We start from the raw sequence: 53,444 nt of genomic DNA on the forward strand, positions 1-53,444 counted from the left end.
TTATTAATTGGGGTATTATTTGAACCTATCGTTTGAATTATAGGGTAAATCCCCTTTATATATTCCCCAAAACAAAACTACAAGCTGTTGATTTTATTAGAGTGTAAACACTCAAAAACTAACAGGTAATGGAAGGTAAAATGACAGGTAATACATTGAATTTAAAAGGAATCAAGAGCGTTCTTTTTGTCTGTATGGGCAATATTTGCCGCTCACCCAGTGCGGAAGCTGTATTTAGACATAAAATGCAGGCGCAAGGTTTGACTTTGAAAGTAGACTCCGCTGGTACTTTAGGTGCTCATGCTAAAGAAAAACCTGATCACCGTGCACAAAAAGCGGGTATTGCACGAGGTTATTCTTTTGATGGTATTAAAGCTCGAAAGGTAACGGTGCAAGATTTTACTGACTTTGACCTTATTCTCGCGATGGATCATGACAATGTTGAAGAGCTAAAAAAAGTAGCGCCCATTGCCACACAAGACAAAATTCATTTAATGTTAGATTTTGCTACCGGACATGAAGAAGAGCAGGTGCCTGATCCTTATTATGGCGGCGCTAAAGGCTTCGATTATGTGCTGGATTTAGTTGAAGCAGCAAGTGATGGTTTATTAGAAAAAATATAAAATAGCGCATTTAGCGGCAATTTTTCTAATCTATAATAACAATGTTGGTATACAAACAAAAAAACCTTAGCCGAAACTAAGGTTTTTTTATTTGAATAGTTATACCTTAATTAGGTATTTGCAGCTAGGCGAAACGCGTTTTTACTGAATCCGCCAATATAGCTAAAATATCTTCACTTACCGTTAAATTAACACAAGCATCGGTAATGCTTTTTCCATACATTAATGGTGTGCCAGCTTTAACCGCTTGATTACCTTCTTCTAAAAAGCTCTCAATCATTACACCAAAAAGACTATTTTCACCTTGGCTGATTTGCTCTGCCAAAGAGCTAGCAACGTCAATTTGCTTATTGTGGTCTTTATAACTATTACCATGACTACAATCAACCATAATGCTTTGTGGTAATGAGGCTTTCTCAAGTCTCTGGCAAGTATCTTTAATGTCTTCAGCATGATAATTAGGCACTTTGCCACCGCGTAAAATGACATGCGCAAATGGGTTACCGTGGGTTTGGTAAATACACATTTGGCCACTTTTATCGGGCGAATATAATACATGCGGCACGCTTGACGCTTGAATTGCATCTAACGCTATTTTAACGTTACCGTCTGTGCCGTTCTTAAAACCTACAGGACAAGACAAAGCTGAGGCTAGTTCACGGTGCACTTGGCTTTCAGTGGTACGTGCGCCAATGGCGCCCCAGCTGATCAAATCTGAAATATATTGACCAGTAACCATATCTAAAAATTCAGTACCGGCTGGTAAACCAAGCTCATTAATTTCGACTAATAAATTACGTGCCAGTTTCAAACCTTTTGCCACGTGAAATGACTTGTCTAAATCGGGATCGCTAATTAAGCCCTTCCAGCCAACTGTTGTACGTGGCTTTTCAAAATACACACGCATAACAATGAGTAATTCATTTTTATACTTATCGCGTAATACCGTCAGCTTTTTCGCATAATCAATGGCAGCGGTGGTGTCGTGAATTGAACAAGGCCCGATAATTACCAGTAAACGCTTGTCTTCACCACTAATTACCGCTTCAATTTCTTTACGGCTTTGCATAATAAAGTCTGCTGTTGCAGCACTTAACGGGATTTGCTCAGCAAGTTGTGCAGGAGAGGCTAAGTTTTCGATTAGCGTAGTGCGTAATTCATCAGTTTTTATGGTCATGAAATTCTAATATTTGGCTTATTTAAATTTGTTTTTGTTTGGTTTTAGTTATGCATCTTTATCAGCGAATAATTCGCTACGCATAAACTAATTTATGCGCGCTAACATAGCTAAATTAGCCGCTAATGTGAACTGTTATTACTCATAACAGGCGATAAAGTCGTGAACATTTGATATTAAGAGGGTCTTAGTTATGACAAATTAATATTTATAACGCTGTAAACCTGTTTCTGCTAATATTTTAGCGGTAATCTCCTCTACTGAAAATTTGGTGGTATTAATGAAAGGTATTTTCTCGTTTTTATAAAGTTTTTCTACTTCTCTTACTTCCATACGACATTGCCTAGCCGATGAATATTTACTGTTAGCCATTCTACCATTTCTAATATCAATTAAGCGTTGTGCATCTATGGTTAAACCAAACAGTTTTTTGTGAAAAGGTTTCAAAAACCCAGGAATTTTAAGTTCTTCCATATCATCATCGGTAAAAGGGTAGTTGGCGGCTTTAATGCCATATTGTAGGGCTAAATAAAGTGAGCTTGGTGTTTTTCCTGAACGAGAAACACCAACTAAGATAACATCGGCTTCTTCATAGTTAGTAACATTCGAGCCATCATCATTGGTTAACGCGTAGTTAACAGCTTCAATGCGGTAATCATAAGTATTTTCATGGATGCTATGGGTTCTATGAGTTTTAGGTTTTGCTTTAATTGCTAATTCTTTTTCAAGTGGCGCAACAAAGGGTTCTAAAAAGTTATAAAGCACCGCATCACAGCTTTCAATAATGTCTCTAACATCATTATTAACAAAGGTATGAAATACTAATGCAGGCTCACCACTGCGACTGGTTGCTTTATCAATTTTTTCTTTAGCAGCAAAGGCTTTCTCGGTTGTTTCAATAAATGAGAGGGTATGGTGCTCAAACTCAGTGGGAAAAAGGGATAATAATGCATGACCAAAAACTTCTGAAGTGATGGCTGTGCCATCGGAAATATAAAAAGCTGAACGCATAATTTGATCTTCTTATTTTAATAGTATGTTGAAAATGACTTTAATCGTTAATTGAATACTTATTTATCAGTAGTGAATTTATCGTGAAAGTTAGTATGAAAACTTTTAAGTTATATTTTATTATCTCTTTAATTTACTATAAGTGGCAGTGTAGAATGGAACTATAACAAGTCTATTAAGTTAATTCCCACTCAGCAAGAGTTAAAATGATTAAAGGTAAGGCATTGATTAAAGATAATGGTTATCCCTTATCAAAATCAATAACGCGACATTTAAGCTTGTTAAACTTGCCCTTTGGCAGCGCTTTAATAACTTTAGTGCAGTTATTAGAGTACTGACACAGCCCTGAGTTGTTAATCAATTTAATAGAATTGGTATTTAGCTACAAATAAATAGATAAACAAATAATCAAATTTATTTTTTAATTGGAGAAGTGACGTGCAAGAAAATGTTCTTTGGTATCAGAGCTTAGGCATGAATGATGTAGACCGCGTAGGCGGTAAAAATGCATCACTTGGTGAAATGATTTCTAACTTGGCTAATGTTGGCGTGCAAGTACCTACTGGGTTTGCCACTACGTCATTTGCGTTTAATGAATTTTTAGAGCAAAGCGGTATTAATGAAAAAATTTACAACCTCCTCGATGATTTAGATGTAGACGATATTAGTGCGCTAGGCAAGTGTGGTGCTATTATTCGCCAATGGATTATTGATACGCCATTTCTTCCTCAAATGCAGACTGATATTGAAGCTGCTTATGCACAACTTGCCGGTGACTTCTCTGATGATGCCTCTTTTGCGGTACGTTCTTCGGCAACCGCTGAAGATATGCCAGATGCTTCTTTTGCCGGTCAACAAGAAACTTTTTTAAATGTTCGTGGTTTTGATTCCGTCATGGTTGCTATTAAGCATGTATTTGCATCATTATTTAATGACCGTGCTATCTCATATCGTGTACACCAAGGTTATGACCATCGTGGTGTTGCCTTATCTGCAGGTATTCAGCAAATGGTGCGCAGTGATATTTCAGCCTCTGGCGTTATGTTCTCTATCGATACCGAGTCTGGTTTTGACCAAGTTGTTTTCATCACGTCAAGCTTTGGCTTAGGTGAAATGGTGGTACAGGGCGCGGTTAACCCGGATGAATTTTATGTTCATAAACCAACGCTGGCTAAAGGAAAACCTGCAGTAGTACGTCGTAATATTGGTAGCAAAGCTATTAAGATGGTGTACTCAGATAGCCAAGAACATTCAAAACAAGTTGAAATTGTTGATATCGACCCAGCGGACTCTAACCGCTTTTCGTTAACGGATAGCGAAGTTGAAGAGCTAGCTAAACAAGCGGTAATCATTGAAAAGCATTACGGCCACCCAATGGATATTGAATGGGCCAAAGATGGTTTAGATGGCAAACTGTACATTGTACAAGCACGCCCTGAAACGGTTAAGAGTCGTGAAAATGCAAATATAATGGAACAGTTCCAATTGCAAACAGATGACACAGTAGAGGTTGTTTGTGAAGGACGCTCAATTGGTCATAAAATTGGCAGTGGTGAAGTGAAAGTATTATCGTCACTGGCTGAAATGGATAAAATCCTACCAGGTGATGTTTTAGTTACCGATATGACAGACCCAGATTGGGAGCCTATCATGAAACGCGCCTCAGCGATTGTTACAAATCGTGGTGGCAGAACATGTCATGCCGCTATTATTGCCCGCGAAATGGGTATTCCAGCGGTTGTCGGTTGTGGTAATGCCACTGAGCTAATTAAAACCGGCGATCAGGTTACCGTATCTTGTGCTGAAGGTGATACCGGTTTTATTTACCGCGGCAAGCTAGATTATCAGGTGAAGACTTCTGAAATTAATGATATGCCAGAGTTACCGCTTAAAATCATGATGAATGTTGGTAATCCAGACCGAGCTTTTGCTTTTGCTCGCCTACCACATGCAGGTATTGGTTTGGCGCGTTTAGAATTCATCATCAATAAAATGATTGGTATTCATCCAAAAGCGTTACTTAATTTTGATAAGCAGTCTGCTGAGTTACAAGATGAAATTAATGACATTATTGTTGGTTACGAAAGTCCGGTTGAGTTTTATGTTGCTAAATTAACCGAAGGGATTTCAACGTTAGCGGCGGCATACTCACCTGAAAAAGTAATTGTTCGTATGTCTGATTTCAAATCAAACGAATACGCTAACCTTGTTGGTGGTGAAAATTATGAGCCGCACGAAGAAAACCCTATGATTGGTTATCGCGGTGCAGCACGTTATATCTCTAAAGATTTCAGAGATTGTTTTGCCCTTGAGTGTGAAGCAATAAAACGTGTTCGTAACGACATGGATTTAACCAATGTTGAAGTGATGATCCCATTTGTTCGCACTTTGGAAGAAGCGGCTGCGGTTATTGACATTCTCGCTGAGCACGGCTTAAAACGTGGCGAAAATGGTTTACGCGTTATTATGATGTGTGAATTGCCTTCAAATGCATTACTTGCCGATCAATTCCTTGATTATTTTGATGGTTTCTCTATTGGTTCAAACGATTTAACTCAGTTAACGCTTGGTCTAGATAGAGACTCAGGTTTAATCGCGCATTTATTTGATGAACGTGACCCAGCGATAAAAATCTTATTAGCGATGGCAATAAAAGCCTGTAAAAAGCGTGGTAAATATGTCGGTATTTGTGGTCAAGGACCTTCAGATCATGAAGATTTTGCGGCTTGGTTAGTCGAGCAGGGCATTGATAGTGTCTCGTTAAACCCTGATACCGTATTGCCAACATGGTTATATCTTGCTGAGCAATTAGCTAAAAAATCTTAAGTAATCGTGTGATTAATATTCTCACGTAAACTTGAGCATTGTGCTTATCGAAAACATCTTTGTTCCTTATGGAACTTAGGTGTTTTTTTATATCTGCTGTTTAGTCGCTGACAATGCGGATTTTTTGCTAATTCAGATTAGTTTATCAACCACGTGGACTTTCAAAAGCAGTTAACTAAATTAGGCATATCAAAAATATCTTGATGAGGTATTCGACAACTGATTGACTCAGAGTTATAAGCTAAATAGCGAACAGAAAACCATAAAGAGAGGCAGCCATAACACTATAAATTGTTAAATCGTGATGGCTAAGTTCATCTTAACGAGATTTATAAGGTCATATAACACAAAAGAATAAATCATTATAATGCTAATTCACTCCTCCCAACCATTGAGGTATACTCATCTAACTGAATAGCAGAGATATCAAAACTGCTTCTACGATAATCTAATCGAGATCTGACATGACAGGCAATTCTGAACAACTTTCTTTAATCCAAGGTTTAAAAACAATCGTGGGTGCCAAATACCTACTCACTGACACAGTAAAAAAACAAGCTTACACTAAAGGATTCCGATTTGGCTCAGGTGAAGCTATTGCTGTTGTAAGACCAGAGAATTTGGTAGAAATTTGGCATGTACTTAAAGTCTGTGTTGAGGCTGGCGTCGCAGTTATTATGCAAGCAGCAAATACTGGTTTAACAGGTGGGTCAACGCCGAATGGTAACGATTATGACCGTGACATTGTTATTATTAGTACCATGCGTATAGATAACATTCATTTAATTGATAATGCGAAACAAATTATTGGTTTAGCAGGCAGTACCTTATTTGGCTTAGAAGATGTTCTACGACCATATGGCCGTGAACCGCACTCAGTTATAGGCTCTTCTTGTATCGGGGCCTCTATTGTTGGTGGTATTTGTAATAACTCAGGAGGTGCTCTAGTACAAAGAGGCCCGGCTTATACCGAGCTTTCAATTTACGCGCAAATAGATACCCAAGGTCATTTATCACTGGTTAATAATTTAGGTATTGATTTAGGTGATACACCAGAAGAAATTTTGACTAATTTGCAGCAGAAAAACTTTACCGAAAAAGATGTTGGATTCCCGTCAAAACGTGCATCAGATAACGAATATCATGAACGTGTTAGAGATATTGATGAAGATACACCATCACGTTACAACAATGATGGTCGTCGCCTGTATGAATCATCAGGTTGTGCCGGCAAGTTAGCAGTATTTGCCGTACGCATGGATACTTTTGCCATCCCTGAAAAACAGCAAGTTTTTTATGTTGGCACGAATGATCCTGCCGTATTAGCAAAAATGCGAAGGGATATATTATCGACATTTAAATCGTTACCGGTATCAGGCGAGTATTTACATCGTGATTGTTATGATGCTTCAAAAAAATACGGTAAAGATTCATTTTTAGTGATTGATAAGTTGGGCTCAAAATACATGCCTAAAATGTTTGCCATTAAACGTACAGTGGATCGTTATGCCGATAAAATAAAGTTTTTACCGAGCAAGTTCTCTGATCGTATGATGCAATATATGAGCGCTTTGTGGCCAAATCATCTTCCTAAACGTATGGATGATTACCGAGATAAATACCAGCATCATTGGATCATTGAAATGAGCAATGAAGGCGTAGATGAGGCTAAAAGTTACTTTGATAACTTTTTTGCTTCAAATGAGGGCAGTTATTTCGAATGTACCAAAGAAGAAGGTGAAAAAGCTATTTTACATCGATTTGTTGCTGGTGGTGCCATTGGTCGTCAACAGTTAATGAACAGCAAAGAGCTTGGCGCTATCATGACTATCGATGTTGCTTTTCCTCGTAACGAAAAAGATTGGTTTGAAACCTTAGCCCCTGAGCTTGATGAGTTAATTGCCGTAAAACTGTATTATGGACATTTATTTTGCCATGTAATGCATCAGAACTATATTCTAAAAAAAGGTGTTGATGCCAAAGAGGTTAAAGATAAAATCTTGGCGACCTTTGATGCTCGTGGCGCAGAGTATCCAGCAGAACATAATGTTGGACATGAGTATTTTGCTAAAACTGATTTAAAAGCGTTTTATAAAGAGCTCGATCCGACCAATACCTTTAACCCTGGTATTGGTAAAACATCTAAATGTAAACATTGGCACTAAGTTAATCATTTTCATGATGTAACAGCTAGCGTTAGGGAAATACTCATAAAAGGAAAGCGGATGAAAAAGTCGATATTTACTGCAATTATATTTATTTCTGCTCTGGTTAGTGCGCCAATCACTCACAGTTTAGAGCTTTTTAATGATGGCGAAAGTGCATTGGATTTTAAAGGAAACTTGTCAGTATATTATATTAAAAGTGGAGAAACGGCTGAAATCAATGATGGTTTCTCTCGTTATACTTTTGATATGACTCATCAGCTGAAAAATAACTGGCAAGCACTTGGGTTATTAGAGTGGGGTGTACAAATTTCACGTACAGGCGATCAGGTCTTTGTCACTAATAATGGCTTAACCAGTACAGGGCCAACTACTGATACCACATGGTTAAGACTTGGTTATGTCGGTTTTGAACATGAAACTTATGGTCGTTTTACCTTAGGAAAGCAGTGGGGCGTTAGTTATGACGTTGGCGGCGTTACTGATTGGTTTGAAATTTTTGGTGCTGAAGGTCAGGGTACTTATAACTTTGGTACAGACGGTGGCTTCTCCGGCACTGGTCGTGCGGAGCAAGCAATACAATATAAAGTCAATTATCAAGATTTTAGTTTTGGCGCTCAGTACTTAGTTTCTGATGATGTAGTACGAACTGGAGATACGCCAGGGGAGGAAGATGGCTTTGGCGTAAAATTTAATGATTCTTACGGTTTATCGGTAATCTATAAAGCACCTTATGAAATTGGTTTAGGTTTAGCCTATAACAAAGCCAAAATAAGTTTAATTTCTGATATTGATAAAGAATTAAAAGATTACAGCCAATCAGCTAAAGCTGATGATGAACTTATCACTGCGCATATTACCTATAGACCCTATGGCAGTCTTGGATTACATGTAGCAGCAGTATTTACTGATATGACAAACCATGAAATAAATGATGTTGGTCAGGTCATGAATAAAGCCAGCGGTATCGAGCTATTTAGTGCTTATCGTTTTGATAATGACATATCACTTATCTTGGGCTACAACTCTTTAAAAGATGACTCTAATGGACTCATTGGTAGTGACGGAACCTTCCATCAGAAGTATTTTATATTAAGTGCTAAATACCATTGGGATGAAGACTTCTACTTTTATATCGAAAGTAAAATTGATGACTCAACCCTAGTCGAGCAAGACAGCAACTTAGCTGAGAATGCCACGGGTATTGGCATGATGTTTGTTTTCTAAATGCTTGTCTACTAACTTTGGAACATCTCTTCTAAAAGATAGTGAATTTGTCTGACCGGCGCTTAATTATGTTAATGAAAACCTCTATCGGTATTGGGTTATGCCTACTACTGCTAGGGGGTTATTTACATAACTATAGTGATTATATGGCTTCACTGGGTGTCACCGGTATTATCATTAGCGCCACGTGTTTAGCCTTTGGTATGTTTTTTTCTTTACCCACTAAAATGTATTTAACCTTTGTCTTAATGAAGCGAGAAGCTGAAAAAAAGGCTCATAAGGCTGAGGAAAACAAGACTAATCGCTAAACAACTCATCATTACTACCCATATTAGCTTATACCCAAGCTACTTCAATATGCTCGTTTCAGGGTTGCCGAGTGATTCATAATCAAAGCGCGTATTTTATTAATGGTAATTCCCTACTCAACAATGAATATGATTTTTTCATTCGTCCCTGCAGGGCAGGTTAGGAACGTTTTATCCATCGCTATTGATTTTGACAAGGACGCTAGATGGATGTAGCTTCTTCTCGTGAGTAACCATTATCTTCAATCAATGCCTTGCCTCTAAGCCTTTACACTCTCGCTGAGTGAGACAAAACTTAATCAAAATGGTATTTCATTCAAAAGTTTGCTTTATCATTTTTACGCCTTTAGAGCATAAACATACTATTTATCACATTTTTTCATCAATAATCCGCTATTTCTCCTACCTAACCACTAGTTTTCGTGTAAAATCAGTCCCATTTTTACTATTTCACTTAGTCTAATAATAAATGACTTACTCATCGGCGCTTGTTTTCATCGGCCACGTCGAGTTAATTCGTTTATTAACCCCCTATTAGAGGAAATCATGAGCTTAGACACCACCACTATAGATGCTATTGTTGCACAGGCAGACGTTGCCATTGCAGAAGCATCAGATTCAACTGCACTTGATCAAGTGCGCGTTAACTTTTTAGGGAAGAAAGGTTTATTTACCGAGCAAATGAAAGGCTTGGGTAAATTACCAAAAGAAGAAAAGCCTAAAATGGGACAAGTAATTAATATTGCTAAGCAGGCAGTACAGAAATTACTGAACGACCGTGGTGAGCTATTACGAGCAGAAGAAATTAAACAGAAGCTGGCAGCAGAGTCTATTGATGTGACTTTACCAGGTCGTGGCACACAGATAGGTGGGTTACACCCAGTAACTCGTACTATTGCCCGTATTGAAAGTTTTTTTGGTGATTTAGGTTTTGAAGTTAAAGCCGGTCCAGAAGTTGAAGATGATTATCACAACTTTGATGCGTTAAATATCCCTGAGCATCACCCAGCACGTCAAGACCATGATACGTTCTATTTCAATCCGAAATTAGTATTACGTACACAAACATCTGGCGTGCAAATTCGTACTATGGAAGTTGAAAAGCCGCCACTACGTATTATCTCACCAGGTAAAGTATATCGTAACGATTATGATCAAACACATACACCAATGTTTCATCAGGTTGAAGGTTTGATGGTCGATAAAGACGTAAGCTTTACTCACTTGAAAGGCATTTTGCATGACTTCTTGCATCATTTCTTTGAAGAAGAAGTAGAAATCCGTTTCCGTCCTTCTTATTTCCCATTCACAGAACCGTCTGCTGAAGTAGATATCATGGGTAAAAATGGTAAGTGGTTAGAAGTATTAGGCTGTGGCATGGTGCATCCAAATGTTTTACGTAGCGTTGGTATAGACCCAGAAGTTTACACAGGTTTTGCTTTTGGTATGGGCGTTGAGCGTCTAACTATGCTGAGATATGGCGTAAACGATTTACGTGCATTCTTTGAAAACGATCTTCGCTTCTTAAAACAGTTCAAGTAGGAAACTCATAATGAAATTTAGTGAATCTTGGTTACGTGAGTGGGTTAATCCTGCACTTTCTTCTGATGAATTAGCACATCAAATTACTATGGCCGGTCTTGAAGTAGATGGCGTAGACCCAGTCGCGGGTGAATTTAGCGGTGTTGTGATTGGTGAAGTGGTTGAATGTGGTCCTCACCCAGATGCGGATAAGTTACAAGTTACAAAAATTAGCTTAGGCGATTACAGCTCTACTACCGTTGAAAAAGGCGAGCTAGTTGATATAGTCTGTGGCGCTAAAAACTGTCGTTTAGGCTTAAAAGTTGCGGTAGCGACTGTTGGCGCAGTATTACCTGGCGATTTTAAAATCAAAAAAGCAAAATTACGTGGTGTACCTTCATTTGGTATGTTGTGTAGTGAGTCTGAAATTGGTTTAGCTGATGATTCAGCTGGTATCATGGAACTAGCAGCCGATGCACCAGTAGGCACATGTGTTCGTGAATATTTAGATTTAAACGACGTTACCATTGATGTTGATTTAACCGCTAACCGTGGTGATTGTTTAGGCATTAAAGGTTTAGCCCGTGAAGTCGGTGTGTTGAACTCTTTAGAAGTTACTGAACCAAAAATTACTGCAGCAGTACCAACGATTGATGATGCGCTTACTATCAATATTGATGCGAATGAAGCATGTCCACGTTACTTAGGTCGTGTTATCAAGGGTATTAATCCAAGTGCAACGACACCATTGTGGATGGTAGAGAAATTACGCCGCTGTGGTACACGTTCAATCGACCCTGTTGTTGATGTTACCAACTATGTATTGTTAGAGCTTGGTCATCCAATGCATGCCTTTGATTTAGCTAAATTAGATGGCGGCATTAACGCAAAAATTACCGTACGTTTCGCTAATAAAGAAGAAAAGTTAACTTTATTAGATGAAAAGGAAGTAACCCTAAAAGACGGGACTTTGGTTATTGCTGATGAGAAAAAAGCATTAGCTATGGCCGGTATTTTTGGTGGACTTGAGTCAGGTGTTACCACTAACACCACTGATATCTTTTTGGAAAGTGCCTTTTTTGCCCCTTTAGCTATTTTAGGTAAAGCTCGCCAGTACGGTTTGCATACCGATTCATCACACCGTTATGAACGTGGTATTGATCCAACGTTACAACATGATGCTATTGAGCGCGCGACCGAGCTTCTGTTAGAAATTGTTGGTGGTCAAGCAGGGCCAGTTGTGGAAGCTAAATCTGATGCTGATATCCCACAAACAAAAGAAGTAAGCTTACGTCGTGAAAAGCTTGATGGCCGTATTGGTCATCACATTGGTGACGAACAAGTTAGCGAAATTCTTACACGTCTTGGTTTTACTATCAGTATCACAGGTGAAGGCGTTGCTAAGTTATGGCAAGTAATTGTGCCAGCTTACCGTTTTGATATTAAAATCGAAGTAGATTTAATTGAAGAAGTTGCCCGCATTTTTGGCTATAACAATATTCCAAATATTGCACCAAAAGCTGCCTTGAAAATGTGTGAGAAAAAAGAAGCTAAGCTTTCTTTGATAAATTTAAAACAAGTTTTAGTAAATCGTGACTATCAAGAAGCGATTACCTACAGTTTTGTTGACCCAAAAGTTCAAGCATTATTACACCCAGATCAAGCGGTGATGACATTACCTCATCCAATATCAAGCGAAATGTCAGTAATGCGCTTAAGTTTATGGACGGGATTGTTGCAGTCGATGGTTTATAACCAAAATCGTCAGCAGGGGCGAGTACGTTTATTCGAAGCAGGTTTACGTTTTGTGCCTGATGAAAGCGCTGAAAACGGTGTTCGTCAGCAAAATATGTTAGCGGGTGTTATCAGTGGTCAACGCGTTGATGAACATTGGGACATGGAAAAAGCAGCAACCGACTTTTATGACATTAAAGGTGATGTTGAAGCGTTATTAGCATTGACTTGTGATGCTCAAGGTTATGAGTTCTCAAAAGCCGAAGTTGATGCTTTACATCCGGGTCAAACAGCACAAATTACTAAAGATGGCGTTTATGTTGGTTGTGTTGGAACCTTACACCCTGAATTAGAACGGAAATTAGGCTTAAACGGTCGCACATTAATTTTCGAACTATTATTGTCCGAAGTATTAGTTCAAAAAATCCCCGAAGCCAGCGACATATCTCGCTTTCCGGCTAATCGCCGCGACTTAGCTATAGTGGTTAAAGAAGAAGTTGATGCAAAAAAAGTGTTACAACTTATTGAAAAGGTTGGCGGAAATTATTTAATTGATCTAAACTTATTCGATGTATACCAAGGACAAGGGATTGATGACGGCTTTAAAAGTCTAGCTATCGCCTTAGTATTACAAGACACGAGTAAGACTCTTGAAGAAAAAGACATCACAGATGTTATTGATAGAGTTGTTGAAACCTTAAAAACAGAGTTAAATGCATCACTGAGGGACTAAGCCATGGCGCTTACCAAAGCAGAAGTAGCAGAACATTTATTCGAAAAAGTTGGGCTGAGCAAGCGCGACGCAAAAGACATGGTTGAAATCTTTTTTGAAGAGATTCGCGAAACCTTAGAAAGTGGCGATCAAGTCAAGCTTTCAGGTTTTGGTAATTTCGACCTGCGTCAAAAAAGCGAACGTCCTGGCCGTAATCCTAAAACCGGTGAAGATATTCCAATTTCTGCCCGTAAGGTTGTTACCTTTAGACCCGGACAGAAACTGAAGAGCCGCGTAGAAGACGGAAATAGCGACTAATATAGAATATAGAATATATATTATGTTTGCAAAGTTAAGTTGAGCAGCTTTTGTTGTTCGGCTTATCGTTTTGTCTTTCGAACGAAACTCAGCACTTGTTGAAGACAAGGTATGCCTGATAAAAAACAAAACCCGCATTTGTGAAAACAGATGCGGGTTTTTTATGTGCTAAAGAAACACGAGCTATAAAGTACTGTGGAATACTTTTCCAGAGCAATTCAATCAATGTTAAGATTAATGCGCTTATTTGCGTAAAAACTAGACGTGTTAGCTTTTTTAGCTACAGTTATATCTATTTTCTTTATTAAGGCCTTAGCTTCATTAACAGAGAGTTTAAGAGCTGTTTTGTCAGCGATACATTCATGGAAAGCTAATTTATTTAATGCCACCGTAAATGAGCAGTCATCGATGAGCGATTGTTTATCTGATAATAAAGTATATTGATAGAGGTATTGCGTGGCACCAAGATAGTTTTTCATTGCGATGGCATTTAAAAAGCTTCTACGCAATAATCTTTGTTCTTGCTTAGTGACTTTTCTATACAAGTTATATAATTGTTGGCGTTTAATAAAGCCTAAATAACTCAATGTTAGTAACAATATAATTATTAATAGCGTAATGATTGCGGCAACATTTAAGCTAAAGTCGTTGAAAAGAGACGATTGAACTTGCTGGTTGAAGCTGCCCCCTGAAACTGTCCATGTAGATGATGGAATTAATAAACGTTCGAGTGTATTTTCTTGACTATTCCACCAGTATATTACTTGTCCATCAATTTTATAACTGCCTGATTTTTCAAAAATATAAGTATAGGATTCTACCCGAGTACCTAATAAGGAGCCGCGATTTGATTTATCAAAGATTTGTGCCGGCTTGTGATAAATACTTAACCCCGATACATCCGTTAAAGCGGCTTCGCTCTTAGAAGTAGTCATTTCAGAGGCATCACTTTGACTAGCGTTATTTTCATTGGCATTTTGTTCGGTATTCAGCTCAGTATTTTTACGGGCAATGAGATTAATGGGGTGAATCATCATGGCTGGTGTATCACTGGCGGTAATGGTAATGGTTTGTGTGATTGCTTCACCGACCGCATAGTCTTTTTTCTCATCAAACTGGCCATCAATACTTAAGGTCACTTGAGAAGAAACGATAAAATTGTCAATACCTGCAAGTGCGGGTGGTAATTCAATGGTAAAACGACGTTCTTGAGTACTGATTACGCCAGTTACTACACCATCATCTTCAGTGTTTACTGAGATATCTATTTGGATTGGCGCAACATGGTAAATACCGGAGGCTGTTGGGTATAAGGTGATTTCATGGGTTTGTGTCGCCCAGCTTTTACCATTGATACGTTTACTGCCATTGATTGTGATAATGTTATTTGCTTGCATCACGACATTTTTTAAAGTGAAATGTTGGATTTTGCTACCCGTAGCAAACCACCTGTCTGTTGAAACTTCAACAGCAAGTATCACTGCTTGGCCCACTATATATTGCTGCTTTTGATTGACCTGCAAGTTAACCGTTAATTTACCTTGATTGATTAAGTCCTCAATATTTGTTGCCGCTTTTGCACTGTTTATCACTGTTAGATAACAAAGAAAGAAAATAGTTAACAATTGAGCCAATAGATTTTTATTCATCATCAGCGCCTTTACTTTCCAGTTTATTGTCATTTTGCTCACTCGCTTTATTCTTAATGGTTTGTTGCATATAAAATTTTTGTGATAAAAAGTGAGCTGGGTTTTTCTGTACTTGTCTTAGCCACATTTCATTTAAATTTGGGTCGAGCAGTAATTGTTCAGCGGTGAGCTGTTCTATTTTTTGATCTGTAGGCGCTTCTTCACGTTCAGCGCCATCGCCCGTTTGTGGCTCATCGCCTAGCTCTTTTATCGACTCTCCCTCTTCCGCCTTTTGACTAGCCGATAAGCGGTTTACTTCATCGATAATTGCTTGAACTATTTTTATATTTGTTTGCGCGGCAAGGTTTTGTGGCTCTGTAATTAATATCTGTTGATATAAATTACGGGCATTTATATATTCACGACCGTGAGCGAGGGCATTTGCTTTAGCAATTCGACTGTCGATATTATTAAATTGTCCATACAAGGTTGCTGAATTTTTATATTGTTCAGCGCCATAACTGCTATAAGCTTGCCACTGGGTGTTTTTAAAGGTGTTGCTCGCTTGTGAATAAGACCCCAAATTAAACAGTATTTGACCTTGTTGATCGGAAGTTAGCCATAAATTGGTAAATTGCTGTGGTTTCATATAGGCAAATAAGCTACTAGCCACGACTAAGCCGACAATGAAGCGTATTTTATAGCGCTTCTTAATAACTTCGTTTGCATTGTTTAGCTTGGCATTACTTAGTTTGGTAAGACTTTTCCGAGGTATTGATATAAATTTTACCATTGCAGTGTCCACCCCTTTCTAAACCAAAATAGGAAAACACCCGCTACAACAAAAACAAAAGGATAACCTGAGTCATGCCATGGTCTACTATTGTCATCAACTATCACTAGGTTATGTTTTATATAGTTATTAACACGCTTAACATCACTATTGTCATTGCTCATCAATATAAGTCTGCCATTACTGTTGTTACTTAATGCTCTGAGTTGCTCGAGTTGTAAAGGAATAACATCAGCAGTTAACGATTCATCTTCACCTTCTAGATGGGCTGACTTGCCTATACCCCAAATAATTAACTGGGCGGCCTTTGTTTCAAAATAACTTTTAAAGATATCCACCGTATTACTGGTTGCGCCATCACCAACTAGAAGTACTGTGCCGGGCACGTTAGAGCTAGCCAGTAAATTATCAACTAAGGGGATAATAGTTTCAGGTAACTTACCTGATACAGGCATAACCTTCGCATCTAGTGCATCAAGGAAATGGCGAATCATTTCTCTGTCATTGGTAATAGGCATCACCACATGAGCGCTGCCGGAAAAAGCAACCAGTGCAGTTTTACTGTCACCTCTAAGCTCAAGTAACTCAATTATTTTTTGTTTGGCGCGCAACATTCGTGATGGTTGCACATCTCCTTGCTCCATGGTTTTAGATACATCAAGCGCGATTATTAATGGGTCGTTATTTTCACTAAACGGCGAGTCTTGTTGCTGCCAAGTAGGTCCCATTAAAACGATACACAGAGGAAGGGCTAAAATTAGAGACATTTTTTGAGGTGACAGCCAGTTTTTATTATTACCGCTCACTGTCAGGTGGGACAATACTTGTGTGGACATTAACGAACGCCATTGCGCTAAACTATCATCGCGTAATGAAAAAGCGCGAATAATATAAAAAATTATCAGAAATGCCAGCAACCAATAAGGCCGCAGAAAGTGAAAGTGTTGCATGTTAGCAAAAAATAGCGTGATATCATCAATCATGGGTTACTCCATCACTGCTTTTTTGAGCTGTTTGTTGTATTAATTGCCAGCGGATGCGTAAATTGACCACAAATAATGCCAGCAGGTAAATACTGACAAATAAGGCGATAGGGTAATGATGAATACTCACCCTGGGCCTAAAAGATAACGAGTCAAACTGTTGTGGTTCTAGCTTATCAATTTCAGCATATACAGCTAATAATTCATCACTGTTCAGTGCTTGAAAACTCTTACCTTGGGTTATTTCTGCCATCTCATTTAATACATCAAGATCAACTTTCTCTTCGCCTATAGCGCTGGGATCTCCAATAGCTATGGTATAAATTTTAATGTCATGTGCCGCCGCGACTTTTGCAGCTTCTACAGGGGGAACTTTTGAAGCCGTATCATTACCATCGGTTAATACAATTAATACCCGATTTTGGGTGTTTGATTGCTCAAAAACACTAATAGCTAAACCGATGGCATCACCAAAGGCTGTACTTTGACCAGCCATACCGATATCACTTTCATTAAGCAGTGCTTGCCATGTAGTTATGTCATCAGTAAAAGGGGCTTGAAGGTAAGGTGCATCACCAAAAAGAATAAGTCCTAACCTGTCATGCTCCCGTCCTTTAACAAAATTATTAAGTACTTGTTTCACCGCAACTAAACGATTAATATGCTGTTTTTTGTCTGTGATGGTATTGCTATTGTTACCGTCACTTGTTACCTCATTTATCATTTTGGGTAAGGTAAAGTCTTCAACTGACATTGAGCCAGATAAATCTACCGCAATCATTAAATCACGGGCTGATTTTTCTTGGTTAATTGGGGCGCCAATCATTTCAGGTTTAGCAATAGCGGTGACAATACAAAGCCAAGAAAATGCGATAAGTAGTCGTTGTAGGTTATTACGGTTAAGCAATACCGCACCGCTTTGCGGCTTTTCACCTGTGACATCAACAAGGCGTGCAAAGTAGGGCACTTTAAGGGAGGATTTACGTTCTTTGTAAGCGGGAGCAAAAAGCGTTACCGCAAGGGGAAGTATAATTAAAACAAAGGCCCACGGATAAACAAATTCGATCATACTGATACTCCATCTGCACCGCTAGGGACAGCCACAGCTTTTGCTGCAATGGATATTTCATGGTACTTTATCCAACATTCAATTTGTTGGTACAACTTTTTTAATTGTTTATGAAAGAGGGCATCGTTAAGATCTACTTTGGGCATATAAGCAAGTTGGGACAATAGGTATTCACATGAACTGGTTGTAGTGTTCAGTTCAATGTTTTTATTATGGAAATGACTTTCACTGCAATATTGATCAAGCCACTTTGTCCAAGCTTCTCCCCGTAATTCAATAATCTCTTGTTTGATTTTAAGTGCTAATGCTTTTTCTTGAACACTATTACTCTCGTTTATTCGCCTATTATTGGCAAGAATAGCCGTTTTTCTCAGTAACGCCGGCAACTGTCTAATATCCTCTTCTTTGGTAAGAGAACATTGTGCAAGCCAAAAAAGCGCTTCACGGCGATAAGCATTAGCCTGATAATTCTGCCATGATTGATAACTTTTTTTGATTATGAATAATACCAATACAATAAAAAGTAACTGCCAAGCAATGGTTTCTGGCCAAAAGCTAATGCTGTCGGGCGTTTTTGTTTCAACAATATCTTTAAGTAAATAATTACCCCAAGGTTTTTCAAAACTCATCGGTTTACTCCCGTGGTAGGTCCTGTTTGAGCGCTAGATTTACTAACGGTACTGTGACCCAGAGCTTTACGTAATTGTTGCTCAACCGGGGAAATCGTATCGATTTCAATTAATGGGATACGATATTTTTTAGCCGCGTTAACATAACTTTCTAATTGCTTAGCTATCTCAGCTTGATAGTTTTGTTGGAACGCTTTGTTGTTCGAAGAAAATTGAATTTGTTGCACACCATCACTGACAATCATTTGTGACATTTTAGGTAAATTCTGCTCTAAGGGGTCAAAAATATGACAAGCAATAACTTCATTGTGCTGTCTTAATTGTTTAATGAAATCAGTACTTTTATCGTTGAAGCCATGGCCATCACCAATTAAAATGATTAAACCATTATGACTAGATACTTTATTTAATGTTGCCAACATCTTGTTAAATGATTCACTATCATTGGCGTTTGCAAGCGCGCTTTTATCAATCGATAATTCATGGTTTTTCTTCAGTACTTCACTGAGCAAATTAACAACATGTTGTTTGCCGCGTTTGGCTGGAATGACTTTCGTTTGCTGGTCATTATAAATAACAGCACCAATGCGATCACCACTATCACTTATTTGCCAGGCAATTAAGGCGGCAAGTTCAGCAGCAATAACTGATTTCATTTTATTGGTGCTTCCAAAGAACATGGTCATGCGCTGATCAATCGCTAAGAAAACGTTACGCTCCCTTTCTTCAGTGAATACCTTAATATGAGGCTTGCCGGTTCTTTGCGTGACTTTCCAATCCATCGAACGAATATCATCACCAGGGCGATAATGTCTCAGCTCTTCAAAATTGAGTCCACGACCACGCAGTTTAGAAACATTTTTGCCACTCAATGCACTATTGGCTGGTTGATTCGGGGTAAAGGAAAACCCTTTTGCCAAATACTTTAATCGACGTAACTCATTTAAGTCGACATAAATAGCAGACTTATCTGTAGAGCCTGCTTTACCTTTAGTGTCAGTATTAGAGTCGGCATTATTTTTATTTGCAGCAGTGTTGGTAGTCACGAGATACCTCCTAGGCTACCGCCACCTGTTTAAGTATTTCATCAATAACAGCGTCAGCCGTAATACCGTCAGCTAAAGCATCGTAACTAAGCACTAATCTATGGCGCAGTACAGAGTGTGCTACTGAGCGAACATCTTCTGGGTCAACAAAATCTTTACCTTTTAACCAAGCCTGCGCACGTGCACATTTATCAATGGCTATGCTTGCTCTTGGGCTTGAACCAACAGTTAACCATTGCTGCAAAGGTGAGTCTGGATAACGTTCGGGTTTTCTTGTTGCCATAACAATCGCAACAATGTAATCAATGATGGCTTGGCTACAATAGATACTATGGATTTCATCACGCGCGGTAAAAATATGCTCCGGACTGATGTTTTCGACTTCTTGTATGTGCTTTTCTTCACTGCGCACTAACTTGATAATTTCAGCTTCAGCGGCATCATTAGGATAATCAAGATTGATTTTCATAATGAATCGATCCATTTGCGCTTCAGGTAAGGGGTATGTGCCTTCTTGTTCGATGGGGTTCTGAGTCGCTAATACCATAAATAATTCAGGTAACTTGTAAGTTTTACCGGCAACGGTGATTTGTCTTTCTTCCATCGCTTCTAATAGCGCTGCTTGTACTTTTGCTGGTGATCTATTGATTTCATCGGCAAGTAACAGGTTATTAAAAATAGGCCCTTGCTGAAAGGTAAGCACCGGCTTGCCGTTAACTTCTTGGTAAACCTCGGTGCCGGTGACATCAGAAGGTAATAAGTCAGGGGTGAATTGTACACGGCCAAGATCAACAGCTAGAGAGCGCGCTAAGGTTTTAATTGACCGTGTCTTTGCTGTGCCGGGCAGACCTTCTAATAAAATATTACCATTGGTTAATAAGGCGATAAGCAAGGAGTCCACAACATGAGACTGACCAATAACCGATTGTTCAATTTGTGCTTTTAATAACTGTAACTGTGCTAGCGCGTTAGATGTTTTCTGAGTACTGTCTTCCATCAGGTGATCCTTATCTTTTATAAATTTGAGTCAGTGGTAACTTTTTCCACCACTAATTTAGTTGTCTTAACCGTTATTCAATGCCTGGGTTAGCCCTTGGATAACATTTGCCGGCACCAGTGGCGCCAGTTGCTGTAAACATTGTTTTGCTAACGGGTTTTTATGGCGTACTTGCATGTCACACAAGGCATATAAATGTTGTGGGTTATTACTCAGTTTAAAGGCCTGATATAAGGCCTTATAGGCACTTCCGGCTTGTTTTTGCTCTAGACTTAAACCGTAAACATAAAAATAATGGCTATTGTTCGGCGCAAGTTGCGTCGCTTTCGCTAGTGCTTTAGCAGCACTGGTTTTATCTTTTATGCGAATATAAGCAAGACCTAAATTGAAGGGTAGGCTGGCATCATCAGGATTGGCTTTTATGCCATTTTGTAACGTTGTAATACTCTGTTGATGCTGACCTTGCTGATAATAGACCTGACTTAAGTTCAAGTAGGTCTGTGCAAAGTTTGCTTCTATTGTTATGCCTTGCTTGAAGGCTTTAATCGCTTGTTCATATTTACCTTGATAGGCTTTAATAATACCTCGATTAGAATGTGAAAAACTGCGGTCATTATTAAAGTGCTGGCTGGTTATATATTCATTAAGCGCAGGCGTTAATTGTGCGCGTTGCTGTGCTGATAAATTTGACCACAAACTGGTGAGGGCGAAAGCGGAGCCAGTTCTTACCGATAATACTTTATCGTTTAATAGTGGAGATAATATCCGCCACTTTTCAGCGCTAGCCATACTTTGGGCACCTTCTATTGCGCCTAAGCGAATATTCTCATCAGGATTTTTTACCGCTCTGGCTATGGCAATAATAGTATTGGTATTGGATACACTGGCCATCTTGGTGAGCGCTGAAGCGCGGATAATACCAGCATAACTGATGGTTTGAGATATACGGGATAACTCAGAGGCCACACCTTGCAGCTGTTGCTCGTTTAACGCCAAATTAATAGCAGAAAAAACCGCGACAAAATCTTTTTCCTCTTTAACCGTTGATTCAGGATACCAAGCAGCAACTTTACTGCTGCTCCATTGGCTGTTTTTATCTTCATGGCAGCTTAAGCAAGTATCAGGTGTACCTAACTGTTTGGCTAAGTCAGGTGTAGGAATATGAAAACCATGGTCTCGCCTAGCATCAACTTCCATATAGGTTGTTTCTGGCATATGGCAATTAACACATTGCGCACCGGTTGAGTTTTCTTGGTGTTTATGATGTTGTGTTGAGGCGTAGTTTTCGCTTTGATGACATTGTAAACAAAGGGCTGCTACGGGCAGTTTTAACTCAGCAGTATGCGGATTATGGCAATCACTGCAAACGACGCCACTTTTGTACATCTTTGATTGTAAAAATGAGCCATAAACAAAATTTTCGTTATACACTTGTCCATCAGGGTGATAATTGCTGCTGGAAATTAAGTCCAGTAAATAACGCTCACCAAAGGCATTACCTTTGACATGGTCGTTATTACTTATTTGTGTACGCCTGCTGTGGCATTGGGCGCAGACCAATACTTGTTGGCTATGTTCAATGACTTTTGGCGTTAAGGTTTTGTTAGGGGCAGATGATTGCCATTGTTTTACTGATTTTGATAAATCTCGGTCAAAACCTTTACTCTGGTGTTCAACATTATTAACCATTTCAGTTTTATTGACTTGTTTAGCCCAGTTTAAATGGTCACTTGCGCCGCCATGACAACTCTCACAAGCGACATTGATTTCGCTAAACGTGGTGTTATAGCTATTGGTTTTTAAATCAAAATTCTTATCTACATTGGTTGAGTGACAATCTGCACACATGTAGTTCCAATTTTGGCCAGTATTGGTCCAAAAGAATTCTTGATGTTTTTGGGTCATTTCAGGGTAAAGGTTATACCAACGTTGTCCGCCTTGCGCTTTTGTACGAGAGTCCCAAGCAAAAGGGATCAGTTGTACTCGGCCATCATCAAATTCAACCATATATTGTTGTAGTGGAGTAAAGCCAAAAGTATATTTAATTTGGTAATCGTGAAACTGTCCATCTTCACCTTGGATGTTGACCCAATATTGCCGACCCTTTTTAAAGAAACTACTGACTTTAGTTGTTTTATTGTCCTTTGAAGCTAACGAGGCGTTGTTAAAGTCACCTAAAACACTGTCACTATCGGCATGTTTCATTGACATATCATGGTGTGAACCTTGCCAATCTTGGTAGGCTTTTTCATGGCAACCTATACATGCTTTTGAGCCAACAAACTCAGCGGCATCACTGTGCTCTGAGCTTATAAAATTAAAAGCAAAAACTAGCAGTAGGGAATACGTATATTTTGGTAAATTTATCATAAGGCGATAACACTCCAGGACAAGAATGTGGACATTACTCTTTACTCATTACTAATCTGAAACCAATATCAGCCATACGGACATTATTAGTGGCGCCGTCACGCATAAAGACTAAATTCTCGTCAGCTGAAAACTCATAACCGCCACCTCTAATTACTTTCAGGGCTTTGCCTTTAAGGTTGTCTTTATCACCTAAAAAAGGATTATGGCTTGTTGTTAAGCTATAAGTATTCCTACTCATATCATCAAGGCAAAACTCCCATAAGTTACCGGTCATATCATATAAACCTAATTCGTTCGGTTTTTTAAGTCCGACAGCATGGCTTTTATTGTTAGCATTTTTTGCAAACCAAGCAACGTCGTTAATGTTATTAGAGCCACTGTAGTTATAATTTTTAGATTTGTTACCACCTTTAGCGGCATAAGCCCATTGAGCTTCTGTAGGTAGGCTGAATGTTTTACCCGTAGCACTATTTAGACGTTCAATAAATAACATCATATTAAACCAACTGATGTTATTGACAGGGCACTTATCACAGGAGAAAAAGCTATTATTCCAACCCATGATTTGTTCAAAAATATCTTGAGTTAATTCATATTTACCGATGTAAAAAGCATCAAGGGTGACTTGCTTGACTGGTTGTTCTCGGTTTCTGGCCTTAGGGGAGTTAGATCCCATAGAAAAACCACCTGCTTCAACCAGGACCATGTTTTTCATTAAGTCATCAAAAATGGGGTTTGGTAATGAAAATACTCGTTGTTTTTTGCTTTTATCTATAGCTGCTGTTACCGGTGATTTTGTTAATTCTTCTATGGTTTGTGCATTACTAATGAGACTAAAAGATAATAAGCTAATAAGCACAGTTAACTGACCAATAACTCTTATTGAGAAGAGTGATTTTTTGGAAAAATGAAAATATATATACATAAAAATAGCCGTCGATTATTGCCAGTTGACTGTGAGTGTCAATGGACAAAAAATGATGAAATATTCAGTGACTTTTAATGTAATATGGCAACTTTTTGTCAAAAACATGTTTCAAATCAAAGAAAGGTTTCTTACCTTATAGCAGTCACTTAACAGCCATAAGGTAAGAAAATCAAGTCGTAAATAGAGCTTAATTAACGTCTAAATAAAGTGCAAATAAAAGAGTAAGTCAAAATGTAACTTTCACTTGAATTTGCACTCTAACTTTAACTTTAAGGGTTATCAAAAAGTAAAAGTAGAGCTATCAAAAAAGTTTATAACTTTATTTCTGATAGCTCCAATACTGTTGAGTTTTTACATTATTACTTAATTTGTTTTTCGTTTATGGTGTCAATGTTTATGGCACGAAGCTGCCAGGTTTTTGACGTTGAGGGAAGTCTTTAAAGGTTGCTTTAAATGCAGCTACTTTATACATAGATGGTGCAATGAGGAACATATGTTCGGCAAACCATCGAGCGTAATCGTTAGAGTCATGCTCCATGCGTTCTAATGGGTCCATTCTCAAATTAAATATTTTAGGAGCACGTAGAACAGTCCAAGGATTTTGCCATACATTCAACCCATGAGATTTCTGCTCACGAAAAACAAACTTATAATCGCCATCACGAATGGCAACAACTTCGCCGGTATCAGATGAATAAATAAATTGCTTTCTTGGGCCTTCTTTAGCTGTATCTAAAAAGTGCGGGAGAAAGTTAAAGCCATCAAGGTGTACCTTGTATTTAGTGCCGTCAAAGGTCCAGCCTTTTTTAAGTTTCGTTTTAACCTTGTCGTCACCAACAGCGGCTAAAATAGTTGGCATCCAATCTTGCGTAGAAATGATTTCATTTGATACTTGATTAGGTTTAATTTTTCCTGGCCATTTTACCATCATAGGTACGCGGTAGCCGCCTTCCCAGTTGGTATTTTTCTCGCCTCTAAATTGTGTGTAACCGCCATCAGGCCATAACATCAATTCAGCACCGTTATCTGTGGTATACATGACGATAGTATTATCAGCGATACCTAATGTATCTAACTTATCTAATAATTGACCGACATGGCCATCATGCTCAGTCATGCCATCAGCATATAAACCTTGTCCAGTAATACCTTCAGAGGCAGGTTTTAAACGCGTCCAAATGTGCATACGAGTGGAGTTAAACCAAACAAAGAAAGGTTTTTTAGCCGCGTGGGCTTTATCGATGAATTTTAGCGAAGCGCCTAAAAACTCTTCATCAATGGTTTCCATGCGTTTTTTAGTTACCGGACCTGTGTCAGTAATTTTACCGTCGGCAAACGAATGAATGGCACCACGAGGACCAAAACGTTTTTTAAAGGCAGGGTCTTGCGGGTAATCAGGATGTTCTGGTTCATCTTCGGCGTTTAAGTGATAAAGGTTGCCAAAAAACTCATCAAAACCATGGTTAGTCGGCAGATGTTCATCTTGGTCGCCCAAGTGATTTTTACCAAACTGTCCTGTCATGTAACCATGAGCTTTTAATAGCTTTGCTATCGTTGGATCTTTTTTATTAAGACCTTCCTTAGCGCCTGGTAATCCAACTTTTGTTAAACCGGTACGAATAGGGTGTTGTCCGGTAATAAACCCAGCACGTCCCGCAGTACAACTTTGATCGCCATAGGAGTCAGTAAATAAAATACCTTCGTTAGCTATTCGATCGATGTTGGGTGTTTTATAACCCATCATGCCACGATTATAAGCACTGATATTGAAGGTACCAATATCATCGCCCCAGATAGCGAGTATATTAGGTTTTGATGTGTCGGTTGTTGCTATTGCTGCGCTTGATGCGGCAATTAAACTTAGACCTAAAACTAGTTTCTTCAATTTATGTTGAGTAACCATGTTCTTTCCTTATCACGGTGGAGTACATATTGTTCCGTATATGCGTGGTAACAATATGAGAATTATTAGCATTAGCGATATTACATCATTCCCTTGATAAATCTATCTTTTTACATCAAAAGCTATTGTAAAAAAGCTCAACGTCAGTTGAGCTTTTTTCTGGTAAATATAAAGCACTAGTGTTTTATATTTATTAACTTATCGGTATCGATTAATAATTATCGATTTGGACTTAATTGCTGCAATTGCTTTAACGCTTTTTGCGTTCTAATACTCTTATAACCAATATCGCTGGCACTTAAACTACTGCCAACTTGGAAAGGGTAACCATCAATAGTTGACATGAACGCAGATACTTGTTGCTGAACGGGGACAAATAACCACATGTTGTCGGCATACCAGCGAACATACATTGCAGACTCTGTTGAAGCAGTTTCAAACGGGTCTGCATGTAAATTTGTAATTACTGGCCATGCAGGTGTTCTACGATATGCTGTATTAATAGCGCCTTCTTCGACGGCAAAAGATATTTTCCATTCGTTCCAACGCACAGCATTTAAATCACCAGCGGCGCTGAAGTATAATTTACTTAAACGTGGGGACTTTTTCTCTTTACCTTCAAAGAAAGGTTTGAAATTATGACCATCGGCATGAATTTTCCATTTTTTGCCATTGGCTTTATGACCTTTTTTAAGCTTGTTTACAATGTTTGGTTCACCTGCCGCGGCTAAAAGGGTTGGCAGCCAATCTTCATGCGACATCATGTTATTAAACTTACTACCTGCTTTAATGGTACCAGGCCAGCGCACTAGTTGAGGTACACGCATTCCACCTTCACGCGTGGTGCCTTTTTCCCCTGCAAAAGGTGAAGTGCCACCATCAGGCCAAGTAAATTTCTCCGCGCCGTTATCAGTTGAATAAATAACAATGGTATTATCAGCGATTTTTAAATCATCTAGTTTGTCCAATAAAATACCTACATGATCATCATGTTCAAGCATACCATCGGCTGTTAAGCCAACCCCTGATTTACCACGGTATTTCTCTTGTAAACGTGTCCAAACGTGCATGCGGGTGGAACTATGCCAGATAAAGAAAGGTTTTTTTGCTTTATGCGCTTTATCGATAAACTTTAAAGTACCGGCCAAAAATTCTTCATCAGCATGTTCCATGCGTTTACGAGTCATTGAACCGGTATTTTCTATTTTACCGTCGGCAAATGAATGAATCACGCCACGCGGACCGTATTTTTTATGAAAGGCTTTATCTTTAGGGTAGTAATAGGTCTCAGGCTCTTCTTCAGCATTTAAATGATAGAGATTACCAAAAAACTCATCAAAACCATGGTTGGTCGGTAAGTGTTTGTCTTGGTCACCTAAATGGTTTTTACCAAATTGCGCGGTCATGTAACCTTTTTCTTTTAAAAGGTCGGCTATGGTTGGTGTCCAATCAGGGATACCGTGATCTGAGCCAGGCATGCCTATGGTTAATAACCCCGTTCTAAAGGGTTCTTGTCCTAGAATAAAAGATGCCCGGCCAGCGGTACAACTTTGCTGGGCATAATGGTGGGTAAATAAAGCACCTTCATCAGCAATACGATCAATGTTTGGCGTTTGATAGCCCATCATACCTTGGTTATAAGCACTAATATTATAATAACCAATATCATCGCCCCATATGGCGAGCACATTGGGTTTTGATTTATTGGTTGTTGCAGCGGCGCTGGTAGCGATGGCGAGTAAACCAATGCCTAATACCAACTTTTTGAGCGGGTTATTCACTTTCATTGTATTTCCTTTATTTACGTAAAAATGTGAGTGGTGATGTTATTTTTATGTCTTACCTTTCAACATTTTTTTGTTGAATTAACGCTGGTATCGACAATTTTCCCTTGAAATCGACAGTAACAATATTATCACTGTTAGTCCAAATGAATTTAATGCCTGGATTTTTCTACCATCTAAGTAATAACCAATCGCTGTGACAGTATGATTAACACCGATAGGAAATTACCAGTTATCAATGGTTAAGACTATTAAGCGTTATGGGGGCAGGGGCATTATCATGGTTGCTACAACCTACTTGTGTTAATAATGTAAAAGTGCTGTAAAGCAGATCTTTGTTAATATGAAAACCCATGAGGATTGTTTACTCAATCAAGCCGACAATTGATAGTATCTCACTCTAAAAAATCGAATAGTCGACATAGCACTTAACTGAGGGCATTGAGTTGGTGTACTTTGCCGGTGATTATTGGCAACTATCCCAAGAATTACCTTCAGTGACACTTAATAAAGAAACCTAGCAGTATAGTGTTATGTGCTAGTGACTCATTATCTTAAATGCGCTGCCATTTTGTTGTTTAGGTAACTAGTTTTGTGTTTAAGTAACAGCAGTAAATACAAGATAACAGTAAATAGGCGCTGTTAACGGAATCTGCATATAACTCAGCTTTGTAGCGTGTTAGTTTATGACAGCTTTGACGTTACTCAAAGGTTGTGACTGCGAGTAGAATTTATTAATAGTATTTTTGTTATTTTTATACCGTTGAAAATGACCAAATCGTGATCTTTAAAGGATTATTAACATGATATCAGCGAAAACAAAAAGTAAAAAACACCTTGGCCTTTTATTATCCATACCAGCCTTTTTAGGAAGTAGCTATGCGTTAGCTCAAGTCGACAAACCGAAACTTATTTTGCAAATTACCATTGACCAATTGCGCGGCGATATGCCAACAGCCTATTTAGATAGGATGGGTAAGGGCGGTTTTAGGTACCTTTTAAATGAAGGCGTTGTTTATAAAGATGCTCATCATAATCATGCTAACACTGAAACTATTGTTGGTCATGCCACATTAGCTACAGGTGCATTGCCAGCGGTGCATGGCATGATCGGCAATGTTTGGTTTGACGATAAATTACAGCGACTGGTATATAACGTTGAAGACTCAAGATACCCATTATTATCAGTTGATGCCGGAGTAAATCAAAAAACAGAAATAGACCCTACTCAACGAACGGCCAAGTCTTCTGGACGTTCACCAACTAACATACAAGTTTCGACCTTTAGTGATGAGTTAATGATCGCCTCAAATGGTAAAGCCAAGGTATTTGGTGTTTCTGTTAAAGACCGTGGTGCTATTTCTATGGCAGGACATATGGGGAAAGCATTTTGGTTTTCGAAAAAGTCAGGGGAGTTTGTTACCAGCAGTTATTATTATGACAAATACCCTGATTGGGTAACAAAATGGAACCAAGCTAAACCGGCGACAAAATATGATAAAAAGGCGTGGCAGTTAAGTCAGCCACAAAAAGGTTATGTATTTGCTCGGCAAGATGAGCAAGTGTGGGAAAGCAAATTGCCAGGGTTTGGCCGTACTTTTCCTCATCAGTATGGCGATAAAAGTAATGGTTATTTCAATACCTTTTTGACCTTAAGCCCAGCAGGTGATGAACTGACGTTAGATTTTGCCAAAGCCGTAGTAAATAACGAACAACTTGGACAAGATGATGTTACTGACTATTTATCGGTAAGCTTTTCATCAACCGATTATGTAGGTCACATGTTTGGCCCGTCAAGTTTAGAAGCAGAAGATAATATGCTCAGACTTGATAGAACGATTGCAAAGTTAGTAAGCTTTATTGATAAAAAAGTTGGTTTAGATAATACCCTGATAGTGTTATCCGCTGATCATGGGGCAGCTGAGGCACCAGCATATTTATCAACACTGGGTATGAAAACGCAGGTGGTGGCGCCTAAAACGTGGGATAAAAAGCCGGGTATGCAAGCTCTTAAAAAGAAATTTGGTTTCGATAGTGCGCTAATTAAAAGTTATTTCCACCCTTATATTTATCTTGATAGAGACTTGATCGCAAGACGTAAGTTATCGTTAAAACAAGTGCAAAAAGCCGTGGCTACCGAGCTGGAAAAGTTTAATGGTGTTGCCCTTGCTGTGACCTCTAGCGATATAGAAGCAGGTAATACGCCTCAGAATTATTTACATAACTTAGTGGTAAATAATCACAGTAAAAACCGCTCTGGTGATGTTTATATTGTATTAGAAGCGCACCGATTTGTTGCTGATATGGAAGGATTAACCGTCGCGACGACACACGGTTCTCCTTGGGGGTATGATACCTTTGTACCGCTAATATTCGCCGGGTTTAATATTGATAACGATGTGGTTTATGACCGAGTCAGCACCACAGATATTGCGGTGACATTATCGGCCATACTGGGTATTAAGGCGCCATCAGGCGCACAAGGACAGATACTTGAACAGGTTTTCGATACTGATTAATGTCTATCCTGTTTTGTGCCCGATGTTTTACTGGTAGATAGCCAATACTGTATAAACACAATAAATAAGCAGTAATAATATTGCTGTTATTCTGCTTATGTTTTCTTTGGATACAAACCAAAAGGTTATGCTGAGTAGCGCCGCGGCTAAGACATTAAATAACACCGCTTGATTGAGAGAAAAGTCTAATGGTACCGGTTGAATGGTGGCGGTAATACCTAAGGTGAAGAAAACGTTAAATATATTTGAGCCGATAATATTACCTAAAATTAGCGCAGTGCTTTTGCTGCGCAGCGCCACTAAACTGGCAATTAATTCAGGCATTGAAGTACCAGGACCAACTATCAATAAACCGATTAAACGGTTAGACAATCCCAAAAGTTGCGCAATTTTCTCCGCCGAGCTAACGATTAACTCGCCACCTAACACTAAGCCGACCAAACCAGAAATAACGTAGAAAAAAGCCTTAAAAGAGGAAGAGTCGTTATCACTCTCTAGGGCTTGATGATGATGTTTATGCAAAGGTTGCTTATGGGAAGCGCCTTGTTTGACCTCCAGTAAAGTGTAATAAACATAAATACAAAAAAAGCATAAGAAAATTAGCGCATGGCTCATCATGATCTGATGATAGTTTATATGGTCTAAAAACAGCTGATTGCCACAGACCGCTATCATCAATGCAGCAATTAAATTATAGGGAGCATCTTTAATTCTGACATCGCTATTAATAACTAATCGGCCAGATAAACCGAGTAAACCTAAAGTTACGCAGGTATTAAATAAATTACTGCCTAAAATGTTAGCGATAGCTAAATCAGTATTTCCATCAAGAGCAGCTTGAATATTAACGGCAAATTCTGGCAAGGATGTGCCAAAGCCAATAATAAAAGCGCCAATAATAAATTCAGGAATTGCAAATCGTTTGGCAATGCTAATAGCGCCAGTAACGAGGATTTTTGCTGAAAAAACAGCTAATATAATAGCGACAATTAAGACACCGGCTTGCATTAACATTTCTAATCCTTAGAAAATTATTACGGATGTGTTTTATGTTAACTTAAACTTACTCGACGTTTAAGCTAAGGAACTTTTAATAGTTTGAATTTTAAGGAGGAAAGGCCTTACAAAGCAAGATATATTACACAAATATTAGGTTATATTGCCTTTATATTTTATCATAGCCTTTTCATTTCGAAGCTCTTTATTCATAAGCTTTTCATTCATAAGGTAGTCTATGCGCCCCTCTAGTTATCCCGAACAAGAAGTTAGCTCAATAAATTGGCAAGCTTTTAAACTTATTTTACCTTATCTTTTTGAGTATAAAAAACGTATAGCTTTTGCTCTGTTGTGTTTAATCTTCACTAAAGTTGCCAGTGTCTATTTACCTTTTATCCTCAAAGATATTGTCGATACCTTAGATGCTAATAGCGCCGATAAGCAAAATTCGGCATTGGTGATAGTACCTTTAGCCTTAGTCGCGGCTTATGGTTTAGTCCGCTTGTCGATAGTGGTTTTTGCAGAGGTAAGAGATACACTATTTGGTCGAGTTACAGAGCGTGCGATTCGGCGTATCGGTCTAAAGGTATTTCGTCACCTACATGCCCTTGATTTAGATTTTCATTTAAATAGACAAACGGGCGGTTTGTCTCGTGATATTGACCGTGGCACTTCCGGTATTAATTTTTTAATGCGCTTTATGGTCTTTAATATTGTTCCCACTTTGCTTGAAATAGTGATGGTGGTGACTATTTTATTTGTTAACTACGGCATATGGTTTGCGGTAATCACTTTAGCCTCGATTATCACCTACATAGCCTATTCTGTTGCAGTTACTGAACTGCGCACACGTTATGTTCGCGCGGCTAATCAAGCTGACTCATCAAGTAATACTCGTGCTATTGATAGTTTACTTAATTATGAAACGGTAAAATATTTCACTAATGAAGAGTATGAAGCACAGGCTTATGATAAGCAGTTGTCAACTTGGGAACAGGCTAAAATTAAAAACCGATTATCGCTATTTGCTTTAAACGGCGGTCAAGCATTTATTATCGCCTTAGCGATGACAGGCATGTTGGCACTTGCTGCTAGTGAAGTTGCTGAAGGTAATATGACTCTTGGCGATTTTGTACTTATCAATGCCTTTATGATGCAATTGTTTATGCCGCTTAATTTTTTAGGTTTTGTTTATCGAGAGATTAAAGGCTCACTAGCAAATATTGAAAATTTATTTGGGTTACTTGCTAAAACCCCGAAGGTACAAGATGTTCCGGATGCCGCAGAATTAAGCTTGGCAGAGCATGGTGGTAACACCGAAAACCAAGCTAATATTAGCTTTAATAATATTAAGTTCTCCTACAATAAAAAGCGGCCAATTATTAAGGGTATTTCTTTTAAAGTGAATGCCGGTGAAAAAGTAGCTGTTGTTGGACAAAGTGGCTCGGGAAAATCGACCTTAGTAAAATTATTATTTCGCTTTTATGATGTTAACTCGGGTGATATTAATATTAACGGACAAGATATTAGTCAGGTGAGTCAACATTCACTCAGATCGCATATTGGTATTGTGCCGCAAGATACGGTGCTTTTTAACGATAGCTTATTTAATAATGTTCAATATGGTTGTCCCACAGCAAGTGAAGAAGAAGTATTAAAAGCCATTGAACTCGCGCACTTATCAGAATTTATTGCCAGTTTGCCCGAGGGCTTAGAGACAGTGGTTGGTGAGCGAGGCTTGAAGCTTTCTGGTGGTGAAAAACAGCGAGTTGCCATCGCGCGTACTATTTTGAAAAACCCACAGATATTGGTTTTTGATGAAGCAACATCATCACTGGATAGCCAATCTGAGCAAGCTATATTAACGGCAATAAATGAAGTTGCTAAAAATAGGACTAGCCTTGTCATTGCCCATCGTCTGTCGACCATCATTGATAGTGATAACATTATTGTTATGAGTCATGGTGAAATAGTAGAGCAGGGTAACCATCAGCAATTACTCGCGTTGCACGGGCAATACAGTAAAATGTGGCAGTTGCAGCAATCCTAAATCAATACTAAAAATCAGGCTAAAACTAGAGTTTGAATTATGAATAAAGAAAATAAGCAAAACGCAGAGCAGAAAAAAGAAGCCAAACAAATACTCACTGAGCAAGAATCAGCAGAAGTTAGTGCCACTAAACAATGGTTAGAAGAAATCATTATAGGTTTAAATTTTTGCCCTTTTGCGAAAAAAGAATTTGTTAATAATACCATTCGTTACCATCAATCTGAACTTGAGCAAGTTAAACCAGCCCTAAAAGAGTTGATTGAACAGTGTCATTATTTACAACAGCATGACGATATTGAAACCACTTTAATCATCTTTACTGAGGGTTTTCGCAGTTTTGAACGTTATCTAGACTTAGTTGATTTTGCTAACGACTTACTTATTGATTCAGGTTTTGAGGGGGTATTTCAACTGGCAACTATGCATCCTGAATATTGTTTTGCTGACGATGACTTTGATGATGCCAGTAATTTCACCAACCGCTCACCTTACCCCATGCTGCATCTTATTCGTGAAGCGAGTATGGCAAGAGTATTAGCTGTATATAAAGAGCCTGAACAAATACCAGAAGCTAACATGGCTTTAGCAGAGAAAAAAGGCAGTAATTACTTTCAAAGTGTACTGAGTAGAATTCATAAAGCTCACCCTCAAATATAATAATTTATATTAACAATCCTTTGGCGATAACATTGTTAAGTAACTGCTGAATAGTTAACCAATCAACACGATAAATTACATTCTATTAACGGCTCTGTCTGATTAAAACTTATACACTGTTTACTTATGATTCAGCAAGTTTGAGGTTAGCATATGAGAACCAGTTATCGTGGTAAAGAATATAACTTTAATGGTTTTGAAGAGCTTTGGGCCTTTTACCGACGTATTTTAGTACAGCAATCTCATCGCTAAAAGCTTGCTAGTGGTTTGAGAGTAGCTAATTGCTTACAGAGGGAACTCGGCCTTTTACTAGGTTAATATCGCTTTATTGTATTTGTGAGTTAACATAAGGAACTTTTCATAAATCCCTTTGTTGTAATATGCCTGTTTTTGAACAATTTTTACTTATTGCTATGGTACATTTTTTTGCCGTAGCCAGCCCCGGCCCTGACTTTGCGCTAATTCTAAAGCAAAGTATTCGTTATAATCGACGTATCGCAATCTATACAAGCTTCGGCATTGCCGCAGGCATTGTTGTGCATGTAACCTATTCTTTAGTTGGTATAGGTTTATTAATTGCTAGCGATGAGCGACTATTTAACGCATTAAAATATATTGCCGCGAGTTATTTTTGTTATATTGCATGGCATTGTCTTAGAGCTAAGAAGCCAGATAATAACATACTCACATCAACAAACATGGCTACTGATCAAAATGAAACTTCAGCCAGTAGTGAAGTAAAAGTCGATTCTGTTACCAATACTCCGTCGGCGAAAAAAGCTTTCCTTAACGGCTTTTTAATTAATGCATTAAATGTCAAAGCGACGTTATTTTTTGTTAGTTTATTTTCTGTGGTAATTGCCCCTGAAACATTATTGAGCATTAAAATTGCCTATGGTGCCTATTTAGTTGCGGCAACAGCAGCGTGGTTTTGTTTCCTCTCTTATATGCTTACCCAAGAAAAAGTGCGTTATGTTTTGCAGCGTAAAGGTTATATTCTTGATCGCGTTATGGGAGTGATATTATTGATATTAGCAATTCAGCTAGTGCTTAGTGATTTAAGTTAGTTTGCCATTATGGTTAATATGCTAGAGAATATTTAGCTATGAGCAATCTATTAGCATTTCCAGTATAATAGCCAGTAAATCTAGTATTCAAGTATTAAAAGGGTTAGCTTTGCCAGAAAAAAATATAATCTCCTCCATTGGTGGTAGTGTTGAACGTGCTGTAAAAGGCGAATACTCAATTGATGTGAAAGCTGTGTTAACTGAAGCGTGGCAGCACACATTGCAATCGAGAATGTCGATTAACCTCGGGCTGTTTTTTGTTTTGATTTTCGGCATGATAGTGTCGTTGATTACCAGTAGTTTTTTTGGTGGCATTGAGCTTGTTATTAAAGAAGCGCAAAACGCTGGTTCACCAGCATTGCAATTGATTAATGTCATTGTGACTATTGCGGTATGGCCATTTATTGCTGGCATAGAAATGATGGGCGTTTTTCACGCGATTAACAAACCGACACAAAGTAAAATGGTATTTTCTTTTCTAAATCGTGGCAGCTGGGTTGCTTTATGTGCTTTGTTAACGTCGGTATTGATTAGTATTGGCTTTCAATTATTCATTATTCCAGGTTTACTGTTAGCGGTTTTACTGTCATTAACTATACCATTGGTAGTAGAAAAAAAATTCACCCCAGTACAAGCGATTGTCTTATCTGTTAAAGCATTACGTTTTAAAGTTCTGCCTTTATTAGCCATATATTCAGTCTTATTTATGTCATTAATCTCGCTAATAATTCCTATTGTTTTATTAATGGAATCGAGTTTAGCGCCTGTGGCCATTATGGTGTTTTTATTTGGCTTATCTTATTTAATACCCTGGTATTACAACGTTAAAGGTGTGTTGTACCGTGAAATATTTGGTGTTTATGCCGATGAAAATACTCCGAGCATAGACTTAACCAATACCAGCAATAAAGACTCTGAACATAGTGGCTCAGATGATACTTTTTCAGCTTAATTTTCATCATAAATAAGGAGTATTTATGAAAATAATATTTTTAGTACGTGTTTTATTATGTTTTGCACTAGTTATTGCTATTGCAGCGCCCTTTACTTTTTTAGTACCTAAGCCATTGATGATAATCGAAGAAACTATCGCTGAAGCTGTCGCCGAAAAAGTTGTAGTTCCTGTTGTTGAAAAAGTTAAGGTAATAGAAAAACCACTACACCAAGTGAATTTACCCGATTTTGCCGCCATTTATGATATTCCAACAAAAAAACGTCAATTTTTTGCTTTCATTAGGCCTGCAATTGAAGCCAAAAATAATGAGTTAGCACAGGATAGAACTAAACTTGCCTATTGGCATGAGCAAATCTCAATAGGCTTAGGTCTGACCGATGAAGAGCAAGCTTCACTGCAAATCCTTATTAATACTTACCGTATTAATAAAAAAGCTTCAACTTTACAGCAAATAAATGATTTGATGGTACGTGTTGATATTATCCCAACTTCGTTGGTGTTGGTACAAGCCGCTAATGAGTCTGCTTGGGGTACATCACGCTTTGCGCGCATCGGTTTAAACTTCTTTGGTATTTGGTGTTACAGAACTGGCTGCGGTATGGTACCCGGTGGACGTAATACTGGGGCTAAACATGAAGTTGCGGCATTTCAAAGTGTTGATGCAGCTGTATCTGGATATTTTAATAATATTAACAAACATAATGCTTATCACGTTTTTAGAACCATTAGAGCTGAACTAAGAGCACAAGATCAACCACTTTCATCTGAAATATTAGCAACGGGCTTATTACCTTATTCTGAACGAGGCGCACAATACGTATTAGATATTACAGATATGTTACGCCATAACAGACGTTATTTTGTAGAGCCAACTGATCTACAGGCTGCTTTAGCGGATTAACGTTTAACGTTATTTACTGGTTTAGGTATATTAAATAGATAAAAAAACGGCCAATGTTATTAACATTGGCCGTTTTTATTAGCTGAAGTAAAACCAATAAGACTAACTAAGTGCTCACTTCATTAGTTTTGTTGGTTTTAGCTACATCTACTCATCCAGAGTTCAGGTTACTTAACTTCAATAATATTGAGTTGCTGCTCATCATTACTATAGTTTTTAGTCGATAAATCTTTTGGCGTTTCAATGGCAACTTCATCAAATGCGGTGTCACCACCGTTAATAATGCCGGAGCTACTATTAATTTCTTTAAAATTAAATAATTCACCGTCACATAAATGAGAAGGTACTACATTTTGCATGGCGGTAAACATCGACTCAATTCGGCCCGGAAACTGTTCTGACCAACCATTAAGCATGTGTTTAATGTTTTGTCTTTGCATATTCGGTTGAGAGCCACACAAATTACAGGGGATAATAGGAAACTGTTTTAGTTCACTGTATTGAATTAGTTCGCTTTCTTTACAAAAGGCTAAAGGGCGAATTACAACATGTTCACCATTGTCGGAAACAAGCTTTGCTGGCATTGCTTTCATTTTTCCGCCATAGAACATATTCAGCATTAGGGTTTCAATCATATCGTCACGATGATGTCCTAGCGCTATTTTAGTAGCGCCAATATTTTTAGCTGTTTTATATAAAATAGCGCGACGTAATCGCGAGCATAAACTACAAGTTGTTTTACCCTCAGGCACTTTATCTTTAACAATACCGTAAGTATTTTCTTCAACAATATGATATTCAATACCGAGTTTATCGAGATACTCGGGTAAAATATGCTCAGGAAAGCCCGGTTGCTTTTGATCTAAGTTAACGGCAACAAGGTCAAAGTGGATAGGGGCAGATTCTTTTAATAGCATCAAAATACTCAGCATTGCATAACTGTCTTTGCCGCCAGATAGACACACCATCACCTTATCGCCATCTTCAATCATGTTGTATTGGGCAATAGCTTGACCAACATGACGTCTAAGTTTTTTCTCTAACTTTATAAATTGCGTCTTTTGTGTAGGTGTAAGTGTGTTTTTAGGTAAGGTTAGTGCTGCTGCAGTCATGAGATTACTTTATTGATTGAAATTAACGGCGCGAATTATAGCAGTTTGAACAAAAATACCCAATGGATTACTTCTTTAAGGTATATAGGGAAAGAGTAGGTTAGTTATGGCACTGCTACTTTACTTAATATAAATTTTATTCAGTAACCGTTATATATGTTAGAATTTAACAATATTATTATTTAAAATTATTAGGCGTATTTCATGTCTGAACACTCAATTATCGACATTTGTGTTGAACCGATAGAACTTTATAAATTACTCAAAATCTCCAAAATAGTTGATGGCGGCGAAGCTAAAACCATGATCAGTGAAGGTAAGGTTTTAGTAAATAATGAAGTTGAAGTTCAAAAGCGTAAAAAAATTCGCAAGGGCGATATTATCAGCTACAACGGTGAAACGTTTGAGGTCGCTTTTAATCCCAGCAAAAAATCAGCAGAGTTTATTAGTACTGTAGTGTCAGCGACTAAAAAATCAAAACAGAAAAAAAGAGCGAAAAGTAAAAAGCCGGTTGTTTCATCAACATCGAGTAAAAAACCATCGGCCGAACGCTCGAAAAGCAAGTCAACTTCACTTTAATTATTAATCGGGGACAATTCAATTCCCCCGATGTTCTTAAGGAAGGGCATAAAATAGCTACAAGTTACCTGGTCATCCACGATAACTTGTAGCTTACTTGTAGATAATTAAATCAACACACTAAGCTTATTTACCTTTGTTAAGTTTAGTGATTGTTAGGCCTAAGCCTCGTTCACAACAAATTAGTCTACTCGATACCCCTTTATTATCACATTTGCAGGCGTACATGGATTGAAAGCGTACCTTTCAATCAGCTCAAGCTTTCTCTATTGATATTTTCGCCCATGCGGTGATGCATAATCACTTACATATTGTCGCTACCCCAGAGTAGTCTGACTTCACCAGTATTCAACTGCGCATCAAAGCCGCTATTGAAGATGGACAACCTACCTCATTATTACCCTTTAAGGGCAATGAACACCTACAAAAACCCACCAGCATTACGTTTTTGCTGACCAGACTATTTAACACTGGTTGATGAAACAGGACGAATCCTGCGTGATGATAAACGTGGTGCAATCAATACTAAAACTGTCCTCTAACTTTGCAGGTATCTTTACTGGCACAGTAGGCACAGCAGAGAATTTTGTGAATTTAGCGAGCATATTGAAGTGCGACGTACACATGGGGGAAGGTTAATTCAGAGCTAAATTGCAGTAAGTATATTGTATACATGTTGTTACACTTTTGTTACAGTTAAAGATAAGTACATAATATTTGCTAGTTGGGATGAAAGGCAATTCTGAACTTATCGTACTTTTATGTATTCATAATAATAGTTGTGAAAACTCAAAACAAACAAGAAAGTTAATAACAGTTTCCTTGAAAACTTGAGTAACTTTTTTGTTTAATAAAATAAACAACAGGACCTTTATACAAATGAAAAAATTTACAAAAAATACGTTAGCTTCTGCAGTTGGACTTGCTTTTATAGCCAGTATGTCAACAGCACATGCGGCACCACCAGCACGACTAATCGTTAAAAGTAATCCGGTTATGTCTGCATTTTCAACAGAATCTAGTGCTGATATGGTCATTGGTAAGATGAGCACTATGTCTGCCTTATCTAATACGTCGGTACAACAGGTAAAAACAACTTGGGATGGACGAAATGTAGTTGAGTTATCTGGAAACTTTACCGAAGCACAATTGGCACAAATTATTGCGAATATGGAATCCGATGCTTCTATTGATGAAGTTGAGATTGACCGGTTGATGTACCCAACAGCCACACCAAATGACCCAAGATATTCAGACCAGTGGCATTATTTTGATGCTACGGGTGGTATCAATGCCGATACGGCTTGGAATACCACTACTGGCGCAGGTGTAACCGTTGCTGTACTGGATACGGGTGTTATTTATCATAACGATTTAGTTGGAAATCTTGTCGGCGGTTATGATTTTGTTTCTAATGTTAATATGGGACGAGATGGAGATGGCCGTGATTCTGATCCTTCCGATCCAGGTGATAGCTATAACGGCGGTGGTAGTAGCTGGCATGGCACACACGTTGCGGGCACAATTGCTGCTGTTACCAATAACAACAACGGCGTTGCCGGTGTTGCTTACGGCGCGAAAATTCTCCCTGTAAGAGTATTAGGTGCCGGAGGTGGTTATTCCTCTGATATTACAGATGGTATTGTTTGGGCTGCGGGTGGTTATGTGGCAGGTATTCCTGTTAATAATAACCCAGCACAAGTTATCAACATGAGTTTAGGTGGCGCTGGTGCGTGTGGCTCACTCTATCAAAATGCAATAAACCAAGCGGTAAGTTTGGGTGCTGTTGTTGTGGTTGCCGCAGGTAATTCAGCGGTTGATGTTTCCGGCGCTACACCAGCAAACTGTAATAATGTTATTTCAGTTGCAGCGACAAACTCTTCAGGTAATCGAGCATCATTTTCTAACTATGGCTCTTTAATTGATGTTTCAGCACCGGGTGTAAACATTCTATCTACACATAATACCGGTTACTCTTCTCCTGGCGGTGATTCATACTCTACTATGTCAGGTACCAGTATGGCCGCTCCACATATTGCCGGTGTTGCTGCATTAGTTTATGCATCAGGTGTGGCAACAAGCCCTGCTGCGATTGAGTCGCGCATCGTAAATACGGCTCGTACATTCCCTGGTAGCTGTTATGGTTGTGGTTCCGGCATTGCTGATGCTAATGCTGCTGTTAACGGTGGTGGTAATGATCAAAATCAATCACCGGTTAGCCAAATTAATGGTCCTTATCAAGGAGACCTTAACTCAGCGGTTAGCTTTAGTAGTGCAGGAACCTTTGATCCCGATGGTAGCATTAGTAGCTACAGTTGGGACTTTGGTGACGGGTATACCAGTAATCAAGCAAACCCAACACATAGCTATACAAGTGAAAATACGTTCAATGTTTCGTTAACAGTCTCTGATAATAAAGGGGCTACGGCTACTGCCAATACAACGGCTGTTATTAGTAATAATGTAACAGCTGTTCTTGAGAACGGTATTCCTGTTAACGGCTTATCTGCCAATACAGGCCAGTCTGTTGATTACACCTTTGAAGTCCCAGCTAACGCAACTGAACTTGTTATCTCTGCAAGTGGTGGTAGCGGTGATGCAGACTTATATGCTCGCTTTGGCTCTGCACCAACAGATGCACAATACGATTGTCGTCCATATCTTGGGGGTAACAATGAAACCTGTAATGTGAGTAATCCACAAGCAGGTACTTGGTATATCAGTGCTAAAGCTTATGCTTCATTCTCAGGTTTAACATTACAAGCAAGTTTCCAAGGTGGTAATACAATACCGAATAAACCTCCTGTTGCAAATTCTGGTGGTCCATATACGGGTATTGAAGGACAACCTATCACTTTCATCGGTTCAGCTTCATATGATACTGATGGTGCAATTGCTACATACAACTGGGATTTTGGTGATGGTACAACGAGTAACCAAGCAGATCCTAGTCACAGTTACAGCGTTTCAGGAAGCTATAGTGTTGTATTAACCGTTACAGATAATAAAGGTAGCTCAACGACAACTAACACTACCGCAGAGATTAAAGCCAGTGGCGGTAAAGGTGTATTAGAGAATGGTGTTTCGGTTACTACATCAGGAAATACGGGAAGTGAAGATAATTACACCCTTCAAGTTCCATCAGGTGCCAATGATTTAGTGATTAAAACTAATGGTGGCTCTGGTGATGGTGATCTTTTTGTGCGTTTTGGCTCTGCTCCAACAGCAAGTAGCTACGATTGTCGTCCCTACTTAAGTGGTAACAATGAAACGTGTACCATTGTCAATGCTCAAGCAGGTACATACTATGTAATGGTTCAAGGTTATAGTAGCTATTCAACAACGTTAACAGCTAGTTACACCAGTGGTGGTACACCTATCCCTAATGTTCCTCCTGTATCGGATGCGGGTGGACCATACTCAGGAACTGTTAACGCTGAGATTAGTTTTGTTGGTAGTAATTCTTTTGATAATGATGGCCAGATTACCACGTACAACTGGAACTTCGGTGACGGTAGTAGTATCAGCCAAGCTAATCCAAATCATGTATATACGACAGCAGGAACCTACACAGCAACACTTACGGTAACTGATGATAAGGGCGCAACTGCAACGTCATCTTCATTAGTAACGGTTGTAGAAAGTCCTCTGCCTATTGGTCTAGCTGATGCTTGTACTTCACAATCACCACAAGATTACATTACCGCATCAAATGGTTCACCTATTTGTGTTACTAGTGGCTCGGGGGGAAATTTATATTTCTACTTCGACAGTAATGGTTCAAGTTCGGCAACTATTCGTACTGAACACGGTACGGGTGATGCAAACATTTATTATCGTCAAGATTCTTGGCCTTCAGCGTCACAATTTATGTTGAAGTCAGATAATACAGCAAATACTGAGAGCATTACTGTGAATAATTTAACTGATGGCTGGCACTATATTATGGTTAGTGGCAACCATAGTGGCTTAACAATACAAGTTGATCATCAGTAAAAATCGTTAAATTGATTAACTGTTAATAATGGCGGCTAAAAGCTACCAGTAAATAGTAAAGACCAGTAGTTTATCTACTGGTCTTTTCATTTATAAGTAACAACCTTTTTCATTAACAACTAAGGCAATGGACTAATTTTTCTCTTTTTTTAAAGTAATAGTCGGCAGACAACCCAAATTTAATTTATAAAAATTTATCAGATTACGGCCTTTATTAATAAGACGTAAACTTAATACCACTTTTAAAGTGGTTGGTTTAACTCAACTAAGACAACAACTGGCTGCCATTAAAGCGTGAAGTTATCATGGGTGGCAGATTTAATCCTGGCTTCAGGACACTTAGCTCAGGAGAATGTGCATTCTGTATTCACTATTAAGGTACTTCCTGTACAGTCTGCATTGTCTTATAAGTGCCGTCCATGGCACGTCCGATTAAAACACCACGGGGATGACGATCCTGAGCCAAGTGCATAAGCATGTTGTTTTAAATATGAATGTCCCGATCTATGGTTTTAACTTTGATTTACATGGGAATTATTTTTAGTTTTATTGACAAAGAATAACAATTAGGTGATTGTCTTCGTGTCAGAATACAAATAATAAAAGAATCAAAATACCTACGCGAAAGGATCACGCGCTTGCCAGCTAAATTTTATAATGAAAATGCTAATGAGTTAGCCCAGCAATACCTGTCAAAAACATTTGATGAGGTACATCAAAGTTGGTCGCAATTTTTGCCAAGCATTATAAAAAATTCCAATGCACGTATTCTAGACTTAGGTGCTGGCTCAGGCCGAGACTCAAAACACCTTGCTGAGTTAGCAGCCAAAGAATATGGCGATGATGTTTTTAAGTAAATCATCATGCTGCAAAACACTATCAGTACAAATAATTACCAAAACTTTACATGTTTACTGTTGTTTCATTGATTGAAACATTTATGATCACACAATCATGTGTTAAGTGTTCTCTTGTAATATAAAACAAAGGCTTCTTGAGTTAGCGAATATAAGTGTATTGTTATCTATTTATTTAGTTTTTAGAACCAAGATCAACATTAAGATAAAACATCAGAATATAATTGTTTGTAATTCATGTAATTAAAAAATTTCAATTGAGTGATAGGATTTACTCTCTACCCAATAACCATAGGAAAAATAATGGAAGTCGTAAATTTACCAAATGAACAAGCTGCAATACTAGCTAGCTCTTTAACAGCAGTGGTTTGCATGTTCATAATCATTGCATTCTTCTTGGCACTATTTAACCTCAAACGAGGGCGGGCTTCAGATTATGTTTCATATACCCCAGCATTACTTACATCATTAGGGATTTTTGGTACCTTTGCGGGGATCGTTATTGGTCTTATGGCATTCGATGCTAATAACATTGATGGCAGTATCGAAGGGCTTTTAAACGGTCTGAAAACAGCGTTCTTAACTAGCTTAGTTGGAATTATACTCTCTATAGTATTTAAGGTGCTTCAAACATCTGGAGTTATATCTGCACCACGAAATATTGAAGAAGTATCATCCGCAACACCTGAAGATATACTAGGGGCTATTCAGCACCAAGGGAAATCAATAGAGAGCCTGGTTACTGCAATAGGGGGCGATAGTGATGGTTCAATATTAAGCCAGCTAAAACTTCTGCGTGGAGATATCAATGATAACCAAAAGATAGCGATAAAATCTCAGCAAGAAGCTGCTGAAACTCTTAAAGTAATGAATGAACAACTCTCATTTCAGCAGGAAAACTTCATTAACTTTTCCGATAAGCTCTGGATTAAAATGCAAGATTTTGCAGACATGCTTTCTAAATCTGCGACTGAAACAGTAATAGAAGCGCTTAAGCAAGTTATAACTGATTTCAATAATAATTTGACTGAGCAATTTGGTGAAAACTTCAAACAACTTAATGAATCTGTTAAAGAGTTAGTTGTGTGGCAGGAAAATTACAAAGTCCAAATTGGAGAAATGACAGAACAGTATAAGTTGGGGGTTACCTCCATCACAGCAACAGAAGCTTCAGTTACTGCGATTAGCCAAGAATCTAAGGCCATTCCTGAAACTATGACTGACTTAAAGCAGATTATGGAAGTAAATAACCATCAATTATCAGAGCTTGAAAATCATTTAGCCGCATTTAAAGATATTCGAGATAAAGCAGTTGAAGCAGTACCTGAAATTCGTAAACAGATTGATGATACGGTTAAAACAATAGCTGAATCTGTAGAGTCTGCGAGCAGCCATTATAATGCTTTATTAACAGAGTCTGACAAATATATTCAAAGCCACATCTCTGCATCAAATGACTTGCTTGATAAGTTTGTATCAAACAGTAAAGAGGGTGTAGAAATAATAGGTGAGAAGCTAGCGGAGAGTGCTATTAAGGTTGAAAAAGTTATTACTGGTGGTGCGGAGGAATTCGAGACACAAGTTAAATTAACTAATGAAAGCTTACAAGCAACGACCCATGAGGTTAGTGATAATACGGTGAAAATTAGAGAGGAATTAGACCATACGGTTAAAGAGCTAAGTATTAATGTTAGAGATATGGTTAATGGCCTTATTGATGATTCGAAGATGATGGCTAAAACCTTAACCGATGCGAATAATGCGTTAATAGCTGATACCTCATCAGTTAGAGATAGTGTTACTCAAAGTATTGAAAATATGCAAAAGCGACTTGAGTCATCATTAGAAGATGTCTTTGCTTCACAAACACAGCATATGAGTAAAGTTTTCTCAAATATTGATGTAAGTCTTAAGGATCAAGTTGGAAAAACTGGCGAGGCAGTTGAAAAACAATTAGGTATGATTGATCAATCTATGCAGCAAGAGCTTAACCGTGTGATGAGTGAAATGGGCAAAGCACTCGGTCAAATAAGTAACCAATTTGTAAAAGACTATTCGAAGTTAGTAAACCAAATGAATTCAGTAGTACAGGCAGCATAGATTATGTCTTCACTTGACTCTATTTTTGGTTCGTCACAACACAAAGAAGATGGCGAACATTGGTTAACTGTGTCAGATCTTATGGCAGGTTTGATGATGGTTTTCTTATTTATAGCCATTGCATTTATGCGTCATGTATCAATTGAACGGGATAAAATAAAAGATGTTGCTGTAGCCTATCAACAAAACCAAGTTGCCATATTCGATGCTCTAAATTCAGAATTCGAAAATGATTTAGTATCTTGGCAAGCATCTATAGACAAAGAAACCTTGTCATTTCAGTTTGATTCACCTGAAGTGTTATTTGCTAGTGGTGAAAGCTCTTTAAAAGTTAAATTTGAACAAATATTATCTGACTTTATCCCTCGTTATTTACATGTCTTAGACAAATATCAAAGCAGCATTGATGAAGTGCGGATTGAAGGTCATACATCCTCCGAGTGGGGCGTTGGTACTCATCCAGATGATGCTTACTTCTTTAACATGTATCTGTCTCAAAATAGAACCGGCAGTGTACTGAACTATTCGTATTTTCTTTCTAAATTATCTAGTGAGCAAAGAGCATGGATTAAATCTTCTTTTGCGGCGGTAGGTTTAGCTTCTTCACATTTAAAGCTGAACAAAGACGGCACAGAAAATAAACAAAAATCTCGTCGGGTATCTTTTCGTGTTATTACCAATGCCGACATCCAAATCCGCAAAATTGTTGAAGGCTTATAAATGAGGCTAACTGTTGATTTATCTTCACTTCAACAAGCAGTGAAAGCCATGGGGGCAGAGCGCATTGATTTTGAGCTTTCAAGTGAACTGACCCCAATTGAACCTATAGATACTCAATTGGGAGAAGGGCTTGAAGTAAACCTGGAGGAAATAGAGTTTGAAACTGGGCTTGCTAGTTACCAGGGCAGACAAGTATTGCTTTATATTAGAGATCATGGAGGCCGGGTATCAACAGCTCTTAATGATGGCTCTAAAGGAAATAAATACCATATTGCAGATTGTGGAACTCTAGCTGAAATGAGAGCAAAAGGTAGGTTTGACAGGTATGTTGTAACTAATAAACTATCAGGGCAGTTTCATATTTCAGGAGATGATTGGGAAACTAATCAACATACCGAAGGTGAAGCGAATCTCAAAGTGTGTAAAAACTGTTTGGCCCACTTGAACTATCAAGGATATAAAAACAAGGTTAGGGGACCAATTTTCAACGCTTTTGATTTAACAGACTTTTTTGATACATACAGCTCATTTTTCAAGTTTATGCCGTCAGGTGCTGCAAATAAAAATATCGGCTACAGTAAGGATTGGGATGTTTTGTCTAGAAAAACACGTGAAAAATTTAACTATCAATGTCAACAATGTGCTCTTGATCTTAATCAGCATAAAAGGCTACTGCATGTTCATCATATTAATGGCGTTAAGTCAGATAATAGCAGTAGTAACCTGACCCCATTGTGCTGTGACTGTCACCGGAAACAGCCCCTTCATCAACACATGTTTATTAAACATGAAGATAGTAAACGAATTTCGCAATTAAGACGGTCACAAGGGCTTAACATTAACAAAAGCTGGCAAGATGTTTATGACCATGCAGATCCGGGTATGCACGGTGTTATAGGTTTACTTGAAAAATATTATGTTTCTCTACCTGAAGTAGGAGAAGATATTAAGAATAACAAACAATATACTGTAGCAGGATTAGAATTAGCATGGCCGTTAAAGAAAGTAGGTATAGCTATTGACAAGCCTGAAGCTATTGCTGCAACAAAGCAAGGCTGGAAAATCTACAGTATGCGTCATGCACTGAGCCAAATTGAGCAACTAGTGAGTAGTTTGCGGTAATGATAAACCCTATTGAATGGGGGCATTAATAGAGCAGAGATTGAGAAAGATACTAATTTCCCAAATTAACAACGTAATTATTTTTATTTAATGTAATATAATTTCCAATTTTAAAATAACAAGAAACCTTTATTTGTGAATACCTTATAGAATTAATGGGATGATATACACTTTAATTGTTTTTATTCATATGGTTAGGTATGATTTTTAGCGAGTCTATAGTTATCTAACCAACCGCCAACTTAGCCGTCTCATACCACAAATATGCTGGTATGGGATGTTTTAACTTCCAAGTTATTCATCGGCTGACTCCCTTCAGATTTAACAAAATCTACAGGGCCAAAGTTAACAAACCCCATGGTTCTGCCATTTTCATATTTGCCTTGCTCACGTACAAATAGTAGAAAGGTTTTCTTTGTTTCTTGCTGCGTTATATAACCTAACCCTCGGCCTGAATTGGATCTGGCGCTATTTTGTGTTTACCAATGGAACAAGGTCGGACTAATGCCGTAGTTATGATACATGGTTGTTGCTGAGAACTGCTTTTCACACTTATTCAAAGTCACAAATAACAATTCGGTATTTGCGTTAGCGATATTTAAAACACCTTCACCACTCGATGACTTTTCGGGGGATTACCATCTTTGTAAGTATTCAATTTTATTTCTTACAAAGACTCACACTTACACAACGTTTATCCAACTCAATATTACAACCTTTCTCACCTTAAATTTGTAAAGTAATCAAGCATATAAATCACTTAGATAAATAAATGGATTAAATATTTATGATGACTTTTAGAAAATCGAAAATGACTATCGCGATAAGCTTAACATTAGTGCTTGGCGTCGCGGGGTGTAACTCAGATAATATTAAAGCTGGCACCACTGAAATTCAATGGACAAGTTATGGTGTGCCGCATATCAAAGCCGATAATTACACCGACTTAGGTGAAGGTTTAGGCTATGTCATGGCAAAAGATCGCTATTGTAATGTGGTTGATACGGTAATTACGGCTAAAAGTGAGCGGGCAAAATATTTAGGCGCTGGTATAAATGACAGCAATATAAATTCAGATTTTGCCTATTTACATGTAGGTACCTATCAGCAAGCACGTGACACTTTTCAGCAATTAGACAGTAGAACACAAGCATTAATGCGAGGTTTTGCTAGTGGCTTTAATCATGCCATTGAAAATAGCCAGGAGTATGATGGTGATTGCGAAACCAAGTTACAAGCTATAGATCATGTAGATGTATTAGCAATAAATATATCAATGAATTACTGGCCTTTTATCGGTGAATACTTTCAAGAAATTGGCATGGCTGAAAAGCCGAAGTTACAAAGAGTGGAGCAGTTATTCAATCGTCCTAAAAGCCTTGCTGACTTGGCAAAAGGCAGTAATGGTTGGGCACTGGGCAAAGAGATGACTTCAACGGGAAAGGGCATGTTATTGTCCAATACACATTTGCCGCACGAAGGTAATTTTTATTGGTATGAAGCGCATTTAACTATACCGGATACACTCAATGTTTATGGTGGATTTCTCCCTGGGTTTATTACGCCAGCATTAGGGTTTAATGATACTTTTTCTTGGACGCATACGTGGACAGCTGCAACCACAGGCTCTTTATATACACTTACCCCTTCATCGAATAATCAACTGTCCTATCAATATGGTGATGAAGAGAAACAATTAACCGCTACAGATTATCAAATTAACCTGAAAAATCCAGATGGGACATTAGAGGAGGTTAATCGTACCTTGTATGCAAGTCACTATGGTCCAATGATTTCGTTTGATATAGATGGTCAAATGGTTACCATTAAAGATGCACCTAGCCTACTAAAAGATAAAGCTGACTATTGGCTAAAATTAGCATTAAGTGAAAATGTTGCGCAAGCGGTGAGCTTAAATGAGCAAGGGTATCGTACCGGCTCGCAAAATATCATCATGGCAGATACTCATGGTGATACCTTTTATGCTGACTTAGCCTCGGTGCCCAACTTAAGTGATGATGCTTGGCAACTCATAGAGCAAACACCACAATTACGTGAATATTCGGGCGAATTACTCGATGGTTCAAATCCTATTTTTGAATGGCAACAACTTGTGTCATTTGAAGAACTACCCAAACGTTATTCAGATACCTACGTACAAAACGCAAATGAATCACCTTGGTTAGTAAATATGATGGAGCCGCTCGTTAACTATTCACCTTTATATGGTGAAAGTGAATATGAACAATCGGCCAGAACACAGTTAAGTTTAGTAATGCTCGAAAACCTTAAGCAAGGTAACGAAAAAGTAAAATTAGAGGATTTACAGCACGTCATGGCTGATAAACGTGTTTATTGGGCTGAACTGTTGGTTGATGATTTAGTTGAGCGTTGTCAAACCTATCCTGAATATCAAATTGACGAACAGGTTGTTAACTTACAACCTGCATGTGAGGTATTGGCTAATTGGGATAAAAAAGCCAATCTGAATAGTATTGGCAGCCATATCTTTAGAGAATATGCTACCTTGCTACAAGTGTATAAATATGAAGAGGGCTGTGACGATGTCTGTTGGCGAGATGATTTTGATGTGTCTAAACCATTAACAACACCAGGCAGGTTACCTGCAGTACTTGATGTGAATGAAGACTTACATTTAACTGCTTTAGCCAGCGCAGTATTAATCATCGCTGAAGCTAGTATTGATGTTAATGCTAGTTTAAGCAACTATCAGCAGTTAGTTAAAGGTGATAAATCTTATCCTATTGCTGGTGGTATCGGCGACTTAACAGGAAGTTTTAGCACGGTTAATGTTGGCACAATCGACGCGAAAGAATATTATTCTTATACGGGTATTAGCGATAGTGGTTATGACGTTAATGTTGGTGATGGCTTTGTGTTTCTGCTCGAATTTACCGAGCAAGGCTTAAATGCAAACAGCGTACTTTTATATAGTCAGTCGAATAATCCTCAATCAGCACACTACTTTGATCAAGCGCCGTTAATTGCTGGAGCTACATACAAACCCGTTCGCTTTACTGAGCAAAGTATTAAAGACGATAGCAACCTAACAACAGAAACCTTAACCATAAAATAAGCTGCTATTAGGCACTGAAATATTTAAATTCTTGGATGTCTTAGGGGCTGTATTCGGGGTTGTTGCACCACTAAAGTTACACAAAAAGACATTTTAAGGCCGATTCTTAATGAATCGGCCTTTTTCGTTTTGTTACTAGGGGCTGTGGATCTTTACTTGGCTTATGTTGATTTAAACCCTGTTCGCGCAAAGATTTCCGATACACCTGAGCAATCAGCTTTTACCAGTATTCAATTACGAATAAAAGCTGCAATAAAAGGCACACAACCACAATCGTTGTTATCTTTTACGGGTAATGAGCACCAACACAAAAAAATAGGTATCAGCTTTAGTTTAAAAGACTACTTAACCCTTGTGGGTGAAACAGGACGAATTTTGCGTGATGATAAACGTGGCGCTATTAGTGTAAAAGCGATAAACATCCTAGTAAGGCTACACATCAGAGCATTTGTGTGAATTTAGCGAACATGTAGGTTTGCAACGAGCTCATGGTATAGCCAATGCCCAAGCCAGTTTGAACACAGCATAACTCTATCTATTAATGAGTATAAAAAGAAAGGTTACCCTAGGGGGGGAGGGTGTTACTGTATTTTATATTTGGTGGTTTTATCGATATTAGTCGCAAGTTGTTAGTAAATGCGGATTTACTTGCTAGGTACATTTTTATTCGATGAGTATGCAACCAATAATACAAATATTAGAATTTTTTTATTGCTTGAAGTTATTATGGGTGGCATGGTTAATTGCCAGCCATTATCATCCTACTCCGTCACCTAATGATATCTACTGCGACCAGTGATAGCATTAGGTTTGACACTAATGCTATCACTTAATGCACATTGAAGACACTAAGCTTACTTGAATACGAATGACAACTTTCTGATTATATAGCGGACATAATTTATTAAGTCTATCTCACTATGGGGCAGATTGCGTCTCAGGAAATATAACTAACTTTACACTAAAGTAGTGGCCAGAATTCCTGTACGACCACATACAGGCAATTATCTGCTTAGCCTATAAAAAATAAAACACTGTAAACTCAATATGGTAGAGTATGTAAAAATTATATTTTAGATGGAATTAATTATGCCTATGAAAAAAGTCTTTATATCGTACACTTGGGAATCAGAGGAACACCGTGAGTGGGTTCAGAAATTAGCCTATTATTTGGAGCAGTTTCCAGATCTTCATGTAGTTTGGGATATGTTTGATCTTGATTCTTCTAATGATAAAAATGAATTTATGGAAAAAGCAGTCTATGACGTTGATTATGTGTTAATAGTAGCGACTAAAAAATATCAAGAAAAAGCTGATTATCGAAATGGAGGCGTTGGAATTGAAACATATCTAAATGTGGCTAAACACTGGAATGATTTGCTGGATAAGACCAAACAAAAATCGCATTCAATAGTTTTAGAAAAAGATAAAGACTCAACACCTCGTTATCTAAAAGGGCATTTTCATGTGGACTTTTCGAATGACGATATATTTGAAAATAATTGTGAACAGCTTTTAAATCAAATTAATGGTAATCAAAAAATAGCTAGACCTGAAAAAATAAAAACACTATCTACATCAAAAAAAAAAGTTATAAGCTGACCAAAGCATCTGAACTTATATCAATTAAGTTCCCATCAAGAGATATAATAGTTTCAGAGCAGGATGGGACTAATTTTAAACCAGGAAACAGAATTAAATTTGAAATTTGGAATAGTTCCCATTTCTTTCCAATAACGATAGTACTTCTTCATCCAAATATTAACATGAGACAAACCCTTGAGTTTATAGCTGAGACTATAGTGGAAAGATCAATACCGATAAAAAACCTACTAGTTTTAAGTGAAACATCAAAGAGAGATACATTAGTATCTCTTTTGCAAAAATATTCACCCGCAGAATATAGCTCTATAGAAGCTAAAGAAATTACTTATAGTGACTATATTTGGAAGGATTGTTTAGCTGATGAATTTAAAAAAATAGAACCGCAAGGTGAAACCGATTGTTATATCCCCCAACAGATTGAAAGTAATCAAGTCATATATGATTCAGCAGTATCATTTCTAACTAATGAGTTAAAAGAGAATAGTGATTTTATTTGTCACTTATTAATTGGTGGTGGTGGTATAGGAAAGAGTTCGTTGTGTTGTGCTCTTGTGACAGCCCTAGAGAAAGAAGGCAATACAATCCCGTTCTTGATCAGTTCGGAAGAAATTAGAAACTATACAGAAGATAACAACTATAACCCCGATTTCATCCATGGACCCTATGAATTGTATGAAATTCAATCGAAGTGCAACGATTATAAAAGTACTATGGAAAGAAAGCTATTCAACTTAGCTTTGTTGAGCGGAAACATTACAATAATTATTGATGGCTTAGATGAATTTCCTTCAATTTTTGGAGGGAAATTTGATACAAAAGTATTCTTAGATTCTGTTTCTGAAATACATTCAGAGCTTGGGAAAAGTAAAATTATTATTACTTCTCGAGATCAAAAATTCCTTGAAAATAATGAAATTCTAAACCTTAATTTTAATAAATTTGAGTTACTTGGTTTTACAGAGCAAACTTGTAAAAAATACTTACGCAGAAGGTTTGCAGAGCATGAAGATCGAATTGAAATTAGTAATGAAATATTTAAAAAATTTCAAAAAAGCTCTTTAGCTAAGACGGATCGTATAGTGCCTTTTTTCGCTGAGGTTTTATGCAATATTTATGATGATATTAAAAGTGTTGAAGAAGTAAAGACTAAGTTAATCGACTCGAATTTACCATACGAATGTTTGAACACTCTAACAGATAAAATTATTTATTCTGTATTTATTAGAGAAGAAATTAGACACATTTATCCAATATCAGCGTTGGAAATGTTTGAAATATTTTGTACTTTTACTGCAAAATATGGAAAAAATTGGGAATTAACAAATTTAAAGTCAGATTTAAAGATGAGTTATGATG

General features: G+C 38.0%; 38 protein-coding genes and 2 pseudogenes. 24 read left to right on the forward strand and 16 right to left on the reverse strand.

All coding sequences use genetic code 11. The features are described 5' to 3' along the window. Positions 1-140 precede the first annotated feature (140 nt). Complete coding sequence (locus GAB14E_RS22315; RefSeq protein ID WP_033080180.1) at positions 141-623, forward strand: low molecular weight protein-tyrosine-phosphatase; 483 nt, start codon at positions 141-143, stop codon at positions 621-623. Between the two features lie 124 nt (positions 624-747). Here GAB14E_RS22315 and GAB14E_RS22310 read toward each other — a convergent pair whose 3' ends face one another. Both GAB14E_RS22310 and ppsR read right to left on the reverse strand, forming a co-directional pair. After that, the gene (locus GAB14E_RS22310) at positions 748-1,800 is read right to left on the reverse strand and encodes a 3-deoxy-7-phosphoheptulonate synthase (protein ID WP_033080181.1); all 1,053 of its coding nucleotides are present in this window, start codon (positions 1,798-1,800) and stop codon (positions 748-750) included. Positions 1,801-2,001: 201 nt separating this feature from the next. Further along, positions 2,002-2,811 carry a posphoenolpyruvate synthetase regulatory kinase/phosphorylase PpsR gene (gene ppsR, locus GAB14E_RS22305; protein WP_033080182.1) on the reverse strand — a complete coding sequence of 270 codons (810 nt, stop codon included), beginning with the start codon at positions 2,809-2,811 and terminating at the stop codon, positions 2,002-2,004. Between the two features lie 438 nt (positions 2,812-3,249). Here ppsR and ppsA point away from each other — a divergent pair, with 438 nt between their 5' ends. The 7 genes from ppsA (at position 3,250) to GAB14E_RS22270 (ending at position 13,622) form a co-directional block, all read left to right on the forward strand. Continuing rightward, entirely contained in the window at positions 3,250-5,637 is a 2,388-nt protein-coding gene (gene ppsA, locus GAB14E_RS22300; protein ID WP_033080183.1) for a phosphoenolpyruvate synthase, read from the forward strand. Between the two features lie 464 nt (positions 5,638-6,101). Beyond that, positions 6,102-7,802 (forward strand): D-lactate dehydrogenase, encoded by a 1,701-nt coding sequence (gene dld, locus GAB14E_RS22295; protein WP_033080184.1) that lies wholly within the window; start codon positions 6,102-6,104, stop codon positions 7,800-7,802. A 60-nt stretch (positions 7,803-7,862) separates the two neighbouring features. Next, positions 7,863-9,029 carry a porin gene (locus GAB14E_RS22290; protein WP_033080185.1) on the forward strand — a complete coding sequence of 389 codons (1,167 nt, stop codon included), beginning with the start codon at positions 7,863-7,865 and terminating at the stop codon, positions 9,027-9,029. Positions 9,030-9,097: 68 nt separating this feature from the next. Next, positions 9,098-9,337 carry a hypothetical protein gene (locus tag GAB14E_RS22285; protein WP_231561947.1) on the forward strand — a complete coding sequence of 80 codons (240 nt, stop codon included), beginning with the start codon at positions 9,098-9,100 and terminating at the stop codon, positions 9,335-9,337. Positions 9,338-9,883: 546 nt separating this feature from the next. Continuing rightward, positions 9,884-10,879, forward strand: coding sequence for a phenylalanine--tRNA ligase subunit alpha (pheS, locus tag GAB14E_RS22280; RefSeq protein ID WP_033080187.1), 996 nt, complete (start codon positions 9,884-9,886; stop codon positions 10,877-10,879). 10 nt (positions 10,880-10,889) lie between these two features. Further along, on the forward strand, positions 10,890-13,325 hold the full coding sequence (gene pheT, locus GAB14E_RS22275; protein WP_033080188.1) for a phenylalanine--tRNA ligase subunit beta: 2,436 nt from the start codon (positions 10,890-10,892) through the stop codon (positions 13,323-13,325). Between the two features lie 3 nt (positions 13,326-13,328). Then, a complete protein-coding gene (locus tag GAB14E_RS22270; protein ID WP_033080189.1) occupies positions 13,329-13,622 on the forward strand; it encodes an integration host factor subunit alpha in 294 nt (97 codons plus the stop codon). A 218-nt stretch (positions 13,623-13,840) separates the two neighbouring features. Here GAB14E_RS22270 and GAB14E_RS22265 read toward each other — a convergent pair whose 3' ends face one another. The 11 genes from GAB14E_RS22265 to GAB14E_RS22215 all read right to left on the reverse strand — a co-directional run bounded on the left by GAB14E_RS22265 (position 13,841) and on the right by GAB14E_RS22215 (position 27,758). Continuing rightward, a complete protein-coding gene (locus GAB14E_RS22265) occupies positions 13,841-15,271 on the reverse strand; it encodes a BatD family protein (RefSeq protein ID WP_033080190.1) in 1,431 nt (476 codons plus the stop codon). Then, positions 15,264-16,043 (reverse strand): hypothetical protein, encoded by a 780-nt coding sequence (locus GAB14E_RS22260; RefSeq protein WP_052093311.1) that lies wholly within the window; start codon positions 16,041-16,043, stop codon positions 15,264-15,266. The genes GAB14E_RS22265 and GAB14E_RS22260 overlap by 8 nt, the downstream gene beginning before the upstream one ends. Next, the gene (locus GAB14E_RS22255) at positions 16,037-17,026 is read right to left on the reverse strand and encodes a vWA domain-containing protein (protein WP_033080191.1); all 990 of its coding nucleotides are present in this window, start codon (positions 17,024-17,026) and stop codon (positions 16,037-16,039) included. The genes GAB14E_RS22260 and GAB14E_RS22255 overlap by 7 nt, the downstream gene beginning before the upstream one ends. Then, entirely contained in the window at positions 17,019-18,095 is a 1,077-nt protein-coding gene (locus GAB14E_RS22250; protein WP_033080192.1) for a vWA domain-containing protein, read from the reverse strand. Before GAB14E_RS22250 ends, GAB14E_RS22255 begins: the two co-directional genes overlap by 8 nt. Beyond that, positions 18,092-18,724 carry a DUF4381 domain-containing protein gene (locus tag GAB14E_RS22245; protein WP_033080193.1) on the reverse strand — a complete coding sequence of 211 codons (633 nt, stop codon included), beginning with the start codon at positions 18,722-18,724 and terminating at the stop codon, positions 18,092-18,094. The genes GAB14E_RS22250 and GAB14E_RS22245 overlap by 4 nt, the downstream gene beginning before the upstream one ends. Next, complete coding sequence (locus tag GAB14E_RS22240; protein ID WP_081967652.1) at positions 18,721-19,770, reverse strand: DUF58 domain-containing protein; 1,050 nt, start codon at positions 19,768-19,770, stop codon at positions 18,721-18,723. Before GAB14E_RS22240 ends, GAB14E_RS22245 begins: the two co-directional genes overlap by 4 nt. A 10-nt stretch (positions 19,771-19,780) precedes the next feature. Continuing rightward, a complete protein-coding gene (locus GAB14E_RS22235; protein ID WP_033080194.1) occupies positions 19,781-20,767 on the reverse strand; it encodes an AAA family ATPase in 987 nt (328 codons plus the stop codon). 66 nt (positions 20,768-20,833) lie between these two features. After that, positions 20,834-23,137 (reverse strand): ammonia-forming cytochrome c nitrite reductase subunit c552, encoded by a 2,304-nt coding sequence (locus GAB14E_RS22230; protein WP_033080195.1) that lies wholly within the window; start codon positions 23,135-23,137, stop codon positions 20,834-20,836. 34 nt (positions 23,138-23,171) lie between these two features. After that, positions 23,172-24,065 carry a formylglycine-generating enzyme family protein gene (locus tag GAB14E_RS22225; RefSeq protein WP_033080196.1) on the reverse strand — a complete coding sequence of 298 codons (894 nt, stop codon included), beginning with the start codon at positions 24,063-24,065 and terminating at the stop codon, positions 23,172-23,174. Positions 24,066-24,462: 397 nt separating this feature from the next. Continuing rightward, positions 24,463-25,971: an arylsulfatase gene (locus GAB14E_RS22220; protein WP_033080197.1), complete on the reverse strand. Its 1,509-nt coding sequence runs from the start codon at positions 25,969-25,971 to the stop codon at positions 24,463-24,465. A 218-nt stretch (positions 25,972-26,189) separates the two neighbouring features. After that, entirely contained in the window at positions 26,190-27,758 is a 1,569-nt protein-coding gene (locus GAB14E_RS22215; RefSeq protein WP_052093313.1) for an arylsulfatase, read from the reverse strand. A gap of 800 nt (positions 27,759-28,558) precedes the next feature. Between GAB14E_RS22215 and GAB14E_RS22210 the strand changes: the two genes are divergently transcribed. Beyond that, positions 28,559-30,274 carry an alkaline phosphatase family protein gene (locus GAB14E_RS22210; RefSeq protein ID WP_033080198.1) on the forward strand — a complete coding sequence of 572 codons (1,716 nt, stop codon included), beginning with the start codon at positions 28,559-28,561 and terminating at the stop codon, positions 30,272-30,274. A gap of 27 nt (positions 30,275-30,301) precedes the next feature. On the opposite strand, the gene GAB14E_RS22205 is transcribed toward GAB14E_RS22210, so the two are convergent. Next, positions 30,302-31,288, reverse strand: coding sequence for a calcium/sodium antiporter (locus tag GAB14E_RS22205; protein ID WP_033080199.1), 987 nt, complete (start codon positions 31,286-31,288; stop codon positions 30,302-30,304). A 220-nt stretch (positions 31,289-31,508) separates the two neighbouring features. Here GAB14E_RS22205 and GAB14E_RS22200 point away from each other — a divergent pair, with 220 nt between their 5' ends. The 5 genes from GAB14E_RS22200 to GAB14E_RS22180 all read left to right on the forward strand — a co-directional run bounded on the left by GAB14E_RS22200 (position 31,509) and on the right by GAB14E_RS22180 (position 36,900). Then, positions 31,509-33,320 (forward strand): ABCB family ABC transporter ATP-binding protein/permease, encoded by a 1,812-nt coding sequence (locus GAB14E_RS22200; RefSeq protein ID WP_033080200.1) that lies wholly within the window; start codon positions 31,509-31,511, stop codon positions 33,318-33,320. A 39-nt stretch (positions 33,321-33,359) separates the two neighbouring features. Beyond that, positions 33,360-33,977 (forward strand): DUF1415 domain-containing protein, encoded by a 618-nt coding sequence (locus tag GAB14E_RS22195; RefSeq protein WP_081967653.1) that lies wholly within the window; start codon positions 33,360-33,362, stop codon positions 33,975-33,977. Positions 33,978-34,357: 380 nt separating this feature from the next. Beyond that, on the forward strand, positions 34,358-35,044 hold the full coding sequence (locus GAB14E_RS22190; RefSeq protein WP_033080201.1) for a LysE family translocator: 687 nt from the start codon (positions 34,358-34,360) through the stop codon (positions 35,042-35,044). Between the two features lie 109 nt (positions 35,045-35,153). Next, positions 35,154-35,996, forward strand: coding sequence for a hypothetical protein (locus GAB14E_RS22185; RefSeq protein ID WP_033080202.1), 843 nt, complete (start codon positions 35,154-35,156; stop codon positions 35,994-35,996). 25 nt (positions 35,997-36,021) lie between these two features. Continuing rightward, entirely contained in the window at positions 36,022-36,900 is an 879-nt protein-coding gene (locus GAB14E_RS22180; protein WP_033080203.1) for a glucosaminidase domain-containing protein, read from the forward strand. A 167-nt stretch (positions 36,901-37,067) separates the two neighbouring features. Here the strand turns inward: GAB14E_RS22180 and ttcA are convergent, their stop codons facing one another. Then, the gene (gene ttcA / locus GAB14E_RS22175; RefSeq protein WP_033080204.1) at positions 37,068-38,012 is read right to left on the reverse strand and encodes a tRNA 2-thiocytidine(32) synthetase TtcA; all 945 of its coding nucleotides are present in this window, start codon (positions 38,010-38,012) and stop codon (positions 37,068-37,070) included. A 204-nt stretch (positions 38,013-38,216) separates the two neighbouring features. Here ttcA and GAB14E_RS22170 point away from each other — a divergent pair, with 204 nt between their 5' ends. The 6 genes from GAB14E_RS22170 (at position 38,217) to GAB14E_RS22150 (ending at position 47,386) form a co-directional block, all read left to right on the forward strand. Further along, positions 38,217-38,591: an RNA-binding S4 domain-containing protein gene (locus GAB14E_RS22170; protein WP_033080205.1), complete on the forward strand. Its 375-nt coding sequence runs from the start codon at positions 38,217-38,219 to the stop codon at positions 38,589-38,591. An 879-nt stretch (positions 38,592-39,470) separates the two neighbouring features. Next, positions 39,471-42,587: a PKD domain-containing protein gene (locus GAB14E_RS25425; RefSeq protein ID WP_081967654.1), complete on the forward strand. Its 3,117-nt coding sequence runs from the start codon at positions 39,471-39,473 to the stop codon at positions 42,585-42,587. Between the two features lie 638 nt (positions 42,588-43,225). Further along, positions 43,226-43,444, forward strand: a complete 219-nt coding sequence (locus tag GAB14E_RS22165) for a methyltransferase domain-containing protein (RefSeq protein ID WP_033080207.1) — start codon at positions 43,226-43,228, stop codon at positions 43,442-43,444. A gap of 303 nt (positions 43,445-43,747) precedes the next feature. Further along, positions 43,748-45,544 (forward strand): synaptonemal complex protein 1, encoded by a 1,797-nt coding sequence (locus GAB14E_RS22160; protein WP_033080208.1) that lies wholly within the window; start codon positions 43,748-43,750, stop codon positions 45,542-45,544. Between the two features lie 3 nt (positions 45,545-45,547). After that, positions 45,548-46,264: an OmpA/MotB family protein gene (locus GAB14E_RS22155; protein ID WP_033080209.1), complete on the forward strand. Its 717-nt coding sequence runs from the start codon at positions 45,548-45,550 to the stop codon at positions 46,262-46,264. Next, positions 46,265-47,386 (forward strand): HNH endonuclease, encoded by a 1,122-nt coding sequence (locus GAB14E_RS22150; protein WP_033080210.1) that lies wholly within the window; start codon positions 46,265-46,267, stop codon positions 47,384-47,386. Between the two features lie 226 nt (positions 47,387-47,612). Here GAB14E_RS22150 and GAB14E_RS24370 read toward each other — a convergent pair. Then, positions 47,613-48,015 (reverse strand): annotated as a pseudogene (locus tag GAB14E_RS24370) (DUF3427 domain-containing protein); the annotation flags it as partial. A 158-nt stretch (positions 48,016-48,173) separates the two neighbouring features. Here GAB14E_RS24370 and GAB14E_RS22145 point away from each other — a divergent pair. From GAB14E_RS22145 to GAB14E_RS22135, 4 genes and pseudogenes are all read left to right on the forward strand, one after another. Then, positions 48,174-50,483: a penicillin acylase family protein gene (locus GAB14E_RS22145; protein ID WP_081967655.1), complete on the forward strand. Its 2,310-nt coding sequence runs from the start codon at positions 48,174-48,176 to the stop codon at positions 50,481-50,483. A gap of 141 nt (positions 50,484-50,624) precedes the next feature. Then, positions 50,625-51,012: pseudogene (locus GAB14E_RS23660) on the forward strand (transposase); the annotation flags it as partial. A gap of 560 nt (positions 51,013-51,572) precedes the next feature. Then, positions 51,573-52,085, forward strand: a complete 513-nt coding sequence (locus GAB14E_RS22140) for a TIR domain-containing protein (RefSeq protein WP_033080212.1) — start codon at positions 51,573-51,575, stop codon at positions 52,083-52,085. Positions 52,086-52,249: 164 nt separating this feature from the next. Then, the coding region (locus tag GAB14E_RS22135) for an NACHT domain-containing protein (protein ID WP_033080213.1) at positions 52,250-53,444 on the forward strand (1,195 nt) is incomplete at its 3' end.

Source organism: Colwellia psychrerythraea (assembly GCF_000764185.1).
Taxonomy (GTDB): Bacteria; Pseudomonadota; Gammaproteobacteria; order Enterobacterales; family Alteromonadaceae; genus Colwellia; species Colwellia psychrerythraea_B.

Coding starts and splice junctions, on each gene's coding strand:
- GAB14E_RS22315 (WP_033080180.1), top strand. CDS start 141: ATGACAGGTAATACATTGAATTTAAAAGGAATCAAGAGCGTTCTTTTT.
- GAB14E_RS22310 (WP_033080181.1), bottom strand. CDS start 1,800: ATGACCATAAAAACTGATGAATTACGCACTACGCTAATCGAAAACTTA.
- ppsR (WP_033080182.1), bottom strand. CDS start 2,811: ATGCGTTCAGCTTTTTATATTTCCGATGGCACAGCCATCACTTCAGAA.
- dld (WP_033080184.1), top strand. CDS start 6,102: ATGACAGGCAATTCTGAACAACTTTCTTTAATCCAAGGTTTAAAAACA.
- GAB14E_RS22290 (WP_033080185.1), top strand. CDS start 7,863: ATGAAAAAGTCGATATTTACTGCAATTATATTTATTTCTGCTCTGGTT.
- GAB14E_RS22285 (WP_231561947.1), top strand. CDS start 9,098: ATGTTAATGAAAACCTCTATCGGTATTGGGTTATGCCTACTACTGCTA.
- pheS (WP_033080187.1), top strand. CDS start 9,884: ATGAGCTTAGACACCACCACTATAGATGCTATTGTTGCACAGGCAGAC.
- pheT (WP_033080188.1), top strand. CDS start 10,890: ATGAAATTTAGTGAATCTTGGTTACGTGAGTGGGTTAATCCTGCACTT.
- GAB14E_RS22270 (WP_033080189.1), top strand. CDS start 13,329: ATGGCGCTTACCAAAGCAGAAGTAGCAGAACATTTATTCGAAAAAGTT.
- GAB14E_RS22265 (WP_033080190.1), bottom strand. CDS start 15,271: ATGAATAAAAATCTATTGGCTCAATTGTTAACTATTTTCTTTCTTTGT.
- GAB14E_RS22260 (WP_052093311.1), bottom strand. CDS start 16,043: ATGGTAAAATTTATATCAATACCTCGGAAAAGTCTTACCAAACTAAGT.
- GAB14E_RS22255 (WP_033080191.1), bottom strand. CDS start 17,026: ATGATTGATGATATCACGCTATTTTTTGCTAACATGCAACACTTTCAC.
- GAB14E_RS22250 (WP_033080192.1), bottom strand. CDS start 18,095: ATGATCGAATTTGTTTATCCGTGGGCCTTTGTTTTAATTATACTTCCC.
- GAB14E_RS22245 (WP_033080193.1), bottom strand. CDS start 18,724: ATGAGTTTTGAAAAACCTTGGGGTAATTATTTACTTAAAGATATTGTT.
- GAB14E_RS22235 (WP_033080194.1), bottom strand. CDS start 20,767: ATGGAAGACAGTACTCAGAAAACATCTAACGCGCTAGCACAGTTACAG.
- GAB14E_RS22230 (WP_033080195.1), bottom strand. CDS start 23,137: ATGATAAATTTACCAAAATATACGTATTCCCTACTGCTAGTTTTTGCT.
- GAB14E_RS22225 (WP_033080196.1), bottom strand. CDS start 24,065: ATGTATATATATTTTCATTTTTCCAAAAAATCACTCTTCTCAATAAGA.
- GAB14E_RS22220 (WP_033080197.1), bottom strand. CDS start 25,971: ATGGTTACTCAACATAAATTGAAGAAACTAGTTTTAGGTCTAAGTTTA.
- GAB14E_RS22215 (WP_052093313.1), bottom strand. CDS start 27,758: ATGAAAGTGAATAACCCGCTCAAAAAGTTGGTATTAGGCATTGGTTTA.
- GAB14E_RS22210 (WP_033080198.1), top strand. CDS start 28,559: ATGATATCAGCGAAAACAAAAAGTAAAAAACACCTTGGCCTTTTATTA.
- GAB14E_RS22205 (WP_033080199.1), bottom strand. CDS start 31,288: ATGTTAATGCAAGCCGGTGTCTTAATTGTCGCTATTATATTAGCTGTT.
- GAB14E_RS22200 (WP_033080200.1), top strand. CDS start 31,509: ATGCGCCCCTCTAGTTATCCCGAACAAGAAGTTAGCTCAATAAATTGG.
- GAB14E_RS22195 (WP_081967653.1), top strand. CDS start 33,360: ATGAATAAAGAAAATAAGCAAAACGCAGAGCAGAAAAAAGAAGCCAAA.
- GAB14E_RS22190 (WP_033080201.1), top strand. CDS start 34,358: ATGCCTGTTTTTGAACAATTTTTACTTATTGCTATGGTACATTTTTTT.
- GAB14E_RS22180 (WP_033080203.1), top strand. CDS start 36,022: ATGAAAATAATATTTTTAGTACGTGTTTTATTATGTTTTGCACTAGTT.
- ttcA (WP_033080204.1), bottom strand. CDS start 38,012: ATGACTGCAGCAGCACTAACCTTACCTAAAAACACACTTACACCTACA.
- GAB14E_RS22170 (WP_033080205.1), top strand. CDS start 38,217: ATGTCTGAACACTCAATTATCGACATTTGTGTTGAACCGATAGAACTT.
- GAB14E_RS25425 (WP_081967654.1), top strand. CDS start 39,471: ATGAAAAAATTTACAAAAAATACGTTAGCTTCTGCAGTTGGACTTGCT.
- GAB14E_RS22160 (WP_033080208.1), top strand. CDS start 43,748: ATGGAAGTCGTAAATTTACCAAATGAACAAGCTGCAATACTAGCTAGC.
- GAB14E_RS22155 (WP_033080209.1), top strand. CDS start 45,548: ATGTCTTCACTTGACTCTATTTTTGGTTCGTCACAACACAAAGAAGAT.
- GAB14E_RS22150 (WP_033080210.1), top strand. CDS start 46,265: ATGAGGCTAACTGTTGATTTATCTTCACTTCAACAAGCAGTGAAAGCC.
- GAB14E_RS22145 (WP_081967655.1), top strand. CDS start 48,174: ATGATGACTTTTAGAAAATCGAAAATGACTATCGCGATAAGCTTAACA.
- GAB14E_RS22140 (WP_033080212.1), top strand. CDS start 51,573: ATGCCTATGAAAAAAGTCTTTATATCGTACACTTGGGAATCAGAGGAA.